The organism is Mesorhizobium sp. B2-1-3A (genome assembly GCF_006442655.1).
In the GTDB taxonomy this organism is placed as follows: domain Bacteria; phylum Pseudomonadota; class Alphaproteobacteria; order Rhizobiales; family Rhizobiaceae; genus Mesorhizobium.
In genome coordinates this window covers 574,897-621,185 of sequence record NZ_VFWK01000006.1, presented here as the reverse complement: position 1 = coordinate 621,185, position 46,289 = coordinate 574,897, and the positions used below count along the sequence as shown (strand labels likewise).

At 62.8% G+C, this 46,289-nt stretch carries 37 protein-coding genes (1 of these 37 running past the window's edge); 27 read left to right on the top strand and 10 right to left on the bottom strand.

Annotation, left to right across the window (positions count from 1 at the left end; genetic code table 11):
• Window positions 1–492 (top strand): SDR family oxidoreductase (locus FJ977_RS27085; RefSeq protein WP_140775203.1); only part of this gene is annotated, 492 nt, incomplete at its 5' end.
• 39 nt (window positions 493–531) lie between these two features.
• On the opposite strand, the gene FJ977_RS36445 is transcribed toward FJ977_RS27085, so the two are convergent.
• Window positions 532–1,041, bottom strand: coding sequence for a hypothetical protein (locus FJ977_RS36445; protein WP_246683348.1), 510 nt, complete (start codon window positions 1,039–1,041; stop codon window positions 532–534).
• A gap of 343 nt (window positions 1,042–1,384) precedes the next feature.
• Between FJ977_RS36445 and FJ977_RS27075 the strand changes: the two genes are divergently transcribed.
• Together FJ977_RS27075 and FJ977_RS27070 are read left to right on the top strand one after the other, a co-directional pair.
• Window positions 1,385–1,933: a glutathione peroxidase gene (locus FJ977_RS27075; protein WP_140775202.1), complete on the top strand. Its 549-nt coding sequence runs from the start codon at window positions 1,385–1,387 to the stop codon at window positions 1,931–1,933.
• Window positions 1,934–2,023: 90 nt separating this feature from the next.
• On the top strand, window positions 2,024–2,824 hold the full coding sequence (locus tag FJ977_RS27070) for an SDR family oxidoreductase (protein ID WP_140775201.1): 801 nt from the start codon (window positions 2,024–2,026) through the stop codon (window positions 2,822–2,824).
• A gap of 41 nt (window positions 2,825–2,865) precedes the next feature.
• Here the strand turns inward: FJ977_RS27070 and FJ977_RS27065 are convergent, their stop codons facing one another.
• The gene (locus FJ977_RS27065) at window positions 2,866–3,852 is read right to left on the bottom strand and encodes a DNA/RNA non-specific endonuclease (RefSeq protein ID WP_202323650.1); all 987 of its coding nucleotides are present in this window, start codon (window positions 3,850–3,852) and stop codon (window positions 2,866–2,868) included.
• Here FJ977_RS27065 and FJ977_RS27060 point away from each other — a divergent pair.
• Complete coding sequence (locus tag FJ977_RS27060) at window positions 3,851–4,108, top strand: hypothetical protein (protein WP_140775200.1); 258 nt, start codon at window positions 3,851–3,853, stop codon at window positions 4,106–4,108. The genes FJ977_RS27065 and FJ977_RS27060 overlap by 2 nt on opposite strands.
• A 26-nt stretch (window positions 4,109–4,134) precedes the next feature.
• Here the strand turns inward: FJ977_RS27060 and FJ977_RS27055 are convergent, their stop codons facing one another.
• Entirely contained in the window at window positions 4,135–5,532 is a 1,398-nt protein-coding gene (locus tag FJ977_RS27055) for a YcaO-like family protein (RefSeq protein ID WP_140775199.1), read from the bottom strand.
• Between the two features lie 67 nt (window positions 5,533–5,599).
• Here FJ977_RS27055 and FJ977_RS27050 point away from each other — a divergent pair, with 67 nt between their 5' ends.
• A complete protein-coding gene (locus FJ977_RS27050) occupies window positions 5,600–7,633 on the top strand; it encodes a hypothetical protein (protein WP_181180084.1) in 2,034 nt (677 codons plus the stop codon).
• A 22-nt stretch (window positions 7,634–7,655) separates the two neighbouring features.
• Here FJ977_RS27050 and FJ977_RS27045 read toward each other — a convergent pair whose 3' ends face one another.
• The 4 genes from FJ977_RS27045 to tssH form a co-directional block, all read right to left on the bottom strand.
• Window positions 7,656–8,060, bottom strand: coding sequence for a hypothetical protein (locus FJ977_RS27045; RefSeq protein WP_140775198.1), 405 nt, complete (start codon window positions 8,058–8,060; stop codon window positions 7,656–7,658).
• 17 nt (window positions 8,061–8,077) lie between these two features.
• Window positions 8,078–9,808 (bottom strand): peroxidase family protein, encoded by a 1,731-nt coding sequence (locus tag FJ977_RS27040; protein WP_140775197.1) that lies wholly within the window; start codon window positions 9,806–9,808, stop codon window positions 8,078–8,080.
• A gap of 183 nt (window positions 9,809–9,991) precedes the next feature.
• On the bottom strand, window positions 9,992–10,666 hold the full coding sequence (locus FJ977_RS27035) for an N-acetylmuramoyl-L-alanine amidase (protein WP_140775196.1): 675 nt from the start codon (window positions 10,664–10,666) through the stop codon (window positions 9,992–9,994).
• 249 nt (window positions 10,667–10,915) lie between these two features.
• Window positions 10,916–13,726: a type VI secretion system ATPase TssH gene (gene tssH / locus FJ977_RS27030; protein WP_140775195.1), complete on the bottom strand. Its 2,811-nt coding sequence runs from the start codon at window positions 13,724–13,726 to the stop codon at window positions 10,916–10,918.
• Between the two features lie 337 nt (window positions 13,727–14,063).
• Between tssH and tssA the strand changes: the two genes are divergently transcribed.
• From tssA to FJ977_RS26945, 17 genes are all read left to right on the top strand, one after another.
• Window positions 14,064–15,236: a type VI secretion system protein TssA gene (gene tssA / locus FJ977_RS27025; RefSeq protein ID WP_140775194.1), complete on the top strand. Its 1,173-nt coding sequence runs from the start codon at window positions 14,064–14,066 to the stop codon at window positions 15,234–15,236.
• A 6-nt stretch (window positions 15,237–15,242) separates the two neighbouring features.
• The gene (gene tssB / locus FJ977_RS27020) at window positions 15,243–15,782 is read left to right on the top strand and encodes a type VI secretion system contractile sheath small subunit (protein ID WP_140775193.1); all 540 of its coding nucleotides are present in this window, start codon (window positions 15,243–15,245) and stop codon (window positions 15,780–15,782) included.
• A 3-nt stretch (window positions 15,783–15,785) separates the two neighbouring features.
• On the top strand, window positions 15,786–17,288 hold the full coding sequence (tssC, locus tag FJ977_RS27015) for a type VI secretion system contractile sheath large subunit (RefSeq protein WP_140775192.1): 1,503 nt from the start codon (window positions 15,786–15,788) through the stop codon (window positions 17,286–17,288).
• Window positions 17,289–17,336: 48 nt separating this feature from the next.
• Window positions 17,337–17,792, top strand: a complete 456-nt coding sequence (locus FJ977_RS27010) for an Hcp family type VI secretion system effector (protein ID WP_027042794.1) — start codon at window positions 17,337–17,339, stop codon at window positions 17,790–17,792.
• Window positions 17,779–18,534 (top strand): type VI secretion system baseplate subunit TssE, encoded by a 756-nt coding sequence (gene tssE / locus FJ977_RS27005; RefSeq protein ID WP_140775250.1) that lies wholly within the window; start codon window positions 17,779–17,781, stop codon window positions 18,532–18,534. Before FJ977_RS27010 ends, tssE begins: the two co-directional genes overlap by 14 nt.
• A gap of 1 nt (window position 18,535) precedes the next feature.
• Window positions 18,536–20,410: a type VI secretion system baseplate subunit TssF gene (gene tssF, locus FJ977_RS27000; RefSeq protein ID WP_140775191.1), complete on the top strand. Its 1,875-nt coding sequence runs from the start codon at window positions 18,536–18,538 to the stop codon at window positions 20,408–20,410.
• Window positions 20,374–21,495, top strand: a complete 1,122-nt coding sequence (gene tssG / locus FJ977_RS26995) for a type VI secretion system baseplate subunit TssG (RefSeq protein WP_140775190.1) — start codon at window positions 20,374–20,376, stop codon at window positions 21,493–21,495. Before tssF ends, tssG begins: the two co-directional genes overlap by 37 nt.
• On the top strand, window positions 21,492–22,958 hold the full coding sequence (gene tagH, locus FJ977_RS26990; RefSeq protein WP_140775189.1) for a type VI secretion system-associated FHA domain protein TagH: 1,467 nt from the start codon (window positions 21,492–21,494) through the stop codon (window positions 22,956–22,958). The genes tssG and tagH (FJ977_RS26990) overlap by 4 nt, the downstream gene beginning before the upstream one ends.
• A gap of 3 nt (window positions 22,959–22,961) precedes the next feature.
• Window positions 22,962–23,414 carry a type VI secretion system lipoprotein TssJ gene (gene tssJ / locus FJ977_RS26985; RefSeq protein ID WP_140775188.1) on the top strand — a complete coding sequence of 151 codons (453 nt, stop codon included), beginning with the start codon at window positions 22,962–22,964 and terminating at the stop codon, window positions 23,412–23,414.
• 39 nt (window positions 23,415–23,453) lie between these two features.
• Window positions 23,454–24,788: a type VI secretion system baseplate subunit TssK gene (gene tssK / locus FJ977_RS26980; RefSeq protein WP_140775187.1), complete on the top strand. Its 1,335-nt coding sequence runs from the start codon at window positions 23,454–23,456 to the stop codon at window positions 24,786–24,788.
• A gap of 4 nt (window positions 24,789–24,792) precedes the next feature.
• Complete coding sequence (icmH, locus tag FJ977_RS26975) at window positions 24,793–26,115, top strand: type IVB secretion system protein IcmH/DotU (RefSeq protein ID WP_140775186.1); 1,323 nt, start codon at window positions 24,793–24,795, stop codon at window positions 26,113–26,115.
• 1 nt (window position 26,116) lies between these two features.
• Window positions 26,117–29,653: a type VI secretion system membrane subunit TssM gene (gene tssM / locus FJ977_RS26970; RefSeq protein WP_140775185.1), complete on the top strand. Its 3,537-nt coding sequence runs from the start codon at window positions 26,117–26,119 to the stop codon at window positions 29,651–29,653.
• Window positions 29,635–30,177, top strand: coding sequence for a type VI secretion system-associated protein TagF (gene tagF / locus FJ977_RS26965; RefSeq protein ID WP_246683347.1), 543 nt, complete (start codon window positions 29,635–29,637; stop codon window positions 30,175–30,177). Before tssM (FJ977_RS26970) ends, tagF begins: the two co-directional genes overlap by 19 nt.
• Complete coding sequence (locus tag FJ977_RS26960) at window positions 30,177–31,280, top strand: DUF2169 domain-containing protein (RefSeq protein WP_140775184.1); 1,104 nt, start codon at window positions 30,177–30,179, stop codon at window positions 31,278–31,280. Before tagF ends, FJ977_RS26960 begins: the two co-directional genes overlap by 1 nt.
• Window positions 31,277–32,290: a beta-ketoacyl synthase N-terminal-like domain-containing protein gene (locus FJ977_RS26955; protein WP_140775183.1), complete on the top strand. Its 1,014-nt coding sequence runs from the start codon at window positions 31,277–31,279 to the stop codon at window positions 32,288–32,290. Before FJ977_RS26960 ends, FJ977_RS26955 begins: the two co-directional genes overlap by 4 nt.
• A complete protein-coding gene (locus FJ977_RS26950; RefSeq protein ID WP_140775182.1) occupies window positions 32,287–33,288 on the top strand; it encodes a DUF4150 domain-containing protein in 1,002 nt (333 codons plus the stop codon). Before FJ977_RS26955 ends, FJ977_RS26950 begins: the two co-directional genes overlap by 4 nt.
• Window positions 33,289–33,351: 63 nt before the next feature.
• Complete coding sequence (locus FJ977_RS26945) at window positions 33,352–34,332, top strand: hypothetical protein (protein ID WP_140775181.1); 981 nt, start codon at window positions 33,352–33,354, stop codon at window positions 34,330–34,332.
• A 30-nt stretch (window positions 34,333–34,362) separates the two neighbouring features.
• On the opposite strand, the gene FJ977_RS26940 is transcribed toward FJ977_RS26945, so the two are convergent.
• The 3 genes from FJ977_RS26940 to tssI are packed head-to-tail and all read right to left on the bottom strand — an operon-like array spanning window position 34,363 to window position 37,485.
• Window positions 34,363–34,713 (bottom strand): hypothetical protein, encoded by a 351-nt coding sequence (locus FJ977_RS26940; RefSeq protein ID WP_140775180.1) that lies wholly within the window; start codon window positions 34,711–34,713, stop codon window positions 34,363–34,365.
• A complete protein-coding gene (locus tag FJ977_RS26935; RefSeq protein ID WP_140775179.1) occupies window positions 34,713–35,150 on the bottom strand; it encodes a DUF6484 domain-containing protein in 438 nt (145 codons plus the stop codon). The genes FJ977_RS26940 and FJ977_RS26935 overlap by 1 nt, the downstream gene beginning before the upstream one ends.
• A 10-nt stretch (window positions 35,151–35,160) precedes the next feature.
• The gene (gene tssI / locus FJ977_RS26930; RefSeq protein ID WP_140775178.1) at window positions 35,161–37,485 is read right to left on the bottom strand and encodes a type VI secretion system tip protein TssI/VgrG; all 2,325 of its coding nucleotides are present in this window, start codon (window positions 37,483–37,485) and stop codon (window positions 35,161–35,163) included.
• Window positions 37,486–37,731: 246 nt separating this feature from the next.
• On the opposite strand from tssI, the gene tagH (FJ977_RS26925) reads away from it, so the two are divergent.
• The 5 genes from tagH (FJ977_RS26925) to FJ977_RS26905 all read left to right on the top strand — a co-directional run.
• Window positions 37,732–38,787 (top strand): type VI secretion system-associated FHA domain protein TagH, encoded by a 1,056-nt coding sequence (gene tagH / locus FJ977_RS26925; protein WP_140775177.1) that lies wholly within the window; start codon window positions 37,732–37,734, stop codon window positions 38,785–38,787.
• 300 nt (window positions 38,788–39,087) lie between these two features.
• Window positions 39,088–40,569, top strand: a complete 1,482-nt coding sequence (gene tssL / locus FJ977_RS26920; protein ID WP_140775176.1) for a type VI secretion system protein TssL, long form — start codon at window positions 39,088–39,090, stop codon at window positions 40,567–40,569.
• A 22-nt stretch (window positions 40,570–40,591) separates the two neighbouring features.
• A complete protein-coding gene (gene tssM / locus FJ977_RS26915; RefSeq protein ID WP_140775175.1) occupies window positions 40,592–44,149 on the top strand; it encodes a type VI secretion system membrane subunit TssM in 3,558 nt (1,185 codons plus the stop codon).
• Between the two features lie 159 nt (window positions 44,150–44,308).
• Window positions 44,309–45,082: a protein phosphatase 2C domain-containing protein gene (locus FJ977_RS26910; RefSeq protein ID WP_140775174.1), complete on the top strand. Its 774-nt coding sequence runs from the start codon at window positions 44,309–44,311 to the stop codon at window positions 45,080–45,082.
• Between the two features lie 5 nt (window positions 45,083–45,087).
• Window positions 45,088–46,289 carry the 5' end (the start) of a serine/threonine-protein kinase gene (locus FJ977_RS26905; protein ID WP_140775173.1) on the top strand. 1,369 nt of this gene lie beyond the right edge of the window, so only the first 1,202 of its 2,571 coding nucleotides appear in the window; the start codon lies at window positions 45,088–45,090; the stop codon falls past the right edge of the window.

Below are 46,289 nucleotides of genomic sequence, written 5' to 3'. Positions count from 1 at the left end.
GCGATCTACACCAGCACCAATCTGATCGACACCACGCCGGAGCAATGGAACCGCGTCATCGGCGTCAACCTGACCGGCTTCTTCTACTGCTCGAAGCGGGCGGTGATGCAGATGCTCGCCCAGGCGCCGGTCGACGACGTGCGCGGCCGCATCATCAACATCTCCTCGCAGCATGGCATGGTGGCCTGCCCCGGCGACCTTCCCTATTCGGTGAGCAAGGGCGGCATCGTGCAGATGACGCGGCAGATCGCGGTCGACCACGCCGACGATCTGATCGTATGCAATGCCATCGCACCCGGCAAGATCATCACCGGCAAGCCGGGCGTGGCCAACGACCCCGATGCGCTCGACTACTCGCTCCGTCGCACGCCTTGGCCGCGGCTTGGAACCCCGAACGATGTGGCGGGAGCGGCGCTGTTCCTTGCCAGCGACATGGCAAGCTACGTCACCGGCATCAACCTGATGGTTGACGGCGGCTGGATGGCGGGTTGACGGGTACGGGCTGGCCGCAAGGCGACCAGTCGGGTTTGATCATTGCCTGATGAACGGGCCCCTATAGGTCTGGCCGGCGAGCGCATAGGTTCCGGCCAGGGTCCCGTCAGGCATCATCGTCAAACTGATGTCCGCGCCATTCGGCAGGCGCCCGAGCTTCAATGTGCTCCCGACAATTCTTCCTTCACCGGCGGCCTCGCCCGGATTGTTGTCGCCCAGATTGCCCCAGGCAAAAGTGACCGTCACCTTGCCGTTTGCGGAAATCGTCTGCACGGCGACTTTGGCTTCATACGCGCCCTCCAATCGCCCAGCCCACATGCCCGAAAAAGCGGCGTACTTTGTTGGAACGCCCTTCGCAGGGGGAGTGATCGTCACGGATGGATCCATGATTGCCGAACCCGCGGAGGCCGCGGCGGAGCTCGAGACCGGCTGAGCAGGAGTGCCAACAGGATCCGGCGTAGGTTCGAGAGCGGCGGGTTGCGGCCCTGCGGGAGCCGATTGGCACGCGACGAGCGCAAGCGCCATGAAGCCCAGCATCGTGTTCCGCATCGAATTCTCCACATCGTTTCGCGGACTGTCGGCGGGCCGCGACCCGCCGAATTGCACGTCACTCTACGCTACCGCCCTATCCAAAGCGTATAGCGCTTTACATCAAAGACGCCGTCAACAACCGTGCTTCTGATTTTGGCTGATCCCCTTCCAATTTTGAGGTGTGAAGCCCAGCACGACCTTTGCCTAAGACCGCTATAGCTGAGCATCAGCCACCGCGTGAGGGTGGCGAAAACGTGATCTTGCAAATCCGGCAATCTCAGCTCCGGAGAATAGCTTTCCTTGACGGGAACCAGGAAGCCACCAATGTACCGGGCGATCTCACCTGCAGGGTATTTTGCTTATGACAGCCTCGATCCACGATATTCCGTTCAGCCGCGCCGACGGCTCAACCACAAGCCTGGGCGAATATGCCGGCAAGGTCTTGCTGATTGTCAACGTCGCCTCCAAATGCGGCTTCACCAAGCAGTATGACGGACTGGAGGCACTCTATCGCTCGTATCGCGACCAGGGCCTTGTGGTGCTCGGCTTTCCGGCCAATGACTTCGCCGGGCAGGAACCGGGCACGGATGCGGAAATCCAGGAATTCTGCCGGTTGACCTATGGTGTCGAGTTCCCGGTGTTCGCCAAGATCGCGGTGACGGGACCGGGAAAGCATCCGCTCTATCAAGCGTTGATCGAGGCGCGGCCACAGGCTGTCTTCAAGCCGGACAGCACGCTGCTGACCCGGCTGGCCGAGAGAGGCGCCGCGCCCGCGGCCGGCGAAGTGAGCTGGAATTTTGAGAAGTTTCTGGTCGACCGCAAGGGGGTCGTCGTCGCCCGCTTCGGCTCCGACACGGAGCCGAAGGACGAGGCGATCGTCGGCGCTGTCCGCAAGCTTCTGGCGGTTTGAGGCAAGAAGCGAAGCTCCCCAACACAGATCAAATTTGCGGCAACATCCGGCTTCCGCGGAGAAGCCGCCCGCATAACCGAGGACCAAGCCATGGATCTGCAACTGAACGGCAAACGCGCGCTGATCACAGGCGGCAGCAAGGGAATTGGCCGCGCCATCGCCCGGCAATTGGCCCTGGAAGGCGTGGACCTTGTCATCGCCGCCCGCAACGCTGCCGATCTGGATATTGCCGAGCGCGAACTGGCCGCCGAAACCGGGCGCAAGATCGTCGGGCTAGGCGTCGACACACAGGACGACAGCTCGGTCAAAGCGCTGGTGGCAGGGACGATCGCGGCGCTCGGCGGCCTCGACATCCTGGTCAACGCCGCAGCCAAGCCGGGCGGGCAGACACCACCGCCCAAGCTGGCCGAGATCACCGACGACCTGTTCTGGGATGACGTTGACGTCAAGGTGATGGGCTATCTGCGTATGGCGCGTGAGGCCGCGCCTCATATGGCCGCCGCCGGCTGGGGCCGGATCATCAACGTAAGCGGGCTCGCTGCCCGGCAGACAGGCTCGATCATCGGCTCGATCCGCAATGTTGCCGTCTCTGCCCTGACGAAGAATCTCGCCGACGAATTGGGCCCGAAGGGGATCAACGTGACGGTGGTCCATCCTGGCCTGACCCGCACGGAAAAGACCGCTCCCCTGGTCGCCGCCCGCGCGGCTTCGGCGGGCGTTTTGCCCGAGGAAATCGAACAGCGACTTGCCGCCAACGTCACGATCGGCCGCCTCGTCGATATGGCCGAAGTCGCTGATGTCGTCACATTCCTCGCCTCGCCGCGAAGCGTCGCCATCAACGGCGATGCGATCGCCTGCGGCGGCGGGGTCATCGGGCCGATACATTACTAGCTAGAGCAAAATCCAGGAAAAGCGTGAAACGGTTTTCCGCCCTAGACGCGCACATCGCCCAGCACCCTGATCTCCGACGAAATGGACAGGCCGCCTTCGATCTCTTCCTCGTTGGAAAACCCGTCGAAATTGGCGAGCGAGCCAAAAGAGAGGCCGGAAAGCCCTTCGACGTATTTGACGCTGCGCTGGTAGGTTTTGTAGGCGCCGAACGCCGCCTCCAGTTCACTGAGCTCCCTTTCCTGCTCAACCACGTAGGCCGTCGATGACGGACGGCCGTCATCGGAGATGAACGACACCACTTTCCAGAAAGCTTTCGGAATGAGCGCATCCCGATAGCGAAGATCAGTGCCGCCGAAGACGGGGCCGGTGAATACAGAACACCGCTCGGCCCAGGCCCGCGCATTCTGCAGGATGTAGTTCTCTATTCCGAGCCAGGTCTTCTGATTCACGATGTCCATCTGCGGCGCACAGTTCGTGAAGTGAAACGTGTCCGCATTGGCGACGAGGGCGTTGGCGCCCCAATTGGGATCCTCGCGCCTGACAAGGTGTCCTCGGTCGAGGCGATTGCCGGCATAGAGGTCCTCACCGAGCTGCGCTTCGGCCGGCAGGCGCCCGTCCAGCGCCCATTTGTTGTCCTCGCGCCCAATCGAAATGGAGCGGGCGCCCTCGATATTGACGGCGGTGAACATGGCCATGCGCCGCGACGCGCACATGACGACGGAAAAGTTGCAATAGTCGAGCCGGCCGCTGGCATCGCCGCCAACCGGCGTTATGTCGCGGGATCGCTGGCCGGTCGGCTTGGGCAAGTCGATCGGGAATCTGGTCAGGAAAGTCCGATCGAAGCCGGTACGGCCAGCAAAGGATTGAGGCGGCGACGTGCGCGGTCGTGCCGCGCGCTCGGCCATGGCACCCTCACTGCGAATGTGCGTTTCGAGAGCTGCCCCGGCCCCCGGCCCGCGCAGCCGCCGCATATCGCGAAGCTGCGGTCGCCTGTCCATCCTTACGGTCGCAAGTTCAGTCACGGACATGAGTTTCTCCAATCGAAAAAAGCCGAGGACATCACCCGGCGTTGAAAAAATTTCCAAAGGCCTTCAGGTTGAGCAGTTGCGCATCGTCGTCGACGGCATGGCGAATGCTGGCCAGATCGTGGGCGAGGTTCTGCCGCAGCGTCTGCCCGCCAAAGTGCAGGCCACCTATGCCATAAGGATGTATCGGTTCTTCATCGCCGCATCCCTCCCCTACCCGTCGCGGCAATTTGGGAGCAGCACCGTGAACTCAGCGTGAAATCAACCCCAGGCGGAGCCCAAACCTCAGACGAAGAGAGGTATCAGCCGCTCAAAATCGCGGCGTCCGTAAGTTGCCTGCCAACCCCGCTGTTGAGGTAACATCCAGAGCCGCTCACACCCTGGCCGCGGCTTGAAGTGCGCGAGACCGACGCAGATCGCCTTGACCACGGGGACCTCGAATGCGGGCCGCTGCAAGTCCGCGAACCATACATTGCCGCCGCTTGCGGTGTTTATCTCTTCCATCAGACGCGGCAGCATCCCTGCTTGGCCTGTCTGCGTTGCCGAGCCGGGATCGGAGCCGCTCAAAAAGCCCATTGTGTCGAGATTTGCGTGCTCCAGCCAGGCCGCGACGCGACGGTCCGCGGCAGACATCGGCGCATCGCCGTTTGTTGCGACCCTCATCTCATGGGCATCGAACGCCAGCTCGGTCTGGATCATCTCGAGGAACGCGGCCTTGGCCGCCGCCTGTAAATCGAAGGCCGCCGCAAATCCGACCGCCACGCGCCGGCCGTCCCCGTCGCACGATATAGCGGCAGCCACATGCGCGCTGTGAAAGGTTGAAATGTCGAGGAACCAGACACGCCGCCCGGTTTCGACGGCGTGTTCCTTCAGGGCCGCTGCCAGGGAAGCATCTTCCCCGGTGGGAGCAAAGCGCCGACGCCGGCAGCCTCGCCACCACCATATGCCGGTTGCATCGCGCTCAACGACCTCGAGCACGGCGCGCGACATAGCGGCGTCGATCGTGCTTCCGGCGGCGCAGCCGTTGGAATCGGCGTTCAGGCTGTCGTCTCCATGGACGGCTTCGCCAAAGCCACCGAAGCAAAGAAATGCGGGGCACATCGCGGTGCGCGAGCCCGCGAAATCGCGCACGCGGGCCAACCGGTCGGGATTGTACAGTTGCCCGGGCGGGGGGATCGCATCCCAGCCTTCCCACATGCGGTTGAGACGGCGGCGCTGCTGTATCTGGCGCCTGGAAAAACCCAGTACCGCCTCGGCCGGGATGATATCGCTGGCCTGGTCGGCCGCTACAAGCTTGCTCTCATCCAAGGCCTGATACATCCAACTGCCGATTTCCACGGCTTCGCCAAGGCATCCCAACAGGGCCTGTGACCGGCTGTATCCCTTTCCGCTTACAGTCACCTGGCGGATACCGCCGCTCCACGCCAGACCGAGGTTCGCCGCGGCCAGAATGCCGCCCGGTATCTCGAAGAGATCGACAATCAGGCCATGACGGGCGGCGAAGCTATACAGGCGCAGGCGGTCGGAAGCCTCGACATCCATCTCCGGCTGGAGCTCCAATCCCGCGAGCCGAAGATCCCGCCTTATTGTATCGGGCACCTTGTCGAGCACCGCGTTCGAAGAGCCGACAGCGGAATGCGGCTGTGCGCAGAGCACTTCCCAATGACCTTTTTCTAGCCGCATTCTTCGATCTTCGCTTAACGTCCGCCCGGTTCTGGTATTAAATGATCAGAGGGCGTTTGGGCCGATCATGTCAGTAACCATGATCCACAGGCAGAGAGAAAGGGGCTCTCCCAGGAAAAGCCTCGAGATCAAACTCGTCGGCAATTTCGAGATACGCAGCCTCGACAAGGTCTATGCCCTCGACAAACGCAAGGCCGGCGCGATCCTGGCCTATCTCATTTTGTCCGAACAGACGCGCGAAACACGCGGGCGTTTGTCCGCGCTGCTGTGGAGCGACAGCGATGAAGAACACGCACGCGCCTCGCTGAGGCAATCCATCCGCGATCTGAAGCAGATCGAACTCAAGACGGGGGTGCAGTTTCTGGTCCTCGACAAGCTCTCCGTCGGGATCGACCCCAATGTCCTGCGAACGGATCTCGCGGCTCTGCGCCATGCGCTCAGGGACCGCGATTTCCCGACTGTCGACGGCATCCTGGCACGAAGCGACAGATCACTTTGCATCGGGCTTCAAGATTGCGATCCGGTATTCGACAACTGGATCGGGATGATTTCGACCCAGTGGTCGGATGGTCTGACCCATCAACTGTCGAAATCGCTCAACGAGGCAAATTCGAGCCTGGCGGAACGCAAGGCGATCGCCGGCTGCATCTTGCGCCTCGATCCTTTCCATGAATCGGCGGTCGTCAGTATGCTGGGGGCGCTGCATCGGGAAGGCGGCTATGCCAGGGCCCGCGTTTTCTTCGAACGCTATGTCAGCGACCTGAGGTCGGAACTCGATCTCGCACCGCCACGCGAAATCATCCGGCAACTGGAGCGGTTCAAGACTGCGGCCCAGGATGGGGCGGATGCGCAGCCACAAGCCGCCTTCGACCCTGCCGCGCCGCGGCAGCTCGTCGAAAGGCCGACGATCGTGCTCGTCACGGAAAAACACAGGAGCGCCGACGCGCACATTCAGTTCGCTCTGGTCAGTGAACTGTCCGCCACCCTCTCGCGGTTCAGGCATTGGACCGCAATCCACACCGAGCTTGATCGCGACACGATGCGATCGGGGTCTGTCGAGACGCTTCGAGCCGCCGTGGGGGAAACCGCTGACCTTGCCGTGATGATAAACGCGTCCGATGATGAGGACGAACCGCATTTCGATATTTCATGCCGGACGATCGCAACGGGCGTGTTGCAGTTCTCCACCACCGCGCCTCGAGAACCGGCGGCATGGAGACCCGTCTTCAATGAAATCTGCGCGCGGGTTGCTTCACGCCTCCAGTTGGTGATTTCCACCACGCGCCTCCATCGCATAGATGAACAGTCGCCAAACTACATCTCGGCCTATGACAATTGGCTCGACGGACAGCGGCTTTCGACGTTGTGGCGCAAAGACACCGACGCCGTCGCGATCGCGCGTTACGAAGAAGCCATTCGCCAGGACCCTAGCCTGGCTTGCGCCTATTCGAGCCTGGCCGTGATCCTGAATTCGCGGTGGATCGTGCTGCCCGGCTATCCAGTCGAGAGCGCCGACCTCGACCGTGCATTCGACCTCGCCAAGAAGGCGGTCGCGCTCGATCCTCTCGATCACCGCAACCAGGTCAACCTGGCCTGGAGCCACCTCCTGGCGCGGCGCTGGGAACTGGCGGAATTTCATTTCGGACTGGCGCACGACCTCAACGCCGCCAATCCGGCGACCCTTATCGCCTATTCGCTTTTCAGTGCGTTCATCGGAAACCATCAGCGAGCAGTCGACCTGTCGCGACGGTCGTTCGAGCTCAACCCGCTGCATGAGCCGCACTACCATGGTTACCATGCGACCGTTGCATTCCTGGCGGGCGACCTGCAGGGCTGCGTCGAGGCTGTCGAGAAAAGCGACGGCCTGTTTCCCGATATCCGAGGCTGGTCGGCTGCCGCCCATGCCTTCATGGGCGATGACGCGAAAGCCGCCACCGACTTCAGAATATTTCTGAAGGGTGTCACGACCGCATGGCACAATGGCGAGCGCCCGACCCGGCGAAGTGCGATCGACTGGTTCAAGAACGTCTTCCCGATCCGCCTGGATGCCGATCGCGCGAGACTGAGCGAAGGTATCGACCGCGCCTCACGGCTGGCATGACGCGGCCGAAGCCGGGCGCATCTTATCTGCAGCGCGACATAACATAGTCGCCAAGCCGGCAACGGTAGCCCCGGAGCCGGTTTGCCTTCTTCTCCTCGACCGTCGAGCCTGCATTAGGGTCGAATTTGTAGTGCGCCGGGAAAGGATAGTCCTCTCCGGGGCCGACCTCGGGCGCGATCGTCCGCACGGTCTCCTCGACGTCCCCGGTGAAAGGAAAGGCAATGTTGACGACGTTCTCTTCATCGAAATGCGCGATGATCTCGATCTCGTCCCAGGTTTTGCCGCGCGGGTTCATGAACCCTCTGAGCAGGTCTTTCTTCTCGTTCTGTGTGCCGTGTCTGAATATCTCCATGGTGGCGGGATCCTTTATGGCTTCTCGAATAAAGGCTCCCAACGCTTCGAACTGCACATTCTCGAATTTGGCCATGACCCCTCTCCATTTCTTCAGGTTGCGACGTTGCCGGTTCTTCGATAGGCCCGCCCCGGCATGTCCAGGTTAGCGTACCGCTTGAAGTATTCGTAGAGCTCGTCGTCTGAAACCAGCCTGTCGTCGGCCAGCCCCAATAGCCCCGCCAGATTGCCGGGTTCGGCCGATGATAGGGACAGCGGCACCTGGATTTCGCTGTCCCCGGCATTGAACAGTGCAGCGGCGACGGTGGCCGCGACGATGAACGAGCCGGTCGGTCCCAGCCGGTTGCCGTCATCTCCGAGCACTGCGGCTTCCTGCATGATGTAATAGGACAGAGGTGTTTCGGTCAGGAACCGCGGATGGGCCAGCAGCGTCTTCTCAAGCACGCCAGCCTGGAAGCTGTAGCGTTTCCTGCAGCTTTGCGTGGGCAGCATGGCAGCGCCGGAAAGTACAGGCACATCCGCGGAAAGCGCCGCAGCGACGGCGCCGGCAATCGTCTGGCCTGATGCGATGCCGAGATCGTAACAGCGCCAACAATCCATGAAGGCGATGGACCGAGGTGTACCGTCGAAGTCGGCGGCGTGCTGAACCACCGCCATCTCGTAGTTGAGAAACGGACTGATACGGCGTGCCTTCAGTGCCTTTGCCGCGTCGCCCGGCTCGATGAAACGGCTCCAGTCAACGGCCCAATTCACACGGACCGGAACGTCACCGTTCGGGCGCTGGCTCGAAAATGCCAGGATTTCGCGCAAGGTGCCGGCTTCTTCTTCGAATGCCTTGTTGAGGGCGTAGCGGTCGCGGACCATCGAATGCGCAAACCGCGAGGCGCCAAATGTGAACTCCATCGGCAAGTCCGCCAGCGGCTTCAGCGATGCGACGCCGGGGCCGCGAAACTCCTCGCCATCGAAGAAGTGCGCCCAGACTGCCGGGGCCAGAATTCGCCTAAGATAGTCGTCAACGACCACGCGGCGATAGACACCGGTCAGGTAAAGCCGCGCCTGATCGAAGGCGGTCTGCGGCGGTACAGCGCGGCGCGCCATCAGCAAATCGACGAGACGGTTGTGCACCTGCATCAACGAGCATTGCAGCTGGGAGAGAATGAGATTGTCGTCGTTCCTGGGATCGCCGATCAGAGGACGGTAAGGCGCCTTTCGTCCGCACACGCTCAAAAAACCGCTGGAGGCGTCGACGCGCGGGACGTCTCGCGCTCTTTCGACCGCACCATCGACGGGAAGTTTGACCTGCTTGTCGCTGACCCCGGGCAGGCCGATCGGAAATCGACAAAGAGTGGTGTCGCTTTCCGATGCCGAGTCATAGAGGTGCGAGTCCACAATCAGGCCTCGTCCATAAAGGCCCGACAGATCGAGACTGCCCGAGACGGCATTTCTCAAGGTGAACCCGGCACGATCGCCCGGCATGCCAAATATGCGGCTAAAGACGATGTCGTGAAACGTGAACTGGCCGAAATAGGTGTAAGCAGCGGGATTGTCGCTGAGGTCGGGGGAATCGATGGGACCGAGCATGCAGTTCGAGATGTCGGTGAGCGCCGCCTGGGTTCTCTCCGTCATGGAGCCATCTTCTCCAGCCGGCATGAGGCCTATCGGCTTTTCGGCGAGATCGGGAAACAGGAGCCGGCGCCGAAGAGCGTCGCCCGCGTCCGCACCTGCCGCTTCGACGGTGGGACCTCCAGCAGTCCTCGCCATCGCGTTGAGCGCGCGGCGGTGATTTACCAGGGTTTCATATGTCGCATATTCGCCGTGTCTCATCGCCAGCCCTTTTCGTCAAAGACTATTCCATTCGCACGCGGTCGGCGATACCAGCCGGCCATATCTTGCGCCCCCGGCCAAACGGCCTGGCCCAAGGGCGGGACGGATTATGTTGGGAGGCCCAAAATCCGTCCCGCCGCCAGCCCCCCGGCCGACTTGAGATGCATAGTTGAAGCCTACCGATCACCCGGTGCAACAAGTCCGGACATCAGTTGGTGCAAGTTTGCCCATCGGGGTCACGCCGGCAATCGTCGACGACACGGATTCGGTGCCGGGAGGCGATATGACGAGCTGGCGAAAACGGTTCCAGTCGAAGTTCATGCCTGGATCGGGCCGGCGGGCCGGATCGAGCACGGCATGCGAAACGATGGTCTTGAGGTTCGGGTATTTCGCCCAGCAATAGCGGACAATCCTCGCCGTCACTTCGACCTGCCAGCTTGAGAATGGGTCCGCGACCTGGCTGTTGACGACTTCAATGCCAAGGCTCCAGTGGTTGACGCGCTTGGCGCCGCCATTGACCCGCGGATGGCTCTTGTCGTTTCCCACATGCCAGGCCGCCCGCGATTCCGGCGCACACGCCCAGACAATGTTTCCGTGCTGGCTTTCGTTCTCGTCGGGAACCAGCCAGTGGAAACTGCCGCTGCCGGCCTGCATCACCGACATTGCCCTTGCCGAGCTGCCGCCGACAGTCGCATGAATGACCACCGCGTTGATGCCGAGGATCGGATCGAAACGCCGCAACGACGTCGAGCGCGCCCAGTAATCCTGAACGCCTGGATAGAGCACCTCTGGGATCGCAAATGGCGCCGGCCTGCCCGCGGCCGGCAAATCGAACAGGTATGTCTTCGGATCTAGCATCGCTTGCTCCCGCAAAGCTCGCGTTTGACGATCCGTGTATCGCAACGTTGGCGTGAAACGAGCGTGAATCATGTCCCGCCGCCCGGGAGGCATCGCCGGCCATCAAGAGAGTTCCGTCGACCAGGAGCGCCCGATCGGTCCGATTCTCAAGAGAATCCAGCACGTTCTGGGGGATGATTGCCGGGATATCCCATGCCCCAAGCGGCTGCGCCCAGCGGCAAGCCTCGCTTGATCGATGTTCGCCCGAAGCTACTCGAAGGAATAGGTGAAACCTTCCTTGGAGGCGCCAACGGTGACTTTTGTCATTTTTTCGCCCGCGAGCGACCGGTTGAGCACGCCGCGGCTCAGTTCCGGCAGCAGCGTGTTGGTCAGGATGGCATCGATCATCCGTCCGCCGGATTCGATCTCGGTGCAGCGGGCCTTGACCAGATCCATGACACCGTCGCCGATCACCAGTTCCGCATCGTTGGTCGTGCGCAGCCGGCGAGCGATCTTGGCAAACTGGTGACGGGTGATGGCTTCGATCATCCCGTCCGAGAGCGGGTAATAGGGAATGGTCACCACCCGGCCGAGGAAGGCGGCCGGGAAGACCTTCAGCAGCGGGTTGCGCAAGGCGATGTCCAGATCGTCAAGCCCGGCCCGTATCGTGCCGTTCCGGGTCCGCTCCATGATGACCTCCGAGCCGACATTGGAGGTGAGCAGGATCAGCGTGTTCTTGAAATCGATCCGGCGCCCCTCGCTGTCGTCCATCATGCCCTTGTCGAAAACCTGGAAGAAGATCTCGTGCACGTCGGGATGCGCCTTCTCGACCTCGTCGAGCAGGATCACCGAATAGGGTTTTCTACGCACGGCCTCGGTCAGGATACCGCCCTTGCCGTAACCGACATAGCCGGGTGGCGCGCCCTTGAGTGTCGAGACGGTGTGCGCCTCCTGGAACTCGGACATGTTGATCGAGATCAGGTTCTGTTCGCCGCCATAGAGGGTTTCGGCCAGCGCCAGCGCGGTTTCGGTCTTGCCGACGCCCGAAGGACCGCAGAGCAGGAACACGCCGACCGGCTTTTCCGGTGCGCCGAGCCCGGCGCGGCTGGTCTGCACGCGTTTGGCGATCATCTCCATGGCGTGGTCCTGGCCGACGACCCGCTCCGAAAGCGTGGTGGCGAGCTTGAGCGCCTTTTCGGTCTGGCTGGACAGCATCCGTCCGGTCGGGATTCCCGTCCAGTCCTGGACAACGGCGGCCACGGCGTTGCGGTCGACCGAGGGCAGGATCAGCGGCGTCTCGCCCTGCGCCGTAGCCAGTTCGGCCATCAGTTCGCGCAACCGGGCAAGGTCGGCCGCAGGATCCGGCGGCGCAGGATCGGCAACCGCCGGCACCTCCGCCTTGGCCTTGGCTGCCTTGGTCTTCGCCGTTTCCGTCATCGTCGTTTCGGCCTTGGGCGGCTCAGTCTTGGGCACCTTGGTCTTTTCTGCGTCCGTCACTGCCGTTTCAGTGTCGACCTCAGCGGTCGCCTCCGCATCGAGCGGCACGCCCTCACCGCGCAGCCGCGCGCGCAATTCGAGTATCTCCGCAACCAGCGCCTTTTCACGCTCCCAGCGCCCCTCGGCGGCAGCCAGCGTGGTCTCGGTTTCGGCTAACCCGGCTTCAACCCGCGCCTGGCGCTCGGCCACCTCGATGCCGATGGCGGCCTCGCGACCGATGATGCCGCGCTCGACCTCCAGCGCCTGGCGGCGGCGCATGATGTCCTCGACCTCGGCCGGCGTGGCGTGCTGCGATATGGCGACACGGGCACAAGCGGTGTCGAGAAGGCTCACCGCCTTGTCCGGTAGTTGCCGTGCCGGGATGTAGCGATGCGACAGGCCGACCGCCGCCTCGATCGCCTCATCGAGTATCTGCACCTCATGATGCTTCTCCAGAACGCCGGCCACGCCGCGCAACATGAGTACGGCCACCGCCTCCGACGGCTCGTCGATCTTGACCACCTGGAAACGGCGGGTCAGCGCAGGGTCTTTCTCGATGTGCTGTTTGTATTCGGCCCAGGTCGTCGCCGCGATCGTGCGAAGTTCACCGCGCGCCAGCGCCGGTTTCAAGAGATTGGCCGCGTCACCTGTTCCAGCCGCGCCGCCGGCGCCGATCAGCGTGTGGGCCTCGTCGATGAACAGGATGACCGGCGTTTCGGACGACTGAACCTCGTCGATGACAGCCTTCAGCCGTTTTTCGAATTCGCCCTTCACGCTGGCGCCCGCCTGCATCAATCCGACGTCGAGCATGCGCACGCTGACGCCTTGCAGTATGGGCGGCACGTCGTCCGCGGCGATACGCAAGGCAAAGCCCTCGACCACCGCGGTCTTGCCGACACCGGCCTCGCCGGTCAGGATCGGGTTGTTCTGCCGGCGCCGCATCAGGATATCGACGATCTGCCGGATTTCCGGATCGCGGCCGACGACCGGATCGATCTTGCCGTCGCGGGCGCGCTGGGTCAGGTCCGTGGCGTATTTCGCCAGCGCTGAATCCCCACCCGGCCCCCGTCGCGGCGCTTCTGGAGCGGAGACCGTGGTCGAGGCACCGGCTTCGAGCGAACCCTCCACGACATCGGCGAACCGCGCGATGACCGCGTCGGCGTCGATCTTGTCGAACTCGCCGCTGATCTTCGACAGCAGGCCTTCCAGCACCGGCGTCTTCAGGCAGGCAAGCAGAATATGTGCGCTGCGGACTTCCTCGACGCCGAACTCGAGCGTTGCCAGGTTCCAGGCCTCCTGGATGGCATGAAAGATGTGGTCGGAGAATTCCTCGATCGATGTGGCGCCATAAGGCAGCTTGTCGACGGCGCGGGTCATGTCGGCCGTGAGCCGGCTCGCATCCACGCCCGCATCGGCGATGATCATCTGCACATCGGAGCGGTCGGAAAGCACCAGTTGCTCGATGAAATGGACCAGTTCGACATAGGGATTGCCGCGCAGTTTGGCGGCATCGGCGGCAGCCTTGAAGGCGCGGACGCCGACAGGATTGAGCTTGCCGACCAGTTCCTTGCGCTTGAAAGTCTGCGATGACCGGCGCTGTTCCATCGAACGTGCTCCTGCAGTCTGCCAGCCGATAAACTGCCACATAAGACGTCACTTGACAAAGCGCGTCATGGACCGATGTCCCGATGCCCGGTTTAGCCGGCTCCTTTCCATTTGTTGAAAGTCCCGCACCATTGACTGCAAACAGCCACGTCGCCGGATGCCTCGGCGCGACGCGGTTCGCATGCGGCCAAGGCAACCAAGCCGAGGATTTCTGCGCTTGTGAGACGATCGCGTTTAGCTTCTGTTAATTTTTGAGCCCTCGTTGAATTGTGGTAAAGTGCAACCGTGTGATAACGTTGCGTCACGTATGGCTTGAGGCTGGTCGCTGGGGGTTTGTGTGATTGATGTCGCACTCTGGCTTAGTCCGCTCGACGGTGGAAATCCGTCAGGGGAAGACTTGCGCAACGACCCGGCTTTTCACGAGCTGGAGCGCCTGACCGAACCCGAGATCAAGGTCGTCCACGACGGCAACAACAAGCCCACTTCGCAAAGCACCATTCCGGTCGACTGGTCCGCCGTGCTGGCGAAGGCAGGGGAACTGCGTGCGCATGGCCGCGACCTGCGGCTGCTGGTCATCGTCACCCGCGCACTGGCCAATGAAGAAGGGCTGGCCGGGCTCGCGCAGGGGCTGACCCTGATTGCGCAGACCTTCGACCAGCATTGGGAAACCATGCATCCGGCACTGCGGCCCAACGCTTCGCCTCGCGATGCCGCCTTGCGCCGCATCAACGCGTTGCTCGACCTCCAGAACAGTCAGGGCGGGTTGTTGGCGAACCTTAGGCAGATGATTTTCTTTGCGCCGCGCTCGATCGGGCCGATCAGCGGACGCGACCTGGAACAAAGCGCGCTCGACGACCGTGTCATGCTCCAGGAAGCCGCCTCCGGCTTGAATACGGCGGAAAAGGCGGCACTGGTCAGCGCGCATGGACAATTGTTGAACCGGGTGCGTGCCGGATGTGCGGCACAGATGGATCAGGCCGGTGCGGAGATGATCTCGCTGGTCGCCGATGCCCGGGCTGCCATCGCAGCCCTTGACGCGGTCGACACCGCGCTCAACGCCCGCCTCGAGGGCGGCGGCGCTCCTGTTCCGGAATTAAAACGGTTTCTGCAGCGTTTGCTGACGACCCTCGAACGGAACTCGGCAGCGGCTGCGGTGGCGAATGGCGTGGCCAAGCCGCCCATCCCGGCAGAACCGGCAACACCTGCTCGAAACGGTCATGGAGCCGAGACTATGGCAAGTGCGGCAAGCTACGCGGACTCAAGCACCGGGCTTCCCGACCGGATCTCCTCGCGCGACGACGTGGTGAAGTGCCTCGACCTCGTCGTCGCCTTCTATGACCGCACCGAACCGTCGAGCCCCATACCGCATCTGGCCCGGCGCGTGCGCCGGATGGTGCACATGGATTTCGTTGAACTGATGGAAGATCTCGCCCCGTCGGGGCTGAAGGAATTCCGGCTCCTCGCCGGCGTTCCCGATGCCAAGAAGACGGCTCAGAAGGATGAAAGGTAACAGCACATGCCAGCCGAAAGCAAAGCGAAGGTCATCGAACGAAATCGCGCGCCGCGAGTGCAGATCGCCTACGATGTGGAAACCTACGGTAGCCCGACGACGATCGAATTGCCGTTTGTCATGGCCGTGATGGCCGACCTTTCCGGCGCTTCGCAGACCAGGGAAGCGTCGAAATCGGTGCTGGACCGAGCCTTCGTGGAGACCGACGCGAACCGCTTCCCCAAATTCATGGAGGCGCTCGGGCCCCGCGTCAAAGCCCGGGTGAAGAACACGCTGCCGCAGGCCGAAGGCCAGGAACGCGACGAGGAACTGGCGCTCGATCTCACCTTCACCAAGATGGGCGATTTCGCTCCCGACAAGATTGCCGAGCAGGTGCCGCAACTGGCCGAGATCCTCAAGATGCGTCGCCAGCTCGAGGAGTTGCTCGGCTTCATGGATGGCCGCGTCGACGCCGAAAAGCGCATCGCGCAGCTGCTGAACAACGAGCCGCTGCTTGGCAAGATCGCCAGCCAGGCACTGGCCGACGACGACAAGGCAGGGGAGTAAGTCATGGCCGAACAGCAAAAGACCGCCGTCGCCGCCGAGGCCGAAGCCATCGACCTGGGAGAATTCAGCGGGCTCCTCGAAAAGGACTTCAAGGTCAAGAAGGACGACAGCGAGAAGCTGCAGCAGCTCGTCCGCAATCTCGCGCTCGCGGCGCAATCGCGTTCCGACACCACGACCATCTCGTCCAATGCGATCAAGTCGATCAAGTCGCTGATCGCGGGCATCGACAAGATGCTGACGACACAGGTCAACGAGATCCTGCACGCGCCGGAAGTTCGCGAGATGGAGGGCACATGGCGCGGCCTCTGGTATCTCGTCAACAACACCGAGACGGACCAGAAGCTGAAGATCCGGGTGATGAACATCTCCAAGGAACAGCTGGCCGACACGCTCGAAGACTATGAAGGCCAGATGTGGGACCAGAGCCCGATCTTCAAGAAAGTCTACACGGACGAGTATTCGATGCTGGGCGGCGAGCCGATCGGCTGCGTGATCGGCGCCTACGAATTCTCCAACCACCCGCGCGATGTCGGCCTGCTGCGCAATATTTCGGGCATCTGCGCCTCGGCGCACACGCCGTTTATCGCCGCCGCCTCGCCGCGCCTGTTCCGCATGGACAGCTGGCAGGAACTGCCGAACCCGCAAGACCTGCAGCAGATCGTCTCCAACCCGGCCTATGCCTCGTGGCAGTCGCTGCGTGAGAGCGAGGACGCCCGCTATATCGGGCTGACCATGCCGCGCGTCTTGGCCAGGTTGCCCTATGGCACCGATACCGTTCCGGTGAAGGGCTTCACCTTCGAGGAAGAGGTGCAGGGCGATCACAACAAATATGTCTGGATGAACGCCGCCTTCCCGATGGGCGTCAACATCAACCGCAGCCACAAGCTTTTCGGCTGGGGCACGCAGATCCGCGGCGTCGAGAATGGCGGCACCGTGCTCAACCTGCCGGTGCACAGCTTCCCGACCGACGATGGCTCGATCGCGATGAAATGTCCGACCGAAGTCGCCATCGACGACCGGCGCGAGGCCGAACTGGCCAAGCTCGGCCTGATGCCGATCCTGCACCGGAAGAACACCGATCTCGCGGCCTTCATCGGCGCCCATTCGCTGCAGGACGACGAAACGCGCGCCGGCCGACTGGTCGACCCCGATGCCCAGTCGAACGAGCGGCTGAGCGCCAACCTGCCCTATCTCTTCCCGGTCTCGCGCTTCGCGCATTACCTCAAGGCGATCGCGCGCGACAAGGTCGGCTCGTTCAAGGAACGCTCCGACATGCAGATCTGGCTGACCGAGTGGATCAACCGCTACGTGCTGGCCAACCCTGCCTTTGCCGACGACAAGGCGCGCGCCAAGCGCCCGCTAGCGGCGGCCGAAGTCCAGGTGGACAGCGTGGAGGGGCGGCCGGGCTACTACAACGCCCGCTTCTACCTGCGTCCCCATTACCAGCTGGAAGGCATCAACGCCTCGCTGCGGCTGGTATCGGAACTGCCGTCCGTGAAGACCTGATTTGCAGCAACCAGACCTTGTTTTGTTTGAAAGCGGTGGAGAAAGACAATGCCAGTCAAGATTGATGGTTTTCTGAAGGTTCCCGATATCAAGGGCCCAAGCACCCGCGACGGCCACTCGGACGAGATCGAAATCCATGGCGTCGACTACAAAATGGTCGCGCCCTATGACCCGAATTCGCTCTCACGCCGTGGGCGCGTGTCGATGGGCATGATCAAGTTCATCAAACATTATGACAAGTCCTCGCCCTATCTGAAAAAGGCCCTGTTCGAGAACAAGGCCCTGGATGAGGTGGTGTTCTCGGCACGGCGGACCATCGATGGCGAGACCAAGGATTACCTGGTCGTTACGCTCACCGACGCCTCGATCATGGAATACGACATGTCGCAGGCCGAGGATGAGGAAGACCTGATCCAGGAGGAGGTCAGCTTCGCCTACAAGAAGATCAAGTTCGTCTATGACGGCAATGATGAAGCCGAAATGGATGTCTATGTCGGCAAGTGAGGTTCGGCGGCCCGGCGCGGGCAAGCAGCAGATAGCCGGCAGCTTGCGGGCAAAAAGCGAGGCCGTCCAGCCATCGCTATGGGATCGCCTTGTCAACGACCTGCCGGGCCTGACCTCGGAGATAGACGGGCTGCGCCATGTCCTGCTGGACGAGCTTGGCGCGGACCGTCTCGACACCTTCGCTGCCGGCAGTGCACGGACCATCGATGCCGATGCGGAGCTGACGCCCGACCAGAAACGGCGTCTGCATCGCCTGGCCTTCCAGACCCAGCACCGCGCGGAGATCGAAAGCCGCGGTGTGGTGGTATCGGCCCGCGTGCTAAGGGAAGCGGTGCGGCGCGACATCGAGGCTCTGTTCAACACCGAGCGTTTCGAGGCCACGCCACTGCTTTCCGACCTGGAAAATGAGCAAATGGCGGACAATCCGCCGTCGCTCGCCGATTTTCCGGAGGTCCGTCGAAGCGTGGTCAATTACGGCGTGCCCTCCTTCTCGGGCCGGTCGTCCCGCGACTTCGACCGCGACGTGCTGGCCCGCGAAATCCGCTCGGTGCTCGCCACCTTCGAGCCCCGCCTCAAGGAAGGCGCGACGAAGGTTACCGTCACCCTGGGCGACAAGACCGTGGGCCTGAAGATCGAGATAGACGCCGTGCTGATCATGACGCCCACACCGGAACGCATGCGCCTGCGCACCACGATCAATCTCGACAACGGCTTGGCACGGACCGAAATTAGGGACGCCTGAGATGGATCGGGTCTTCGTCGAATATTACGAGGAGGAACTGACCCATATCCGCGGCCTCGCGGCGGAATTCGCCGACATGCATCCGGCGGTGGCGCGCAACCTTTCCCTCGACACGGTGCCCTGCCCGGATCCTTATGTCGAACGGCTGCTGGACGGCGTCGCCTTCCTCGCCGCGCGCACCCGGCTGAAGGTCGACGCCGAGCGCTCGCGATTTTCGCGCAGCGTGCTCGACGTCCTCTATCCCGATCTGGTCACGCCGGCGCCGGCAACGGCGATGGCCGTGCTGAAACCCGGCCAGCAGGTGCAGACCATGCCCGCCGGCCACGTCGTCAAGCGCAACACGCGGCTGGTCTCCAGCCTGCAACCCGGCCTGTCGACGCGCTGCACTTTCTCCACCGCGCAGGACATGACGCTGTGGCCGATAGCGATCACTTCGGTCAGCTATTTTCAGGATCGCAGCGCGCTGGCCGCGGCCGGCATAGGACCGATCGGCGGTACCGGCGGCGAGGCGGCGCTGCGCCTGGCGCTGACGCGGACCGGAAAAGGCAAACTCGACGAATTGGCGCTCGACCAGCTTGACCTCTATTTTGCCGGACGCACCAAGGCGCCGCTTCTGTTCGACGCGATCTTTGGCGCCTGCGTGGCTGTTGGCGCGCGACCGGAAGGCAAGACCAACCGGCTGTCGCCCTTGCCGGCACCCGAAATGGTCGGCATCAGCGACGACGAGGCCTTGATGCCGCGCACCCGCCCGACATTCGAAGGGTACCGCCTGCTGCGCGAATACTTCGTCATGCCGGAGCGCTTTCACTATGTGCGGGTCCTGGGACTGCAGACGGTGGTGCGCAAATGCGAGGCCGGCCTGGAGATCATCTTCCTGTTCCGTCGCCCGGTGCCCGAACTCGCCGACCTGACGCCGGCGGATTTCGAACTTTTCGCGACGCCGATCATCAATCTGTTCGAGCGTGAGTGCAACGTCGTCGAGCTCGACGCGCGCAAGACGCGGCAGGTGATCCACGCCGACCGCACGCGGGCGCGCGACTTCGAGATCTATCGTGTGATCCGCGTCGAGGATGCCGACAGTGAAGGCAGCGATGCCGAGATACCGGAGTTGTTCAGCCTCGGGCAGAACCGCGGCAGTGGCTGGGTCTATTCGACGGAACGGCGCCCAAGGCGGGCAACGGAGGATGAACGGCGCGAGGGTCTGACCCGCACGTCATACACCGGGGACGACGTTTTCCTGGCCGTATCGCGGCCGCTCGCAAGTCCCGCGAACCGGCCGCTGAAGCGTCTCGACATCATGGCGCTTTGCACCAATCGTGATCTGCCGATCCTCGATGACAATCCGACCTTGACGCTCGAGGCCGGTGACCCGATCGAATCCGTTCGGCTGCTCGGTGCGTTGCGTCCGCCACAGCCGGCCATCCCGGCGGCGCTTCCCGCCGGGGCCGACGGTGAATCCCGCGCCGACGATCTCGCCTGGCGGCTGGTCGCGCAGCTGGCGCTCAATTTCTTGAGCCTTGCCAAGGAAGGCCGCGGCGTCGATCCGCTGCACGCGCTGCTTGATCTTTATGCCGACCGGGGCGACCCGGGCCTTGCCCGCAACGTGCATTCGATCGTGCGCATAGACTCGCGGCCGGTGGTCGAACGACTGCAGATCGATGGGCCGATGTGCTTCGGGCGCGGCACTGAAGTGACGCTGCATGTCGATCAGTCAGTGTTGGCTGGGCAAAGCAGCTTGCTGCTATCGGCCTTGCTGGCGCGGCTGTTTGCCCGTCATGCCGGAATAAACGGCTTCGTGCGAACTCGCACGCGGCTGCTGCAGAAGCAGGAGGATGTGCCATGGCCGATGACGCCCGGCAATCGCTACCTGATCTAGACAAGTCACCTGATCCGGAAAAGACACCTGATCCGGACAAGTCACCTCATCTGGACAAGACTGGCCCGGACCGGGCCGAAGGTCTCTCCGAAGCGTTCGACTTTTTCGAATTGCTGCGCCGTCTTGAACAGCGCAGCGGTCTGTTCGGCCATTCCGGACGGCCCGACCGCGAGCCCGCGAGGCTCGGCCAGCATGTGCGGCTGGCCTTTTCCGCGCGGGACCTGGTTCAATTCCGCGAAGCCAACGACAAGGCGCCGGCACGGGTCACGGTCGCAAATCTCGGTCTGTTGGGCCCTGAGGGCCCAATGCCGCTGCATCTGACGCGCTGGGTGCTCGACCGCCTGTCGCAGCGCTGGTTCGCCGGCGCCGACGCACAGCAGACCAGCGACACGACATTCGTGGACTTCGTCAACATCCTTCAGCACCGCATGATTGCCCTGTACTACCGGGCCTGGGCGGATGCGCATCCCGCTGTCCAGGTCGAGCGCGCTGTCGGCGGCCGCGTTCGCGCCATGCTTGAGGCGATGGCGGGGATCGGGCTTCCCGGCACCCAAAATCCTGATCTCGACACCGTCAAGCTTCGCCAGGCCGCGGCGCTCGCCAGCCAGGTCGACGGCCCCGAAAGGCTGACGCTGTTCCTGGCGGAAGCGTTCAAGGTACCGGTTCAAATCAAGGAGTTCATCGCCGCCTGGATAACCATCCCAACGGGGCTCCAGACCCGGCTCGCAAAAGCCTATGCGGGGCTCGGCCGGGGGGCAACCATCGGTCCGCGCGTTTTCAACCGCCAAAGCAGGATCGAACTGCGTGTCGGCCCTCTCGGGCTTGAGGAATTCAAGGCCTTCCTGCCGGGAGGGTCGCGCCTCAAACTGTTCAAGCAGGCCGTTCGCGACATGGTCGGGGAAACGCTCGACGTCGACCTGCGCATCGTGCTGGCGCGTGAAGCCGTGCCGCCGCCTTGTATCGGAACGCTCCAGCTCGGCCGGACCGCCTGGCTTGCGCGGCCCACCGAAAGGGGGGATGCTGTCGATCTGCGGCTGCGGACAATTGTCGGATGGCGGCCGGAAATGGCGGAGGGCGCGGCATGAGCCTGCTGCTGACGCTGGAGCAAGGGCCACGCACCCAGACGGTACGGCAGACCCGGCTGGACGAGGGCGAGCTGGTGATCGGCCGCAGCGCGGACGCAGGCTGGCAGATAAACGATCCCGACATGTTCGTTTCCCGCGCTCATTGCAAGATTTCGGGCGGGCGGGACGGATACTTCGTCACCGACACGTCGAGCAGCGGACTGTTCATAAACGACTCCGACAGCCCGCTTGGCCCCGGCAAGTCGACGCGCCTTCAAAACGGCATGCGGCTGAGGCTGGGCGACTACGTCGTCCATGTCGACCTGCAGACGCCAACCGCCCAGGCACCCACAGCCAGCCAGCCCATTCCGGAACGCCTGCCGCCGGCATCGCGAGCGCCGGTGAGCATCGGCCGTGATGATTTCTTTTCCGCCAAGGTCGAGGAAGAGCCGCGACGGCCGCGCCCGGCCGACCTGCCCAATCCGTTCGAGCAGCCGGTTGCGGGCGCGTTCGAGCGTGCCGCGTCCAGCCAGCGCAGTTCGCCTGCTTTCGATGACCCATTCAGCCTCGATCCGGTTTCGACGCCTGTGTCGAAAGACGACGCTCCTTACCTAGAACCCGGCGGCACCGAGAACCAAACGGACCCGTTCAGCCTCGACCCCTTGCCGTCCCTCGGACGCGGAGCCCAGATCGCTCGGGGAAAGCCGTCCGATTTCAATGATGATTTTGGTTTCGGGCCAGCCGCCGCAACCGGGTCGGCAAACGGCGCCGGCTCGGCCGGACAGCGCGAGCGCGTTGCCCAGCGCCCAGCCAATCCCTGGGATTTGCCCGTGCAAGCGGCAGATGGCCCGTCTCCGGCGCGCACGGGTGCCGCTGCCGCGCCTGCTCGCCTGCCGGCGGCGGCCCAGCCGGGAGACATGGCGCTTCGTTCCGCGTTCCTGCGCGGCATGGGCGTCGAGGAAGCCGATTTCCCCGGGCGCGACAGCATCGCGGAAATGGAGAAATTCGGCCGTGAATACCGGCTGATGATGGAAGGCCTGATGCAGCTTCTGCGCAAGCGGGCCGAGGAAAAGGGAAACGCCCGCGTTGCCCAGACCATGGTCGGGGCTTCCGAAGTCAATCCGCTCAAGTTTCTGCCGACGGTCGACGACGCCATCGTCACGCTTATCGCCGAGCGCAGTCCCGGATTCCTCGCCGGCGAAGCGGCTATCGCCGACGCGGTTCGCGATCTCGCTCAACATCACGTGCGCGCCTGGCGCGGCGTGCAAGGCGCCTTGCGGCGGATGATCGACCGCTTCGACCCGGCAGCGATCGAGGAAGAGCTGAAATCGAATTCGGCGATCGGTACCCTGCTTTCGGGCGGACGCGGCGCCAAGCTGTGGGAACTCTACCAGAAACGCCATCGTGAAATCGCCGAGAGCGCGGAGAAGAGCTTCCTTGGCGAAATCGGCGCTGATTTTCGGGACGCATATGAGGAGGAGTGAGACATGATCGATCGACGCGAATTTATCGTTGCCCTTGGCGCAACGGGGCTGCTTGCGGCTTGCCAGAGCGGCCCGCCAAAACCTTCGGTGATCACCGTCAACGTGTCCGGCGGGGCCGGCATGAACCCGGGACCGGGCGGCGGCGACCGGCCGGTGACCGTCCTCGTGATGCGGCTGCGCAGCACCGGCAAATTCAATTCCGCCGACTACTTTGCCTTGCAGGGCGATGCCGGTACGGCGCTGGCAGGCGATCTTATCGGATCCGACCAGATTGCCGTCGGGCCGGGAAAATCCGCGTCCAAGACCATCACCGTCGAGCCGGATGCCACGGCGCTGGGCTTCGTTGCGCTCATCCGCGAGCCTACAGGTAGGAGCTGGCGGACGACCAAGTCGGTGTCGCCGGGATCCAAATTCACGATCAATGTCACGCTTGGCAGCGGCGGTATTTCCGCCTAGCGGCCAGGGCAAGGAGAGCTCGATGCAGAGAGCAGCGGCATGAGCGATGCAAACAGGGTGCTGTGGTCCGAAGGCCTTTTCCTGCGGACCCAGCATTTCCAGCAGCAGGATCGTTTCTTCGAGGCGACGGTGCGCGGCGCGTTGCAGGCCGGGCAACTGCATACGTTCGGCTTTCAACAGCTGACGCTGGACCAGGCGTTGCTGGAGGCCGGCCAGATCTCGATCCTGTCGGCGCGGGGTATCTTCCCGGACGGGACGCCGTTTTCCATTCCCGACATGATGGACGCGCCGCGACCGTTGCCGGTCACCCCGGACACAGGCGCCGGACCGGTGCTGGTCGCCTTGCCGCTGGAACCTCCCGGTGGTGTCGGCTTCGATCCGGCACACGCGGCCGCGTCGGGAGCACGCTATCATGGGCGCATCGTTTCGGTGCGCGACGCCGTCCAGGGCGGTTCAGACCCCGAAGAAATCGAAATCGCACGGCCGCAGGCGCTGCTGCTTGCGCCCGGCAGGTCGGTTGGCGGCTACACGGCCTTGCCGATAGCCGACCTCAAGGGGATTCGAGCCGATGGCGGCGTCTCGCTGGACGAGACCTTCCTGCCACCGACCCTGGTTACCGGGGCGGTGGCCTGGTATCGGCAATTGCTTCTGGAAGTCGTCACGGGCCTCGACCAGATCGCCGAGGCACATGGCAAGATGGTGATGGGCGGACCGGGGCGCAGCGTCGAAGACCTGCTGATGCTCAACCTCGCCAATGCGGCGCGGCCGCGGCTGGCCCACATGCTGGCGCAGGATGTCTTCCATCCGGCCGAGCTTTACCTGGAGCTTGCCGGGCTCGCCGGTTCGATGGCGACCTACGGATCGAGCGCGCGGCGGCTGGGCGAGTTGCCGGCTTACGATCACATGGCACCCGGGCCGGCCTACATGGCGCTGGCGGATGCACTGCGCTCGCTCATCCTCAGCCTGCGCTACATCGAGCCGAAATCGCGTGCGCTGCCGGTCATGCGGCATTCGACCAATGTCTGGAAAATCCGCATCGACAATCCGAAGCTGCTGGTCGCCAGCCGCATCGTCATCCGGGTCGGTTCCGAGCTGTCGGAAGACGCGCTGCGCAAGATCTTCGTCAATCAGGCGACTGTCGGCTCGGCCGACCAGTTCGAGGGCCTGTGGAAATCGCGCCTGCCCGGCATACCGCTGAAACCGCTTCACTCCCAGCCGCGCGAAATCCCTTACGACGGCGATCGGCTATGCCTCGAACTGGACCAGAAAAGCGAGCACTGGGCATCGCTGCTCGATGCACCCGGCTTCGTCATCGGCGTTTCGGGCGTGTTGCCAAGCGAGCCGCAGGTGGACTGCTATTCGGTGAACAGGTGAGATGATGAGCCGCGATGATCCTTTCGGACTGTCGGAGGATCGCGAACGAACCCGCATACGGCTGACCGGCGCGCCGATGCCGCGGCCGATGGCGCCGCTCTTGCCGGGCACGGCGGTCAAGCGGTCGCGCACGCATCCGAACGCGCTTGTCAACGCGTTCGCGCCCTTGCTCGAATTCGCGCCCGAGCTCGAAAGCGCCCTGGCGCCGGAGAACCCGGAAGCGTTGCGCACCCGTCTGCTCGAAGAACTGGTTCGGGCACGCGACACGGCGATGGCTACGGGGTCTTCGCTGGAGCGCGCCGATCAGGCAGCCTGGGTGGTGGCGGCGTTGCTCGACGATCTCGCCCTGAACACGCCGTGGGGCGGGGCCAGCGCCTGGCCGCGGCAGCCGCTTGTGGTGATGCTGCGCGGCGATGTCGATGCCGGCACGCAGTTCTTCACGCGTCTCGACGAACTGGAACGCCATCCCAACCGCGACCGCGAATTGCTGGAACTGCAGTATGACTGCATGGCGCTCGGCTTCCGCGGCAAATATCGCGTGCCCGGCCGCTCAGGCGACCGATCGCTCAATGCGGTTCGCGTGGCGGCGGCACGCTTCCTGCGCGATGCCGACGCCGAAGGCGCGCCGCTGTCGCCAAACTGGAAAGGCGTCATCGCCTCCGACGAACCGCAGCGCTTCATCGTGCCGATCTGGGTCATGGCGCTCGGTGCGGCGGTTGTCGCCACGGCCGTCCATGTCGGGCTGTCAATGGGATTGAGCAGCCAGGCGGTCGAGCTTTCAGCTCTTGTTCGGGCCTTGCCGCCGCCTGAACGCGGCGACATCAGCCGGACCTCGCCCAAGGTCGACGCCCCGCCACCGGAGAAAGTGGATTTTGCGCTGTTGCCGGAATTCCAGGCCGGCGCGCCGGCTGACCTCAAATCCGCGCTTAGCGGCACCGAGAGCGTCTCGCTGGCCAAGCTGATCATCCAGGCCTCCAACCCGGAACTGTTCCAGTCGTCGCGGCCACAACTGACCGAAGGCTTCGAGCCGCTGATCGGTTCGATCGCCAAGGTGATCCTCGCCAATCAGGAGCTGATCGGGAACATCACGGTGATCGGACATACGGACGGCATTCCCCTGCAGAAGACCAATCCGCTGTCGACCAACCAGCGGCTGTCGGAGGCCCGCGCCCAGACGATCGCCGACATGCTGGTCCAGAACGGGGTGCCGCAGGACCGCGTCCATTCCGAGGGCCGCGCGGCGACCGATCCAGTGGCCAGCGACAGCACGCGCGAGGGGCGAGCCTTGAACCGCCGCGTCGAGGTGCTCGTCGAAAAGAGGCTGTGAGATGTTTATCCTGCGCTTCCTCTGGGCGGTTCTGACATCGCGCTGGCTGTGGACGCTGATCGGCATCACGCTGCTTTCCCTGGTCATCTGGGTGTTCGGTCCGATCGTCAGGGTCGGTCCTTACGAACCATTCACTTCTGAAAATGTGCGCATCGTCATCATCGCGCTGCTGGTTATCTTCTGGCTGATCTGGCTGATCGTCGCCCAGCGCCGGGCGATCCGCGCCAACCGCATGTTCGTCGCCGAGATCGCGGCGCCCGTGGCGGAAAAGCCGCTCAGCCCCGGCGAGGAGAACGTCGCCGCCGTGGGTGCCAAATTCGCCGAGGTGATGGCGGAACTAAAGCGTCGCAAACTGGGTGGACGCAAGTTCCTGCGCGAGATGCCATGGTACGTGATCGTCGGGCCGCCGGCCACCGGCAAGACCACGGCCCTGCGGCAGTCCGGACTGAATTTTCCGATAGACCTCACGGACGATCTGCAAGGGGTCGGTGGCACGCGCAACTGCGACTGGTTCTTTTCCGAGAACGCGGTTCTGATCGACACCGCCGGCCGCTATGTCCAACAGGAAAGCCAGCCCGATGTCGACGCGGCGGAATGGCTGGGCTTCCTCGACCTTCTGAAGAAACATCGCGGCCGCCGCGCGCTCAACGGCGTGATCGTCGCGCTTTCGATCGACGTGCTTTCAGAGGGCGACGAAGCCATCAAGGCACACGGCCGCAAGATCCGCCGCCGGCTGGCCGAACTCAACGACCGGCTCGAAATCCGCCTTCCGGTCTATCTGATGCTGACCAAGGCCGATCTGATTAGGGGTTTCGAGGCTTTCTTCGGCGGCCTGTCCACCGCCTCGCGCGAACAGGTCTGGGGAACGACCTTCGCGCTGGATGCGCGCGTCGATGCCAAGACCATCGAGCGGGAAATTTCAATACTGGCGACGGAACTCGAGCGGCGGCTGGTGCCGCGCCTGGAGGACGAGGACAAACTCGCCGCCCGCGCCGAGATCTTCAGGTTTCCAGCCCAGTTGTCCAGCCTGTCCGAGCCGATCCAGGTTCTGGTCGAGGCGATGTTCGGCGAAAGCCGGTATGAGGAGGCCGCCTGGCTGCGTGGCCTCTATCTGACATCGGCGACCCAGGAAGGGGCGCCCATCGATCGGCTGACCGCGGCGCTGTCGTCGTCCTTCGGCCTGCCGCCACGGCGCGCCCTGCCCGCACCAAGGGTCGAGAAGCGCAGCTTCTTCCTGAAGAACCTGCTCACCGAAGTCATCTTCAAGGAAGCCGGCCTCGGCACGTTCGACCCGCTGGCGCAACGCCGTCGCGCCTGGATCTGGCGCGGCGCCGCGGCCGCGTGCGCGGCCGGCGCCTTGCTGGCCGGCGGACTGTTCACCTGGTCCTATTTCGACAACCGCAACGCGATCACGGCCCAGGCAAGCCAGTTCGAATCGTTGCAAGCGCCGCTGACCTCGGCTGCCGCAAGCCCGGCATCGGTGCAGCAGCCCGCCATCGACGGCGCGCTCGAGGCGATGGACGCGGTCGCAAATGCCCGGACTGCACCGCCGGGCGCCGCTCAGGATCTGCTGGGTCCGTCGGCCTCGGCCGAACTGGTGCGGGCGCAGAGCGACACATACGACCATGCCCTGCGCAATGTGCTCGAGCCACGCATGGTCGCTCTGCTCGAGGCGACCATGTGGCGGCAGATCCGCGATCCGGATTTCATGCTCGGTGCCCTTAAGACCTATCGCATGATGACGGGCCTGTCGCAGATGGATGCCGATTTCGCCCAGAACTGGTGGGTGAACAGCTTGCCGGAATTCGCGGCCGCGGCACCATTTCCGACCGCCGACGCCGAAGAGCATCAGCTTGCCGCCATCCGCCGCATGGCGGTCGACGAAAGCTATGTCGCGCCCGACCAGGCCCTGGTTGCCGAAGCGCTGAAAACGGTCTGCACGATCTCGCTGCCGGCGCGTGCCTACAAGCAGCTGCTCGTCGACCCGGAGGTGGCCGGGCTCAAGGAGTGGATCCCGGCCAATTTCGCCGGCCCCAATGGCGGCAAGGTGTTTGCGCGGCGTTCCGACAAGACACTTCGCGTCGGCATTGCCGGGGCATTCACCTATGCCGGCTTCCACGACGCCATTCTCGACCGCATCGACGATGTCGCCGCCCAGGCGGCGCTCGACCGCGCGGTTTTCGCCGGCGGCTGCTCGGAAAACTCCGAAACCTCGGTCTCGGCGCTGTCCGAGGATATTCTGAAGCTCTACTATGACGACTACATCGCGCAATGGGACAGCTTCCTGCGAGACATGCGGCTCGCGCCATTGACCGATCTCAATGTCGCCAGTGAGAATCTGAAGGATCTATCGAGTGCCGATTCAGCCCTGAAACGTCTGCTGACGGCGGTCGTGCAGGAGACCGAACTGACGCGCTCCGACGAAGCGCCCGCCGACGACAAGGCAGCGGCCAAGGGCGCTTCGAAACTGCTCGGCAAGCTTGGCAAACTCGGCAAGCTGGCGACATCAGGTGCGAAACTGCTTCCCCGCGCCGGGTCGGCCACAGAGGTCGACCTGACCGGCAGTCTGGTGGCCGCGCATTTCAAGCCGCTGAAGAGCACCATTGCCGAGGTCGACGGCCAGCCGCCGGCACTGGATGCCGCGGTCGTCGCGCTGACCGCGCTGTCGAACGTCCTGCAGACGGTCACCGCGAATCCCAATCCGCAAGACGCCATCAAGAAGCAGGGCGGCCTTGCCGAACTGACCGGCGCGGTCGCCAGGCAGGCGCAGATCCTGCCCGACCCTATCAACGCCTGGCTCAGCGGAATTGCCGGCGACACCAGCAATTTGACGCAGAAGGCTGTGACCTCGGAACTCAACGCCATCTGGCGGGCTGACATACTGCCTTTCTGCCAGGCGGCGCTGAACGACCGCTATCCGTTCAGCGCCGACAGTGCGGTGGACGTCAATGTGCGTGACTTCGCCCGCCTGTTCGGACCGGCCGGACTGATCGACGGTTTCATCAACGACCATCTGATCAACTATGTCGACACGACCAGCCAGCCTTGGAAATGGCGCGCCGATTTCGGCCTCGATCCCTCGGCGCTGGCGGCGTTCGAGCAGGCCAGGCATATCCGCGACGATCTTTTTCCTGGCGGCACCGGGCCGGTGATGAGCTTCACGCTCGAACCGAAAGACCTGTCTCCGAACGTTACGCGCGTGACGCTCAATCTCGATGGCCAGAGCCTCGTCTATTTCAACAATGCGACGCGGCCGCAACCGATGACGTGGCCGGGCAAGGACGGCACCGGGGTCATATCGCTCGCCTTCCAGCCCATCGACGGCTCGCCGGAAATCATGCTCAACGAGACCGGCAGCTGGGCGTGGCTGAGGATGCTGCGCAACGGCCGTTTCGCCGGCACGTCGCTGTCCGATGTCTACAGCCTGCGCCTGGGCACGAAGGGAATGTGGGCCGATTTCGAACTCAAGGCCGCCAGCGTCGAGAACCCCTACAATCTCCAGATGTTCAAGAAATTCTCATGTCCGCCGCAGATATGACCTTGCCCGGCTTTTACGGCAAAATGCCAGCCACCGGCGATTTCGTGACGCGGCGGCTCTCGGGCGACTTTGTTCGCGGCTGGGACCGCTGGCTGGCGCAGCATCTCGTCCCACTGTTCGGCTCGGAAATTTGGCCAGGCACGACCGCGCTGCGCTTCCTGGCCGGCCCGGCGTCCTTCGGCGCCTCGGCAGGCATCATCGTGCAAAGCGCCGACAGGGTCGGTAGGAAGTTCCCTCTGAGCGTCGTCGCACAGCTTGCCGAAGCGCCCATTCAGCTGGCTGACGCCGAGGCGTGGTTTTCCCAGATCGAAGCGGCGGCCATCGCCGCCCAGAACGGCGAGTTGACGCCGGACGAACTGGATACCGCGCTGGCCGGACTGCCGGCGCCATCAGTCGAACCGGGTGAAGAAGTCATCGGCGACATGGTGATGTGGACAGCCCGTTCGAACATTTTCGACATCGATCCGCAATCGCCACAGGCGGTTCTGGAGCAGATCCTCGTCGCAAGCTGGGAGACCAGTTGATGCAGATCTGGAACCAGATGGGCTATCCGCACCAATTCACCATGGGCATGGACAAGGCCGGCCATGAGTGGATTGTCGTGGTCGTCAAAGGCACGTTCGACTTCCCCGACAAGCCGGGCGGACTGGTGCAAAAATCGGCGGAACAGGTGCCGCTGGTGATGGCCGACACACAAACCGGCGTGCCCGGCTACTCGGCCACGCTGTGGGAGACCGACTTCGCCTTCCGCAAACCGCGCTGCGACGTGATCGCCAATGGCTGCGCCTACGCGCCGGGCGGGCGCCCGGCAGCGCGCGTGCCGGTCGGCATCAAGGTTGGCAATTGGTCAAAATTGTTCGAGGTCGTCGGCCACCGCGAATGGCGCGCCATCGGCCCGATCTTTACTGCCACATCGCCGCAGCCCTTCCTGAAACTGCCCATCTCCTATGACGTCGCCTGGGGCGGCGTCGACAGGCTGGATCCGGAAGACAAACTCCCGGGCAGCTACAAATACAACCCGGTCGGCACCGGCTGGTCGCGCACCAGGAACCAGCGCCTTATTCCAGGCCTGCGGCTGCCGAACACCCAGGCGGTCGACGAAGAGATCCGCTCGCCATTTGGCGACTACAAGCCGATGAGTTTCGGGCCCATGGGCCGGGGCTGGCCGGGCCGCATCGAATATGGCGGCACCTACGACCAGAACTGGATCGACAATATTTTTCCGTTCTTGCCGCCGGATTTCGATGAACGCTATTTCCAGATGGCGCCACCGGACCAGCAGATCGACCACCCAAGGGGCGGCGAGGACGTACAGTTGATAAATTTGACGCCGGCAGGCAAGGAAAGCTTCCGCATGCCAACGACAGCGTTGCCGCTGACGCTGTTCAAAGGTCGCGAAAAAGCGTTCGTGGGCGAGCTTCTGCCGGATACGGTGCTGTTCGATCCGGAGAGGCGGCGGTTTTCGCTGGTCTGGCGGATGCAGCAGCACCTCCAGCGCACGATCCTCGATTTTTCGGAATGCTGGGTCGGGCCGCCAACACCCGGCATGCAACGCGCCTATGCCAAGCGCAAACGTTACATCCGCAAGTTCAACACTCCGCTTCGCGATGAAGACGAGGCCGCATGAACGCTGACCTCGACATCGTCTCGGCGGGCATGGTGACGGCAGTCGGCCTCGACGCGCCATCGAGTTGCGCCGCGATGCGCGCCCGTCTCGACGGTTTCCAGGAAACGCATTTCCTGGGCGCCGCCGGCGAGTGGCTGATCGGTGCGCCCGTCCCGCTGCCGCGCAACTGGATGGGCGCAAAGCGCCTTGCCCATATGGCCGCCGCAGCAATTGTCGAAGCGTTCGAAGCGATGCCCGAGGCCCGGGGCAGGACGGCCCTTGTTCTTTGCCTGGCTGAGGAGGATCGTCCCGGGCGTCCGGCGCCTGACAGCCGGAACCTGCTTGCCCAGATCGAGCAAATCACGGAAATCGTCGGTCCCATTGCCTCGCGCGTCGTCGCGCATGGCCGCCCGTCCGGCCACGTCGCGTTGGAGGCGGCCCGTCGCCTGCTCGCCTCCAATACTGCTCCTTTTGTGATAATTGTCGGGGTGGACAGCTATCTGACCTCCCAGACCATCAACCATTATCTCGCCCGTGAGCGGTTGCTCACGCCACGAAACTCGAACGGCTTCATTCCGGGGGAAGCCGCGGCTGCGATTCTCTGCGCGCGCGCGGGCGGCACCATGCACCTCACAGGGCTCGGCCTGGCACGGGAGGAAGCTCATATTTACAACGAGATGGATATTCCCTTCCGAGGGCAAGCGATGACAACGGCTTACAAGGAAGCGTTTGCCGGGTCACGGCGCCTCCATTCAGATATCACTCTCAAGATGGGAGATTTCGTCGGCGAAACATACTGGTTCCGGCAATGTGCCCTCGCCATGCTGCGCACACAACGCGAGCACTCGCAGGTGCGGCCAATATGGGCGCTGGGCGCGAGCTTGGGGAATGTCGGGGCGGCCGCTGTCCCGGTGATGCTGGGGTGGGCGCTGTCGGCGATACAACGTGGCTACGCGCCATCGGGGCCGATCCTGATCGAGGCCTCGGGCGATGACGGTGCATGCGGCGCTGCGGTGGTGGAGGCAAGATGACTGTCTTCGCGAACGGGCGAGAGATTTCGGCAGAGGCGCAAGGGTGCAAGGTCATTGCGGATTTCCCCGACACATGTTTCACCCCGCCCGAGAATCCGGCAACCCCGCCGGGCGTGCCCGTCCCATACCCTGATTTCGGGGTCGACTCCGATCTGACGTCGGGTAGCGGAACCGTGAAGATTGGCAACAAGCCTATCAGCCAGGAAAATAGCAGCTACTACAGCAAATGCAGCGGCGATGAGGCTGGGGCGGCGGCAAAAAAAGGAATAATCACCTCAAAAAATACCGGCAAGGTCTACGCACACGGCTGGTCGTCAGACGTCAAGGTCGAGAGCAAGGGTGTCGTTCGACTCGGCGACATGGCCACCAGCAATCACGGGACCGATCCCGGCGATGCGCCCCCAATGGTGATCGTCGGAAAGCCGGCATTCGGAATTCCTGGCGATGAAGACTGCATGGTCGGCAGCTTCGAGGATATTCACGAAAAGTGTAACGCCAAAAAGGACCCTACTGATCCGTTGGCCAAGCCGGGCACGCAAGGTGTGGCTCACCAAGCTCACCATATCGTTCCGGACCGCTGTTTTCGCGTCAATAGCGAAGATCGAATGGCGAACCCGCCATTTCCCAGCAGGGACCAGGGCATTTGTATCTGCATCCCTCGCGTGAACCACTCGGCGGCTCGGCCGCCGACAGGCGAAGACGTCACCGTGCACCATCACCTGGACAATGCTCTGACCGAACTCGGCGAGCAGGTCGCAACAAGAGCCAACCCGCGCGGCGTCGAGAAGGTGGATAAAATAAGAAATCAATGTTTGGATGCTCTTGCCGAACTGGTCGATGATCCTGTGTCCGCGGACTGCTTCGAAGTGGCATGTGAAAAGGTGACCGAGCAAACAGAGCCAATCAAGGACAAGTATGCTCGTGCGGAAAAGAGCTCCAGCAATATGAGTCCTGCCGCCAAGGGCGTGCTGAACAGGCAGCATCTGCCAACAGCATGAGATCGCTGCCAAGGGAGTATTGAGCAACCGATGAGGCGAAAACCAGAGATAACAGGAGGTGTCGTGAGCGTGGACAGGACCCTCTACATCCTGTTCAAAGCGACGCCGGGAGAAGACGATGACCGGCTCGTCGCCTCCGGTCGCGTTGCCGATGGTTCGGTTGTGCTTCGGCCTCGAGAGGAGGTCGCGGACCTAATCTCTTTCACGGCCCTGCAGCAGCCCTTCGAAGCCCAAGCCGCTGGACTGACTGGAGAGGGCGAGGTGGTGTATTTTTTCGACGCCGTCAGTCAACGTGAGCAGATATCGGGAGCCGGATTCGCCTCCGAGAATGCGATGAAGTTCGGCCGCATGACAAAGATACTGCAGATCGGCAATCGACTGTTGGCGCTCGGCTATGGGGGGCAAGTCTACATGCGGACGCCTTCGGAGGGCTGGAGGTTTCTCGCGGGCCCGAAAGGCAGCGATGACGGGTCAACAAACCTGGTCTACTTCTGCGCCGTTGCGCACAAAGGCCGGCTGTATTTTGGCGGAACGGAGACGAAGCGGTTCAGGAGCACGGCAGAGATTGACGCAGCGAGCCAAGCCGGCGATGGCCGGCGTCTCGCGCGTGCCATCCTGGCGGCGAAGGTACCGGACAAAGCGGTGGTCGGGGTATACGACGGTTCGTGGAGCCAAGCGGATTTTGATCATCCCGGAACTGTCGTCGAGATGCTGGAGGCAGGCAGATCGATCGAGATTTTCACAACCAATGGACGCATTGTCTCGACACCCGATTTCCAGGAATTCAGCGACGTATTCGCATTCGGCAAGAAGAAATCTTTCTGGGATATAAAAAGAACGGAACAAGGGATCCTTGTGTACTTCGACGGCACACTTTTCCGGTGGACCGGCGAGATGGAGCCGTTCGAACCGTCGCTGCCTGGCGTTGACGAAAGTTTCATAAACGTTTCGAGCTATGCCGGATTCCTGGCAGCGTTCGCCCCGTATCAAATCTACAAGCTGGATGAAGACGATTGGGGCGAAGTTACTTACACTTTGTCGTAAGGGGCAGCGGGAAGGTCGTATAAAAATTCTTCAGATATCAGCCGCTGGCAACTTGGCAGCTAGATATTTGCGCACTTGATCGAGGTTCAACTGCTTGAGAGGGAGAGGACTACTGGCTTCCAGCATCCGGACCACAAAAAGCTCCCCAGCTTCCGAAAATTCGTCGAAACGCTCCTTTGCGATACGCTTGCCTTCGACACCCGCAACACGCAGCCCAAGCAGATGTGCTTCCAGCCGCTCTAAGAGCCGCTCCACGCGCTCCTCGTCCATCTCGGGGTTCTCGCCGGGATGCAGCAGATGGTGGTCGTAGACCGTCCAGAGGAAGGCCGCCATTTCCGCGTGCTGACGTACTATGTGTTCGAGTATCGGCGGCTTTGGCATCAATTCAGATTCACGGAGCCGCCACGGATACGGTTGGAGGCGCTGGCGTGGCTAACCAGGTTGGTGCCTCGTATGGTGAGATGGCCATCCTTTTCCATAATGATGACCGACTTGCCGCACCTCAGCTCAAGCCGCTCGCTCGAACTGATTTTCACCGTTTCACCGTCGCGCACGACATGACTGTTGTCCCGGCTGTTTGTCTGTCGTTTTGCGGGATCGACAATACGCCCTACGATCAGCGGTTTCAGCGGATTGGCATTTTCGAACAGCAGTGCGACTTCTGACCCGATCATGTCAGACGACAGTTCGGTCAGACTTCGCGCCTGCAGGGCTACCTCCTCCCGATTTCCGGGGAACACCACGAGTGGCGCACCTTGGTCGAACCCAAGCAGCAAACCTATCACCACTCCATCAATCCGTTCGTCAATATCGCTCATGGGTGCGTCCTCAGTTCTGCTTTATCTCCGAGCCTTTCATGATGATGTCGCTCGAAGCATTGACGTCTATCTTTCCTGAAGCCTTGATGGTGATGTCCTTGCCCTTAATCGTGATCGTCCCATCCTTTTTCATGACAATTTCGGCACTTCCTGTTTTGATCGTGACGGACTCCTTGGCCTCGAGGGTCAGGTTCTTGCCGACCACCATGCCCGCGTCCTCGCCGACCTGGATAAGGCTCTTTTTCCCGACCTTGAGCTCGTGCGCCCCATTGACTTGAGTTGAGGCATCCTCGCCGACCTTGATGATATGCGTTTTGCTGATTTGTGTGTTCTGGGCCCCGCCGATCTTGACGCCCTGATCAGACCCGATCTGTATGCCTTGGCTTGTTCCGACGTTCCAACTGTCCGACGCGCCAACATCGTGGCTCTGGCTGATGCCGACCGTGACCGAGCGGGCGGCGCCAATCGTGTTGGTCTGAACGCCGCCTACAGTTCGGGTTTCGGCAGCGCCCACCGTGTCGATGCGTGCTGCGCCCACGGTGACCGTCTGAACCAGTCCCACGGTCTGCGAATGGTTGGCGTCGATGTTTTCGGTCGAATTGGCGACGACGTGGATCGTCTCATTCGCCCCCACCGTAAGCGAGCGGTTCGCGCCCACCGTCTCGGTGTCGTTCGAGCCGATATTCGTGGTCTGGTCGACGCCGACCTTGACCGTCTTGTTGTTGCCGACGTCCTCGTCGAGGTTGTGGCCGACGGAGTGCTTGGCGTCGTGGTCGATGCGGTCGGACTGGTCGTGCTGGACCAGCTTGGTGCGGTCGTGCTTGATCAGCAGGTTGTGGTCCTTCTGGGCCTGGAAGTTGACCAGCTCGGAGCCGGCCTTGTCCTCGAACATCAGCTCGTTGTAACCGCCGCCGCCTTTCGAAGAGTTGGATTTCCAGCCCGATTGCGTTGCGTTGCCCGGCAAGCCGTAGGGCGGCATCTGCGAGGCGTTGTAGACCCTGCCGGTGATGATGGGCAGGTCAGGGTCGCCTTCGAGGAAGTCGACGATCACCTCCTGGCCGATGCGCGGTATCTGAATGAAGCCCCAGCCGCTGCCGGCCCAGGTCTGCGAGACACGCACGAAGCAGGAACTGTTTTCGTTCTTCTTGCCCAGGCGGTCCCAGTGGAACTGTACTTTCACCCGGGCATATTTGTCGGTGAATATCTCCTCGCCGGAAGGGCCGACAACCGTCGCCGTCTGCGGCCCGCGCATGATCGGCCGCACCGTGATCCGCGGCGGGCGATAGGGCAAGGCAGTCGGCGCGACGCCCAGCACGACCTTGAAGTTTTCGCTGTGGGCCTCGTTCTGGGTCCTGTAGCCCGGATCGAACAACCTGTATTCGGCGCTGATCACCAGATATTCCTGGTTCTGGTCATCGCGCGGAAAGCTCTCCAGCTTGAAGGTACAGCCGGAATGGAGGCCGCGCACGGTTCCAACGGCGGTGATGCGCTGGTGCACGGCCTGGAGCTCCTCGCGCCGGATGCCGGCCAGGGTGTCGCCGCGCCCCACATCGAGATGCGCCCCGGGCTGGCGATAATTCTCGCCGGAGGCTTCCTTGTGGCTGAATGGCTGGGCGGACTTCGCCATCAGATCGGCGCCAGGTTTCTGGAAATCATAGTCGGTATGGGCATAAGCCCCCGGCCGCACCGAACTGCCGGGAATCCATTCGGTGATGTATTCGACGTCGCGCCGCGAGCCATGGCCCTCGAAATTGTAAAGGATCTTCTCGTAGCCCGGCGCCGGCTTCAGCTTGCTCATCGCGTCGCACAGAACGAGCGTGTGCTTGCCCTCGTCATGCTCGAAGAAATAGAAGATGCCTTCGTGCTCGAGCAGGCGTTGCACGAAATCCAGGTCGCTTTCGTCATACTGCACGCAGTATTCGCGCGAGGGGTACGACCCTTGCAGCCGCTTCTCGAATTTCGCCGTACCGTATTTCGAGAAGATCTTTTCGACGATCTCGACAGCGGTCATGTTCTGAAAGATCCGGCAATCGGTCGCATTGCCGAGGAACCAGAGCCACGGCCTGACGACTGCTTCGTAGTAGGCCAGCCGGTCCTCGATGCGGGTCAGGCGAAACTCCGACACCAGGCCGCTGAACCACCGTTTCGGATCGGATTCCCCTTCGACCGAAACCGCGCCCCCAAGCATCTTCGCTGGATCGATGTCCGAGTTGGGCCCGACGAACCCGACCGTATAGGCAAAGCAGCGACTGATCTCGTCGCGCCCGACAAGATGCGTGAAGGTCAGCTCGGCGCCGACCGGCGTCTGCACAACCGTGGCACGTTCGTTCGGCATGGGTCGAGCCCCTCCTGGACGCGGCCGCCGACGCGGTGGATTTGAAGTTCCATCTGCTGAGGAACCTTTTAGGACCCGCCGCACCAGGCCATGTTGAGCCTACCACATATTGTCCTGCCAACCAAAGAGGACACACGGCGGCTAAACCTTGCCCTGTCGATGCAACGGCTCGAAACACTGCTGTCCTGTTGTATGTGCAAACTGCTAGAATGTGGAGTATCGGTCAGCGTTCGACGGCGATCCTGGATGTATATCAGTCTGCAAATCAACAATGTCGACGCCTTGCCCGCCGGCATCTCGACCGGCTACGCGGCGCGCGATCGCAGCTTCGAAATCGGACGCGATGCTTGCGACTGGACCTTGTCGGACCCCGACAAGTTCATCTCGGGCCGGCATTGCGAGGTTCGATACGAGGCAGGCGCGTTCTGGCTGCACGATGTCTCGCGCAATGGAACCTACGTCAACGGATCAAGCCAGCGCATGGCCGGCCCACACCGGCTGGGCCATGGCGACCGGATGCTGATCGGCCGTTATGTCATCTTCGTGTCGATCGACGAGGAGCGCGCCGCGACAGGTCATCCCAGCCGCAGCCCGACGCAGCGAGAAATGCCGGCCGCGACAAATCGGTCGCTGGAATTCGGAGATGGACCCTTCTTCGATCCTGCGGAGCAACGGTCCGGGCAACAGGTTACGGCTCCGGCATTCTCGTCGCAACCCTCGTCGCTTCCCTCGACACGAGACGAGGTGCTGCGGGAAATCGCGATCGCCGCCGGTATCTCGCCGGAATTGCTGCAATCGCGCGACCCGCATGAGGTTGCCGCCGAAATCGGCGCGGTGCTGCGGACGGTGGTCGAGGAACTGACCTTGCTGCTGAAAGCCCGCGCGGCCGCGAAAATGCTGGCCAAGAGCACACAACGAACGATGATCAGCGCCGCCGACAACAATCCCCTGAAGTTCGTTCCGGGAACCGACGACATCCTCGAAATCATGTTCGCACGGCGCCGTGCCGGCTATCTCGATGCCAGGCGCAGCATCGAGGATGCGTTCCGCGATCTCAAGACGCACGAATTCGCCACCTATGCCGCCATGCAAGCGGCACTGTCGCGGCTGCTCGACGACCTGTCTCCTGAAGCGATCGGAAGAAAGCTTCCGCCGACGTCGTTCTCGTCGAAAAAGAGCCAGGCCTGGGACGCTTTTGTCGCGACCTGGCGAACCATGGAGGAAGCACACGAGAACGGCATGCTGGACATATTCCTGGCCTATTTCAGCGAAGCCTATGCCAAGGCCGACAAGCAGAAATAGGCGCTTCAGGGGAGCCGTGGCGCCACAGCCAACGAAGATACCTCTTCGGTGCGCGGCATCCGGTTCCAATCGGGAGTTTCTGAGACTACGATCGCATACGACAATTCGCCAAGCGGGTAAGGCTCATCGACCTGGGGGTCTGCGGCAAATGTCAACTTACGGCGGGATAGCGAGATATAGCCGACCGTCCTCAAGACACTGCCCTGCCCCGCAGGGCCCGGCGTTGCTTTACCTGACCGCGAAAGGCTCTGCGCCTGTCCGGCAAGAGCGCGGGTGCCTGGCGCGAACGGACGATCGGCGATGAGCTCGAAGGACGATCCTTTCGGCCCGGCGGGCAAGACCGTCATTCGCGCCACGCCACGGCGTGAGCGAAAACCGGCACCGAGCCCTCCCGTCGCGGATGGCGGACAGCCCTCGCAGGTCAAGGACTCGACCGTGTTCGATCCCGGCGTCGGCCGGCATACACCGCCCGGTTGGACATCCGGAACCGTGATTTATCAAGGAACACCTTCCGCGGACGCGCCGGCTCCGGCCCTGCCGCAGGAGACCCTGCTCAATGTCACGGACAGTGTCCGATATGCCGCGGCAAATCAGATCCTTGCCGCGGCCGCACCGTTGCTGATGCTGTTCGGCCAGCTCAGGCTTATCCCGGTCGAGAGACAAGCGGAGCCGTTGGCGGAACACGTCACCGAGGCGATCGACAAGTTCGACAGCGCACTGGAGAAAGCAGGCGTTGCCGAAGAGGATGCGCGGATTGCGAAATTTGTCCTGTGCGAAACCGCCGACGATCTCATCGGCAACCTGCCGTGGCCATCGAAAGACGCCTGGGCGCGGCACAGCATGCTGTCGCGGTTCTTCCACGTCGAGCCCAACGGCACGGGCTTTTTCGAAGCGCTGAATAAAGTCTTGGCCAGCCCGGAGGCGCACTACGATCTGCTCGAACTGATGCATGTGTGCCTGTCGCTGGGGTACGAGGGCCAATATCGCGGCCTGACACGCGAGGACACCAATCTCGAACGCGTCCGGCGCGACGTCTACGAAACACTTCGCTATTTCAGGCCCCGCGCCGACGAAGACATCTCGCCTCGCTGGCAGGGCCTGGCGGCGACGATGACGCAGTCTTCGACGCGCCTGCCGCTCTGGGCCGTTGCGGCAGCGGCAGCGGCGCTGCTGACGGCGGCATTCTTCGCGTTGCGGATCGTCATCACCAATGAAGGCGACGCCACCGCTGGTGAATTGCTGGCCCTCAACCCGTCGACACCGATCGCCATCGAGCGCGCCAGCGTGGCGCCTTTGGCCGAGCTGGAGAAAGCCACCCCTCCGGCAGCCACGACCACGCAGATCGATCGCATCCGCTCGGCACTGGCCAAGGATGTCGGAGCCGGCGGGTTGACCGTCGGGACGAAGGGCGACTTCATCGTCGTGGAAATCAACAATCTCCTGGTGTTCCAGTCCGGCAGAGCCGACGCGAAGCCGGAGTTCCAGCCGATAGCCGCCGACATCGCAGCCGCCCTGGAACCCGAGCGCGGACCAATCAGGATTGTCGGCCATACCGACAATGTGAAGCCGCGAAAATCGAGCCCGTTCAAGTCCAACTTCGATCTTTCCGTCGCCCGGGCGAAGGCCGTCGAAACCATGATGGCGCAGAAGTTGAGCGATCCTTCGCGACTGACGGTCGACGGCAAGGGCGAGGACGAGCCGATCGCCGACAATGCAACACCGGAAGGCCGCGCCAAGAACCGCCGTGTCGATGTGATGATCGCCAAGGAGGAGACATTGTGAGCAGGGCCGGTTGGATGCGCCGATGACGCGTTGGCTGCTGCGGATATTCAGCGTGATCGCGCTGGCCGGTTTTTCGGCGGCAGTGTGGTTTGCCGGACCTTTGATCCGCTTCGCCGATAGCCGTCCTCTTGGGCCTGCCTGGCTGCGCGCGGCAATCATCGGTGTGATCGTGGCGGCCGTGGCGCTCTTCTATGGATTGCGTTTCTGGCGGATGCGCAAGGCACAAAAGGCGCTGGAGACCGCCGTTGCCCGCAATGACGACAGGGATGACGACTCACAGGTGCTCGAGGCGCGCATGAACGAAGCGATCGCCGCGCTCAAACGGTCGAGCGGCAAGCGCAATTTCCTCTATGAGATCCCCTGGTATATCATCATCGGCCCGCCCGGTGCGGGCAAGACAACGGCACTGGTCAATTCGGGTCTGAATTTTCCGCTGGCAGGTTCGGGTGATGCCCAGCCGGTCGCCGGTGTCGGCGGAACACGTGCCTGCGACTGGTGGTTTACCGACGAGGCCGTGCTGATCGACACCGCCGGACGCTACACGACGCAGGATTCCAATGCCGAGAGCGACAAGAAGAGCTGGCTCGCCTTCCTGTCGCTGCTCAAGCAGTACCGCACGCGGCAGCCGATAAACGGCGTCATCCTGGCGATCAGCCTCGCTGATCTCATCGGCCTCGACGATCAGCAGCTTGATGCTCACGTCGTGGAGATACGCAGCCGGCTGCGGGAAATCCACGAGACGCTGAAGATCCAGTTTCCAGTGTATCTGCTGTTCACCAAGGCCGATCTTGTTTCCGGGTTCATGGATTACTTCGGCGCTTTCGACGAGCCCCGCCGGCGCAAGGTCTGGGGCGCGACATTCCAAACCACGGATCGCAACAAGAACATGGCGGCCGAGGCCCCGGCCGAATTCGATGCGCTGGCAAGACGCCTGGTCGAGGAGATGCCCGACCGCCTTCAGGAAGAGGTCGATCCAGTCGCGCGCATATCCGCCTTTGGTTTTCCGGCGCAGTTTGGTGCGCTGAAGAGCCGAATTACGCGTTTTGTCGCCGGCTTGTTCGATCCGGCCCGCAGCCAGGTGAATGTCAGCCTGCGTGGCCTCTATTTCTCGTCAGGCACGCAAGAGGGAACGCCAATCGATCAGGTGTTGGGCGCGATCGGCCGCAGCTTCGGCGGCAATTCCCGCGCCCATCTTTCGGGAACCGGCAAAAGCTTCTTCTTGCATGATCTGCTGACGGGCGTCATTTTCGCTGAATCCGGATGGGTCTCCTACGACAAATCGGCTGTAAGGCGTGCGGCGATCGCCAGATTTGCAGGACTTTGCGCCATCGCGTTGATCGCCGCGGCGGCCCTCGGCACCTTGGCCCTGAGCTTCACGGCCAACAGATCACTGATCGCCTCCACAACGCAGGCCATGGGCCAGTATCGCGCGACGGCGGACACGCTGCTCAAAAGTACCGAGGTCACCGACGTCGACCTCGAAAACGTCATTGGCCCGCTCGACCAGTTGCGCGATCTGCCGGCCGGGTTCGAAACCGGCGACGTGTCGACACCGATCGAGGAGACCTTCGGCCTCAGCCAACGGGAGAGACTTCTTTCGGCGTCCAGGACGGCTTACCGGCAAGCGCTGGAACGCATGTTGCGGTCGCGTTTGCTGATCCAGGCCGAGCGGACGATCCAGGCCAAGATGGCCGACCCCGCCGCACTTTACGAGCCGTTGAAGATCTATCTGATGCTCGGCGGCAAGGCACCGAAGGTCGACGACGCGCTGATCGTTTCCTGGATGAAGCAGGATTGGGAGCAAAACCGGTATCCAGGCGAAAACAACCGCGCGGGACGCGAGCAACTCGAAAAGCACCTGCGCGCCATGCTTGCCCTGGACGACGCCTATGATCCGGTTTTCGAACTCAACCAGCCCCTCATCGAGGCCGCCCAGCGTTCGCTCGGACGCATGAGCCTTGCCGACCGCGCCTCCGCGTTGATCAAGTCGGCGGTGTATTCGGCGGCGCTGGACGATTTTTCCGTTTCCGTGAAAGGCGGACCGGAAGCGCAGCTATTGTTCGAACGTGTCGATGGCAGCGACCTGTCAGGCCTTCGCGTGCCCGGCCTCTACACCTGGGCCGGCTTCAATCACTTCTATCTCGGACAGCTCTCGCACATTGCGCAGATGCTCGTCGACGACCAGTGGGTGCTCGGCGGCGGCGGCGAGCAAGGCGGCATCGACCAGGACCTGCTCAAGCTCGGCCCCGAACTTCTCGATCGTTACGGGAAGGAGTTCGCAGCCGCGTGGAACGGCGTTCTCGACGGGTTGAAATTCAAGGCGATGCTGAAGGACAAGCCGCATTATATCGCGCTTTCCGCCGTCGCCTCGCCATCCTCGCCGATCGAACAGCTGTTTACCGCGATCGCCGACGAAACGGCACTGACGCGGGGCGCTGTTTCCGGCAAGGACTCAGGTGCCGAAGCCGGCACGGTTCAAGGCCAGTCACAAGAGGCCGTAAACATGGCCAGGGGCCTGGCTCGCATCGGCATACAAATTGCCACCGGAAAATCGCAAAGCCGTGCCGGCACAGGATCCGCAAACGCGCAAAACCAGAATCCCGGGGCCAACGTCGAAGCGCAGTTCAGATCGTTCCAGACCCTGGTGGGCGGTCCTGCCGGACACCGCCCGATCGATGCCTTGACCCAGAATTTCCGCGATATCTACCAGAGCCTGCAACTGGCGACCGACGTTCCCTCCCAGACGGAACGCGTTAACGCAAACCTGCAGCTCCAGATAGCCACTCTTCGCGCCAATGTCTCACGCCTGCCCAAGCAACTCGCTAGAATGGTCAATGCGACGGCGGACGAGTTTGAAGGCAATGTCACCGAGACCTCGGTGGCGAATTTGAACCAGATGCTCGATCAGTCGGTCACGGCGCCCTGCGAGGCGGCCGTCAACGGCCGTTACCCTTTCTCCGGCAATGGCTCCGAGGACATGGCAATGGCGGATTTCGCGAAGCTGTTCGCCCCCGGCGGGCTGATGGACCGGTTCTTCGCCCAGAATCTCGCATCGCTGATCGACATGACGGGCCAGGAGTGGAGCTGGAAGCAGGATGCGCGCTTCGGGCGCGACCTGTCGAAGTCGACGCTGAAGAACTTCCAGCTGGCGGCCGAAATCCGCAGCGCCTTTTTTCCCCAGGGCGGTTCGGTGCCCTCGGTCAGCATCACCTTCACGCCGTTCTCACTGCATGGCGACGCCGACGCGGCGGTGCTCGATGTCGATGGCCAGACAGTCCAGAGCAACCAGGCGGGCAATACGCCGAGCACCGTCACCTGGCCGAGCGGCACGGCTTCCGGATCCGCCAGCCTGAGCCTGACGCCGGAGATGCCAGGCCGCGAATCCGCCATCAAGTTCGAAGGTCCGTGGGCGCTGAAACGCCTGCTGGACAAGGCGACCATCACCGGCAACGACCCCAATGTCGAAGCCCGCTTCGTGATCGGCGGGCGTGACGTCACCTATACGATCCAGACTGGCTCCGGCCCCACCCCCTTCTTCCTTCCCGCACTTTCGGGATTCAGCTGTCCGAAAGCGTTTTGAGATGAGCTTCGAGCCTTTCAATGCGTTGATACGCTGTATGAGCCCCACGCGCCCGGACCTTAATTTCTATACTTTAATGGTCAAGCCTGTGGCAAAGTGTCGAGAGCGAGCGCCCACGAGTGCGCCGCAGAGGACGCGCAAGAAGCGTTTGGTGGCAAGTTGAGCAATGTCGCCCTTCCCTTTGACAGCTTCGGCGTGAGCCATAAAGGCTGTGTCCGCGAGGTCAACGAAGACAATTATCTGCTCGAGCCACGAACCGGGCTTTGGGTGGTGGCCGACGGGATGGGTGGACATGATGCCGGAGAGGTTGCCTCGGCCAGCATTGTCGACCATCTGGCCACGATCGGCATCGCAAGCTCCGCTCCGGATCTGCGGGCGCGCTTCGAAGACAGGCTGAGCAGGGCCAATGCCGAGATCCGCAGGATATCGGAATCGCGCGGCATCACCATCGGCTCCACGGTCGCCGCCCTGTTGGCGATGGACGGACGCTTTGCCTGTCTGTGGGCGGGCGACAGCCGGATCTACCTGATCCGCAACGCCTCGATCTCGCAGATTTCGAAGGACCACACCGAAGTGCAGGAACTGCTGGACCGAGGCATGATCAGTGCAGCCGAGGCGCTCACCTGGCCACGCCGCAATGTCATCACGCATGCGGTCGGCGTCAGCGATGACTTCATCATCGACTTCCAGCAAGGCGAACTGATGCCGGGGGACATTTTCGTGCTGAGCACCGATGGGCTGACAGCGCATGTCACCGACGCGGAGATCGAGGCAGCGGTGGTGTCGGCAACGCCGCAGGCGGCCTGCGAAAATCTCTTGGAAACGGTGCTGGCGCGGGGCGGAACGGACAATGTCACCATTGTGCTGGTGAAGATCGGAAACGGGCGCAATGGACAATCGCTGCGCGCTGATCTGTCGAGAGCGGAGGGCTGAGGCTGATGAGCGCCGACGATAAGACGCGAATATCGCCGCAGGTGGCCAACACCGCCGTAGGCACGCAGCTCAGCGGCATCTACGAACTTGACGAGCGGATCGCATTCGGCGGCATGGGCGAGGTCTACCGTGGCCACAACATCCAGACCGGAGACCACGTCGCGATCAAGATCGTCCTGCCCGAGTTTGCCCGCGACCAGACGATCCTGTCCTTGTTCCGCAAGGAGGCCTCGATCCTTAACCATTTGTCGCATGACGCGGTCGTGCGATACCACGTCTTCACCATCGATCCCGGGATCGGCCGTCCCTACCTTGCCATGGAATTCGTCGACGGCGAGTCGCTGTTCGACATCATGCGACGCGGGCCGATGCCGACGGAAGAGGTGCGCAAGCTCTGCCATCGCCTCGCATCCGGCCTGAGCGCCGTGCATCAGGCGGGCGCGATCCATCGCGACCTTTCACCCGACAACATCATCCTGCCGGGAGGCCGCGTCGACCGCGCAAAGATCATCGATTTCGGCATTGCGCGGTCGGCGACCGTGGGCGGTGAGACGCTGATCGGCGGAAAGTTCGCAGGAAAGTACAACTACGTTTCACCCGAACAACTCGGCCTTTACAGCGGCGACGTCCGTGAACAGTCCGACATCTACAGCCTTGGGCTGGTGCTGGCCGCCGCCCTGCGCGGCAAGCCGATCGACATGAGCGGATCACAGTTCGAGATCATCGAAAAGCGCCGGACGGTGCCCGACCTCTCCGACATCGACGAGGATTTTCGCGGCATTGTCGAAGCCATGCTGCAACCGGATCCGCAGGACCGGCCGGTCAGCATGGCGGATATCGCCAGGATGACGCGCGACGAAGACGAAGGAACAACGCCGCCGACGTCGATCACCCCCCGCGACCGGCCCGGCTTGCCCAGAGCCGGGCAGACCCTTGCTCCCGATCCCAAGGCGCAGTCCCAGCCGTCCAACGTCCCGGGACACATTGCGCCGGCGGCAGTGGGCGCGGGCGCGCAGCCCTTCGTCCCGCATGTCCGGCCCGCGCTTTTGTCCGAACCGCAGCCTCGGGCGAACCCCAGCCCGCCACATGCGGCCGCCCGCAACGCTCCCGGGAAACCCGCAAGGACCCGCACCGTCGCGATCGCCGCCCTGGCGACGCTGGCTGTCGCCTCAGGCGCCGGCCTTTACCTGGGCGGCTTCATGACGCC

Excerpts from the sequence above, each read along its gene's own strand:
- FJ977_RS36445 (WP_246683348.1), bottom strand. The coding sequence starts at position 1,041 with ATGCGGAACACGATGCTGGGCTTCATGGCGCTTGCGCTCGTCGCGTGC.
- FJ977_RS27075 (WP_140775202.1), top strand. The coding sequence starts at position 1,385 with ATGACAGCCTCGATCCACGATATTCCGTTCAGCCGCGCCGACGGCTCA.
- FJ977_RS27070 (WP_140775201.1), top strand. The coding sequence starts at position 2,024 with ATGGATCTGCAACTGAACGGCAAACGCGCGCTGATCACAGGCGGCAGC.
- FJ977_RS27060 (WP_140775200.1), top strand. The coding sequence starts at position 3,851 with ATGAGTTTCTCCAATCGAAAAAAGCCGAGGACATCACCCGGCGTTGAA.
- FJ977_RS27065 (WP_202323650.1), bottom strand. The coding sequence starts at position 3,852 with ATGTCCGTGACTGAACTTGCGACCGTAAGGATGGACAGGCGACCGCAG.
- FJ977_RS27055 (WP_140775199.1), bottom strand. The coding sequence starts at position 5,532 with ATGCGGCTAGAAAAAGGTCATTGGGAAGTGCTCTGCGCACAGCCGCAT.
- FJ977_RS27050 (WP_181180084.1), top strand. The coding sequence starts at position 5,600 with ATGTCAGTAACCATGATCCACAGGCAGAGAGAAAGGGGCTCTCCCAGG.
- FJ977_RS27045 (WP_140775198.1), bottom strand. The coding sequence starts at position 8,060 with ATGGCCAAATTCGAGAATGTGCAGTTCGAAGCGTTGGGAGCCTTTATT.
- FJ977_RS27040 (WP_140775197.1), bottom strand. The coding sequence starts at position 9,808 with ATGAGACACGGCGAATATGCGACATATGAAACCCTGGTAAATCACCGC.
- FJ977_RS27035 (WP_140775196.1), bottom strand. The coding sequence starts at position 10,666 with ATGCTAGATCCGAAGACATACCTGTTCGATTTGCCGGCCGCGGGCAGG.
- tssH (WP_140775195.1), bottom strand. The coding sequence starts at position 13,726 with ATGGAACAGCGCCGGTCATCGCAGACTTTCAAGCGCAAGGAACTGGTC.
- tssB (WP_140775193.1), top strand. The coding sequence starts at position 15,243 with ATGCCAGCCGAAAGCAAAGCGAAGGTCATCGAACGAAATCGCGCGCCG.
- tssC (WP_140775192.1), top strand. The coding sequence starts at position 15,786 with ATGGCCGAACAGCAAAAGACCGCCGTCGCCGCCGAGGCCGAAGCCATC.
- FJ977_RS27010 (WP_027042794.1), top strand. The coding sequence starts at position 17,337 with ATGCCAGTCAAGATTGATGGTTTTCTGAAGGTTCCCGATATCAAGGGC.
- tssE (WP_140775250.1), top strand. The coding sequence starts at position 17,779 with ATGTCGGCAAGTGAGGTTCGGCGGCCCGGCGCGGGCAAGCAGCAGATA.
- tssF (WP_140775191.1), top strand. The coding sequence starts at position 18,536 with ATGGATCGGGTCTTCGTCGAATATTACGAGGAGGAACTGACCCATATC.
- tssG (WP_140775190.1), top strand. The coding sequence starts at position 20,374 with ATGGCCGATGACGCCCGGCAATCGCTACCTGATCTAGACAAGTCACCT.
- tagH (WP_140775189.1), top strand. The coding sequence starts at position 21,492 with ATGAGCCTGCTGCTGACGCTGGAGCAAGGGCCACGCACCCAGACGGTA.
- tssJ (WP_140775188.1), top strand. The coding sequence starts at position 22,962 with ATGATCGATCGACGCGAATTTATCGTTGCCCTTGGCGCAACGGGGCTG.
- tssK (WP_140775187.1), top strand. The coding sequence starts at position 23,454 with ATGAGCGATGCAAACAGGGTGCTGTGGTCCGAAGGCCTTTTCCTGCGG.
- icmH (WP_140775186.1), top strand. The coding sequence starts at position 24,793 with ATGAGCCGCGATGATCCTTTCGGACTGTCGGAGGATCGCGAACGAACC.
- tssM (WP_140775185.1), top strand. The coding sequence starts at position 26,117 with ATGTTTATCCTGCGCTTCCTCTGGGCGGTTCTGACATCGCGCTGGCTG.
- tagF (WP_246683347.1), top strand. The coding sequence starts at position 29,635 with ATGTCCGCCGCAGATATGACCTTGCCCGGCTTTTACGGCAAAATGCCA.
- FJ977_RS26960 (WP_140775184.1), top strand. The coding sequence starts at position 30,177 with ATGCAGATCTGGAACCAGATGGGCTATCCGCACCAATTCACCATGGGC.
- FJ977_RS26955 (WP_140775183.1), top strand. The coding sequence starts at position 31,277 with ATGAACGCTGACCTCGACATCGTCTCGGCGGGCATGGTGACGGCAGTC.
- FJ977_RS26950 (WP_140775182.1), top strand. The coding sequence starts at position 32,287 with ATGACTGTCTTCGCGAACGGGCGAGAGATTTCGGCAGAGGCGCAAGGG.
- FJ977_RS26940 (WP_140775180.1), bottom strand. The coding sequence starts at position 34,713 with ATGCCAAAGCCGCCGATACTCGAACACATAGTACGTCAGCACGCGGAA.
- FJ977_RS26935 (WP_140775179.1), bottom strand. The coding sequence starts at position 35,150 with ATGAGCGATATTGACGAACGGATTGATGGAGTGGTGATAGGTTTGCTG.
- tssI (WP_140775178.1), bottom strand. The coding sequence starts at position 37,485 with ATGCCGAACGAACGTGCCACGGTTGTGCAGACGCCGGTCGGCGCCGAG.
- tagH (WP_140775177.1), top strand. The coding sequence starts at position 37,732 with ATGTATATCAGTCTGCAAATCAACAATGTCGACGCCTTGCCCGCCGGC.
- tssL (WP_140775176.1), top strand. The coding sequence starts at position 39,088 with ATGAGCTCGAAGGACGATCCTTTCGGCCCGGCGGGCAAGACCGTCATT.
- tssM (WP_140775175.1), top strand. The coding sequence starts at position 40,592 with ATGACGCGTTGGCTGCTGCGGATATTCAGCGTGATCGCGCTGGCCGGT.